Source organism: Pantoea sp. alder81 (genome assembly GCF_020179835.1).
In the GTDB taxonomy this organism is placed as follows: Bacteria; Pseudomonadota; Gammaproteobacteria; order Enterobacterales; family Enterobacteriaceae; genus Pantoea.
In genome coordinates, this window is the sequence record NZ_JAIUDA010000004.1 from 400,920 (window position 1) to 457,603 (window position 56,684).

Here is a 56,684-nt window from a genome sequence, read left to right on the forward strand (position 1 = left end):
ATGCGCAGGGTATTACGCCTTGCTACGTCGGCGATTTGCCGCCGCAGTGTGCTGCGCTTAATCGCACCAATATCAACACTCAGTTGCTCACCATTGAAGCGGCTGTGACGCGGAAGAAAGAGCATATCTATCACGCTGCGCTGCTCGACCCTCACACCTCCGCTGAACTGTCGATTGACGATACTGTGCGACTTTGTGACGAACTTATCGCTGCGCACGGTGATTGGTTGCCGTCATACCGCTGATTTTTGGTGAGTTTCAGGTAAATTACTCGCGCTGGCTGACAACTGCTTCATGGCTGTCGGTTGCAGCCACGCGCCGCAGGAGAGTGAACAATGAGTGTGTCTCTGAAAACGAAAATCAGCTATGGCATCGGTGCATTCGGCAAGGATTTTGCCATTGGCATCATTTATATGTACCTGATGTATTACTACACCGACGTAGCCGGTATTTCGATGGGAATGGTAGCAACTCTGTTCCTTGTCGCACGCTTTCTTGATGCGCTAGCCGATCCGATTATGGGCTGGATTGTGGAGCGCACCCGCTCGCGGTGGGGCAAATTTAAACCGTGGATTTTAGTCGGTACCATAGTGAATTCGGTAATGCTGATAGCGGTATTTAATGCGCACCATTTTCACGGAACTGAGCAGATCATCTGGATTTGGCTGACCTATCTGTTATGGGGCTTCACTTACACCATTATGGATGTGCCGTTCTGGTCGCTGGTGCCGTGCATCACACTGGATAAACGCGAAAGGGAAGCGTTGATTCCGTGGCCGCGCTTCTTCGCCAGCTGCGCTGGCTACTTAACCGGCGTGATTGGCTTACCGGCAATCCGCTGGCTCGGCAATGGTAATCAAGGCGATGGCTTTCTCTATTTTACCTACATCATCGTGCTGTTCTTCGTGATCTGCACTTTGGTCACGCTGCTAAACGTGCATGAGCGCGTGGCAACGTCGAGTGCGGCGATCCGCGATGAGAAATATAGTCTTGGCGCCGTGTTAAGCATGATTACGCGTAACCGTCCGCTGTTTGTGCTGCTGATTATGGCGCTGGCTTGGAATCTGGCGTACTGCATCATCACCGCGTTTGCCGTCTATTACTTTAAATATGTGTTTGGCCGAGAAGATCTTTTCCCATGGTATATGGCGTTCGCTGGCGTGGCGAATCTGGTCACGATTGTGCTGTTTCCGCGTTTGGTGCGTATCTTCTCGCGCCGCGTGCTGTGGCTCTGTGCTTCGGTGTTGCCGGTATTGAGCTGTCTGATGCTGGTGGCGATTACGCTGTGGTCGCCGCAAAGTGCGGTGATGATTTCCCTTTCTGGCGTGTTGGTCAATATTGGTAATGCGCTGTTCTGGGTCATGCTTGTCATCATGGTGGCTGATACGGTTGACTACGGTGATTACGCACTGGGCGTGCGTATTGAAAGTATCGCGTATTCGGTACAAACCATGGTGGTAAAAGCGGGGGCGGCGTTTGCCGGATTATTCATCGGCGCGATGTTGAGTTTGGTCGGTTATGTTCCCAATGCGGCTCAGACGGCTAATACACTATTCGGCATGCAAATGATTATGGTTGGTGCACCGCTGCTGTTCTTTGCCATCACCGTTTTTGTATATCTGCGATATTACGCGTTAGACGGAAAACTACTTGATGAAGTACAGCATTGGTTGCAGCGCAAGTATGGCGTAGAAGCTGCAGCAGTGGTGCAGCCAACAGCAGACGCTGGGCAAGTAGTGCAGGAAGTGCGTAGTTCAATATGATGTACCGTTAAGCACTAACATGAAGTTTTCATTTAGTTTTAAAGAAAACTCATCGTTATTTTCAGGATGTAAATCGTTAGGCTAGGGACCTGCTCCGTGTGCCTGAGCGAGAAGCAGGCATTCCTGCTGGTCATGTAAAAACCGGTGCTGATGCACCGGTTACCCTTCATTACGTGCACTCTTTTTTCCTGGAAGCTCTCACACCTTTTTCTCACTGCTTCCTACGGTGGTTAATTCTCCAATGTTTATGCCGCTGTATATCCGCATTCAACGACAGAATGTCGTGAACATTAACGTCATGATGATCCCCTTCGTCCCCCGGTGTACCAGATTGTGCAGCCCGATTGCGCAAACCGGCAAGCCGGCTAACTTTTCCGTACCGCCAGAAGCGGCGTTTCGGGCCTTAAGGCTGGGGTCTGATGGCAAAGATAGGGTAATTATGCTTACAGAATCGTATCTGCAATGGTCCACTGTGAGAGAGGAACGGATATTGCCAGAAGCATTTTATGAGAATTAACAGGGAGTAGGTCGATCTTAGCGTGTTATGTTAAGCAACATAAAAGTAAAAACCTAAACAGGATCTCATTCCAGTGAGTGTAAACAGTTGCCAGACCTGCGGCCAACCGCTGAGCAAAACACCAGAAACTATGAATTTTGACTGTGGCGGCGATTGTTTATATTGCATGGCTTGCCATGGTGATCCAGACGCAATTGAGGCTGTTGAGAGACTTACTGGCGAAAAAAAATGTCTGGGAAGTTTATATCGTTCAAGTAAGGTTAAAGGGCACTCATGAGCGATCTGCGGACGTTTGTGACTGTTATTACAGTTGAAAGTGCTTTGACTATGGGTGGTTAACTAGGGCAATCTTAAGTGAAGATAATTATAATCTACCTGAACTGATAATCAGCTTAGCATGCATGACATGAAATCATTGTCGGTATTTTTATAGAAATACGGAATTAATATCAAGAATAACTGGCTTAATAATCATTCCTAACTCACTTTATATTTACTCCATACTCAACTGAGGAAATCTAATGTCAGCTGATCTTCTACAAATAAGGTGTTAGTAACAAGAAGTGAAAGTTTCCGGTTGTTATTACTGCAACGTTGTACTAAACAACATTGTGGTGTGTTAATTACTTGGGAGCACATCCCATTTTGTACAAGGAAAGTTCATGTCTCAGATTTACTTATATATCTTAATTTCTATCTTAACTATAGCTAGTCCGGGACCGGGTGTATTGCTCACGTTAATGAATACACTTAACTACAGTTTACGTAGTGCCTTAGCTGGAATTATTGGAGTGGCAGTGGGTATGGGAGTGATTTCAATCATTGCAGCTAGTAGCTTGGGGGTTATTATAACAACTTCTCAGTTTGCGCTGATTGTGGTTAAAATTGTAGGTGCTGCTTATCTCGCCTATCTAGGCGTTAAGCTGTTTCGTTCGACTCCAAAAAAAATGAGGGAATCTGGAAGTGAGGGTTCTTTAATCCTTCCTTCAAAATCTTCAAGGTTCCGCCAGGGTTTTTTTGTGTCTTTGCTTAATCCAAAGCCTATCGTATTTTTTATGGCGCTGTTCCCTCAGTTTATAAACGCTGAAAAGCCCTTTATCAGCCAGTTCTGTATTTTTTCTATGATTTTTTGCGTGTTGGTGGTTATTATCCACTTCATATATGGTGCTTCGGCTAGTTCAGTTAAGAAAAAATTGGCTACTGGCAAAGCCTTTTCGTATCTGAACAAGACTGGTGGTAGTGTATTTATGGTTTTTGCTATTGGCCTAATAGGCTCTGTTATTACACAGTATTTGCATTGAGTTGTAATGTTTAATAAAGGTGTACAGAGTATTTGTGGCCGCCTTTACTTTCTGAAGACATATGTTGGTCAATCAGAGAAGATATCATTTCGATCTCGATACGCGAAGGTATCATCAAAATTCAGCTTAACTGGACTGTCCTGAAGGTGGTATTGACAGTTGCTCAAGACGAAGCAGCGTTCCAGACGATTGAGGTTTTGAGACGTTTCTGCCAGCGCTGCGCAATGATTTTCAAAGCTAATGTGTAAGTATCCGGCATAACTTAGGCATTCAGTATTAAATACTCGTTAGTACCTCAACTTCCGCTTCTGGCACTAAGCTGCCCACAAATAAGTGAAGTAGAGGCAGCTACGGGCGAACAAAAAGCGTGTATTAAGAGATTTAACGCCAATGGTTCATACGGACAACCAATGCTTCCCGTCGGCTTTCATTCGCTTTTCAAGTTCACTTCCGCGTGTTGCGAAGACACGTCCAAGAGGAAAGCCGCTTTGTTCCAACAAATAGGCCAGTGAGGCGTATTCACGTGGATACTTCGCAACGATTGACCGATCTATTTCCATAGGGCCTAACGGGAAAGTGAAGGTTCCCATATCGTAAACAGACTGACGATGGAAAAATTTCCAGACACCCTCTCTTTTTTCAGCCAAATCATAAAACCGATTGTGGCACTCACATCCAATATTGAGACTGACGTTCTCGCCGAGAATCATCGCGTTGGTTTCGAGGATCGCTTTATCACCGCGAGCATTAAACGTAATCACTGGAGAAGCAATAAGATGCTTGGTTCGCAAATCCGATGCGCCCATTCGCATTGACCCGTCGACGAAATCGCTGCCCAGCCCTTCGAACCAGGTAATTTCAATGGTGCCATCTGGGTGAAAGAGCTCGCGAAGCTGATCCCATTCTCCCAGATCGCGATGTATCCATCCGTTCACAAGGTCATTGAGTTGCTGGCGATCCGACTGCTCGTTTTGCATAGAGAGCTCTCCACTAAAATGATTGCATTAAGTTTGGTAGCGTTTGAACGTCATCACAAACAGACTGATTTTGATCAGTTGTGGATTTTTATCGCGCAGCAGCCTGTGCATTTGAAAAATGTATCAACGCTCACAGGATAGGTTACGTCTGCTTGTAGCTATGAGTTCAACTGACTACTGACGTTAGATAGGTGTAAAACGCAACCCTCAACAACCAGCACGGAACTTATCAAGATAGTCATAGAGAGGGTTGAGTACCCGTCTACCGTAACTGGCTATCCTTACTGCCACGGCGGTTATACCCGCTGTGGCTGGCATCCTGTTTATCTAATGCAGTTTGACACTTCACGCAGTAACGTACCCCAGGCAACGCGCTGCGACGCGCTTCGGGAATCGGCTCCCCGCACTCGTCGCAATACTCTGCACTTTCGCCGTGGTTGAGGTGACTCCTGGCGCGCGCGATCGCGTCATCCACGGTCGCATCAATCTGCTTTTGCACTGCACCATCTTCAGACCAGCCGCCTGCCATAACCCCTCCTGATATTCATCGACTGGTCAAAGTATAGTTCAGTAGCTATCAGGCACGATCATGCTCTCTGGCACCGGATGACGGGCATAATTTTCATGATGAATGCGGGAAGGTAACGAAATCTGCTCGCCTTCTGCTGCTTCATAAGGAACCTGTTGCAGCAAGTGAGAGATACAGTTCAGACGCGCTTTCTTCTTATCAACGCCTTGTACCACCCACCATGGCGCCTCGGCAATGTTGGTGCGATCCAGCATCCTCTCTTTGGCGGCAGTGTAATCTTCCCAGCGTCGTCGGCTTTCCAAATCCATCGGACTCAGCTTCCACTGCTTTAGCGGGTCATGGATGCGGCTGAGGAAGCGCATTTCCTGCTCTTCATCGGTGATGGAGATCCAGTATTTGACGATCTGAATGCCGCTGCGCACCAGCATGCGTTCAAACTCTGGCGTGCTGTGGAAGAACTCTTCGTACTCCGTATCGCTGCAAAATCCCATCACCTTTTCGACGCCTGCGCGGTTGTACCAGCTACGGTCGAACAACACGATTTCTCCCGCTGACGGCAGATGTGAGACGTAACGCTGAAAGTACCATTGCGTGCGCTCACGTTCATTAGGTGCGGGAAGTGCTGCCACGCGGCAATAGCGCGGATTCAGCCGCTGCATGATGCGTTTAATCACGCCGCCTTTGCCTGCCGCATCGCGGCCTTCAAATATCACCACCAGACGATGACCGGTACGGATCACCCAGTTTTGCAGCTTAACCAGCTCGCCCTGCAGATGCAGTAACTCCATAAAATAGCGGCGACGCCACGCCGTTTCTTGCGGATCGTTATTGGCCGCCAGACCCAAATCCGCTAACTCCATCTCCAGCGACTCGTCATAGCTGTCATAGAATTCCTGTAAAAAGCGCGCATCAAACATATTGTTATTGTTCATTTCGTGTGCAGACATCGTCTTATCCCTGTCGAAGCAAGCGTTACAGTGAAGTCATTATCCAGTAGAGGGCGGCGGAGAGCAGTGCGGCGGCAGGCAAGGTGAGCACCCATGCCAGCACCATATTGCGTAACGTGCCGAACTGTAAGCCGCTGCGATTGGCGGCCATGGTGCCGGCAATCCCGGAAGAGAGCACGTGCGTGGTTGAGACCGGCAGACCGAATGCATCCGCTGCGCCAATGGTGCCCATCGCCACCATCTGAGCACTGATGCCTTGCGCATAGTTGAGCTGGCTTTTGCCAATCTTCTCACCCAGAGTAGTCACAATACGACGCCAGCCCACCATGGTGCCCAATCCCAGCGCCAGCGCCACTGCGACTTTCACCCACGTCGGGATAAATTGCGTTGCACCATTAAGCGCGGTTTTCAGCGCCTGCAGATTTTGCAGCGTGGCTGAGGGTAAGATCAGCGAGTGATCGGCTTGCAGACGTTTGATGGTTTCTGCTGCCAGATACATCTGATTACGCATCGCAGGTTTTTGCTCGGCGGGGATAGCCTGCAACGCGCCATATTGCTTCAGCGTGGTGCCAATGTTGCCGCTGACCTGCGCCAGCGCGGCGATCACTTTCGCATCGCGTTGGCCGGTGCGCAGATAAGTCGTTAACACATCATCAGGATGAGCAGGAGTCGGTGCGGCGCTGAACTGCAGCAGTTGTGTCTGGCTTGTTTCAGCCAGTGTAATCAGCTGTGGGATATCAGACTGCGGCACGGAACGGTTCAGAGAATAGGTCACGGGCAGGGCAGCCACCAGAATCAGCATCATCAGCCCCATGCCTTTCTGGCCATCATTGGAGCCATGTGCAAAAGAGACGCCGGTACAGGACAGCACCATCAAACCGCGGATCCACATCGGCGGCGCACCTTTATGTTTGCTGGTGGCATACAACTCAGGTTTTTTCACCACGCGCTTCATCAATACCAGCAACAGTGCAGCACACACGAAGCCGACAATGGGTGACAGGATCAGCGCATTGCCGATGTTTAATGCCTGTCCCCAGTTCACGCCGCTCATGGCGCTGCGCCCGTGCATCACGGCATTGGCGATATCGACGCCAATAATGGAACCGATCAAGGTATGTGACGAGGAAGCGGGCAGGCCCAGCCACCAGGTGGCGAGGTTCCAGATGATCGCCGAGAACAGCAGAGCGTAGATCATCACAAAGCTTTCGCTGCTGCCGGACTGCATAATGAGTTCAATCGGCAGCAGGGAGATGATGCCGAAAGCCACCGCGCCCGAGGAGCACAAGACGCCAAGGAAATTGAAAATTCCGGACCACACCACCGCCACGGTCGGGGAAAGCGAACGGGTATAGATGACGGTGGCAACGGCGTTGGCCGTGTCGTGGAAACCATTGACGAACTCGAAACCCAATGCTGCTAATAAGGCAAAACCGAGCAGCATCAACGGCAGCGCACTGCTGAATGTGACCCCGGTTTGCTGAATATCGCCGACTAATTGCGTTCCTGCAAAGAGAATGCCGGCGAGTAAAACCACGCCAAACAGGAATAGCGGTTTTTTGCTGTTTTTTACAGGGAGTTGAATCGCCGAAGACAACGGTGTAGCGGCAACATGTAAAGTTTGAGGCGTAACGTAATCGCTCATTAGAGAAAATTTCCTATAGATCGCTAAAGCGGCACAAGCACAACGATTTGTGTGGCTAACATATAGAAAATTTATGAAAGATTTATGACAGTGCTGTCAAAATTTAGTCATATAAATGCAATCTTCAAGGGCTATTTAGTAATCTGTTTTTAAATATTATCAATATAAACAATCGGTTGTATTGATTTTTGTTTGGTGATGGAAATCGGGGTGAGTTTTATTTCTGCCATAAATTTGTCATATTGGATATTGAACTGATTACCATGGATTACATTTACAGCAGGGGATCATTATCGTGCTAATTTGATTTTGGGGGATGAAAACTCATTTATATCTTTAGTGTTCGCCTATCAAACATGACGACTAGGGGTGACGTCTTTTCAACTCATCAAACAACCATTCTTTGCTGATGGGTCCAGAACTTAACTTCTGGATCATGGCGTTATCCGCATAGTTCAGCAGCCATTCTCCCAGTTCCGCCATGCCAGCCTCATAGGAACCGTGCACCTCAACAAACTTCTCCGACAGAATCAGTAACTCCATGCGCAGCGCATTGCTGCGGGTCATAAACTCCAGATAGCCTTCGCGATCGGTTTCATAATCGGGGATCTTCGACTGCACAATGACCTCTTCTTCCTGAATAGTGGTGAGCCAGTGTAAACCGCTATTTCCTCGATGTGCAGAATAATCATGCTTCACAAGTGAATATTTAATTGTGGCGGTTCGCTTATTCTATTTTTTCTTAAGCCCCTAAGATTGTGCGATTATTCATACCGAACTGACTAATCCAGATTCTCCGCCGTCACAATACGTAGTTCCACGCGGCCGTCCTGATACAGCTCGGGTTCAAATCCCTGTTCCAGATGCCTTATCAGCAGGTCAGTGGCCAGCACGGCATGCTGGCGCGCATTTTGATCCAGCGTGTAGGAGAGCGCACCAGTTTGCAGAAGATCTTTCGTCACATCGTACAATTCGTGCGTGATATAGCAGCAGCGGCCCAGCAATTGGTGTTGCTGCAATACGGCACTGATATCGCTGTTATTGTCGCCAGAGTTATAGAGCCCGACGACATTATCGGATTGTTGTAACGCTTGATTCAGCAGCGTGCGGATTTTGTGTCGTTCATCTTCTCCCGCCAATACTTCACGCAAGCGTAGCCAGGGTGCACGCTGGGTAATTGCAGCACGGAAACCTGAAATGCGTTGGATATGTGCGCTGAAATCAAAACGTCCGCTGACCATAATGACATCACCTTTGTGGGGCATGGTTTGGCTCATTAATAAGCCTGCAGTACGTCCTGCCTGATATTGATTTATTCCAACATGACAGAATCGATGCGAATTGGGTAAATCTGAAACCAGTGTAACCACCGGCACACCTTTATCTTTGCACCAGGATAAGGCTTCATGAATAACGGGATAGTCATGCCCATAAACAATAATACCGTCGCGCAACTCACCGCTTTTTTTTATCTTTTCCGCCAGTTTTTCCGGTGGATTTTCACTCACCAGCGTACGAAACAATTTAATTTTACGATAACCAAGGCGATCGGCAATATTGGCAAATTCATCGGCTAACTGCTGAAAAAACCAGGTACCATTACTGCTCAGGAAAACTTCAATCTGCCATGGATGCTGAGTGTCATCTGGCAGTAAACGCTGCAACCCAGCCTGACGTGCGGCGCGCAGCACTTTGCGTACGGTTTCCGGACGAACTCCTCCGCGCTCATTCAGCACCCGATCAACCGTTGCGATACCAACCCCGGCCAGTTCAGCCACTTTAATCAGGGTGAGTTTTTTCATTATGCTTCTAAGCCCCAGTAAAATTCATGTCTACTATTTCAACAACGCAGAGTGCGCCTCAGGTCACAGCCTGGCGTCTATTTTCGCCGTATTATGCGCAACGTTTCGTGACTGGCAAGATGTTAAATGTTGCGAGACGAAACCACACTCTACATCGTCCAGTCCGGCTTATTAAAAACTTCAATGATGGGAAACCATCAACAAAAACCTTTCAAAGCGAAGGGGGAGTCATTACTCTTTGCTGCGTTGTTAATATTTAATTAATTACGTGATTTTAATGTAAAAACTTACCTCAATATTTATCTAATAAAAGCCCAGCGGGCAGCGTCATTATTTATCCAAGAAACCTTATTTATATGGCTCAATGCCAGGCACAAATACGTCTGTTATTTGACCTGGTTTGCAATGTGAAAGCAGGGAAAACATGAAACGCAGAGAATTTCTCACTTCCATCACCGCATTGGGAGTGGCTTCCACGATCCCGACATTGGCGCAGGCCGATGAGGTGAAAGGTGGCCAGCCCTGGGAACCCGGCAAGATCCAAACGCCGCCCGCACCGCCCAGAAAAGGGGGGCTGCAATATCTCACTCAGCATGAATTCGACACGGTAGGTGCCATCGCTGAACGATTTATCCCCGCCGATGAAACCAGTCTCAGTGGCAAAGAGGCAGGGTGCGCGATCTTTATCGACCGTCAGCTCGCGGGTGATTACGGTAACGCAGTGGCGATCTATCGCCTTGGCAAATTCGTGAAGGGCACGCCAGAGCAAGGACCGCAATCCTCGCTCACTCCGGCGCAACGTTATCGCTTAGGGATTGCCGCACTGGATAAGGCGACCCAGCAACGGTTCGGCAAAAAATTCCTGGCGCTGAGCGGTGATCAGCAGGATCAGGTTCTGACGGCGATGGAAAATAACCGTCTCGATCTGGGAGAAGAGGTCGAAACCAAAGTGTTCTTTGAGCTGCTGCTGCAGAACGTGCGTGAAGGCTTCCTGGCTGACCCGATATACGGGGGCAACAAAGACATGACCAGTTGGAAAATGATTGGCTTCCCTGGCGCTCGCTATGACTTCCGCGATTTGCTGCCGAAAAAGGGACAGAAGCTCAACATCATTCCCACCAGCCTGATTGATAACACCCTTTAATTTGTTTGCTGAGCAATAAACTATGAATAACGTCCGTCCAAAAGCTGATGTCGCCATCGTCGGCCTGGGCTGGTGCGGCTCTTTGATCGCCGAAGAGCTGACCCGCGCTGGCCTGAATGTCGTTGCCATTGAACGTGGCCCGTGGTTTGAAACCGCGACAGATTTTCCGCCATCGGTCGATACCGATGAACTGCGCTGGGATACGCGCCGCAGTATGCTGCTGCCGCCCGCCGTCGAAACCACCACTTTTCGCAATAACGTCACACAAACCGCGCTACCGAGCCGGGAATGGAACCTGAACGAGCTGGGTTATAACGTGGGGGGATCGGGCACGCACTGGGCGGGGATGGCCTGGCGATTCACACCTTTTGATTTTGAACCTTACAGCCAGACAGTGAATCGTTACGGCAAGCAGCAAATCGCCAAAGGCGTGATCCTGCAGGACTGGGGTGTGACCTATGATGAGCTGGAACCTTTCTACGATCGCTTTGAAAAGATCGCGGGTGTTTCGGGCAAAGCTGGCAAGTTAAACGGTGAAACTGTTGAAGGCGGCAATCCGTTTGAAGGTAACCGCAGTAGTGAGTATCCGTTACCGGCGCTCGAAAGCATGCGCCTTACCGATATCTTCGCTGAAGGCGTGAAGAAAATTGGACTCAACCCCTTTATGGTGCCTGCAGGTCAGGCTTCACGCGCTTATGTTAACCCGCTGGGTGTGCGCATGGGGCCCTGTACCTATTGTGGCTACTGCCTTTATTACGGCTGCGGCAACTTCTCCAAATCCAGTCCAAACGCCTGTGTGATTCCGGCGCTGATGCAACGTGAGAACTTCACGGTGCTGACGGATTCAGCGGTAGTTCGCGTCAACAAGGCAGAAGACGGCAAAACTGCCACCGGTGTGACCTATCTCGATAAGAATAAGAAGGAGTGGGTGCAACCGGCTGACATCGTGATCCTCTCTGCTTTCCAGATGCAAAACGTCCGTCTGTTGCTGCTGTCGAAAATCGGGGTGCCTTATAACCCGGTGACCAAAACCGGTGTGGTAGGGCGAGCCTACAGCTTCCAGACCGTGTCGGGCGCGGCGCTCCACTTCAAAGATGAGAATCTGAACCAATACATTGGCGCAGGCGCGCTTTCTTCCCAGGTCGATGACTGGAACGGCGATAACTTTGACCATAAGGGCCTCGGCTTTATCGGCGGAGCAGGCATTCTGGTGGTGGCGCGTGGTGCGCGTCCCATCGGGAATGCCGATGCGCTGCCACCTGGCTCGCCGCGCTGGGGTAAAGAGTGGAAGAAGGCCTATACCCACGCTTTCCAAAACACTACCTTCATTTTCGGCCAGGGCACCAGCTTCTCGCACGAAGATTACTACCTTGACCTCGATCCTGAGTACAAGGATGACAACGGCAACCCGCTGCTGCGTGTCACCTTCGACTACAACGATAACGATCGCCGTTCAGCGAAATTCATTGAAGAGAAGAGTGTTGAGATTGGTAAGGCGATGGGCGCTGAAATCGTCATCGGCACCAACTCTGCTTCGGGGGCTTACTCTCCATATAACTTTGCCAGCGATCACACCATTGGCGGTGCGGTCATGGGCAGCGATCCGAAAACGTCGGTGCTCAACCGTTATCAGCAGTGTTGGGATGCGCACAACGTGTTTGTGCTGGGGGCGTCTTCCTTCCCTAACAATGCGGGTTACAACCCAACGGGCACCATTGGCGCTCTGAGTTTGTGGACGGCGAAAGCCATTATCGAGCAGTACCTGAAAAATCCAGGTCCGTTGGTGAAGGTGTGAGATGAAAAAGAGCAAACTCATTGCGGGCGTGGCGGTGATCGCTGCGGCCGTGGCAGCGGGCCTGCTGTGGATGAACGGCGATACCTCAGCGGATGATGTCGCCAGCAACAACGTTCTCACCAGCCAACCGCCAACGGCGGCTGACAACGACGCCATTGAACGTGGACGTTATGTGGCGATAGCCAGTGACTGTACCGCCTGTCACACCAAGCCGGAGAGTAAACTGCCATTAGCTGGAGGTTACTCCATCAGTACGCCATTTGGCGGCATTTATGCCAGCAACATTACGCCGGATAGCGAAACCGGTATTGGCAACTGGACCGAGCGGGATTTCTTTCGTGCGGTGCGTCACGGCAAGGGCAAAGAGGGCGAGCATCTCTATCCTGCCATGCCTTACAACGCTTACGTCAAGTTGACCGATCAGGATATGCATGATCTGTGGATGTATCTGCGTTCGGTAAAACCGATTCATTATCAGGTGCCCGAAACCAATCTGGGCTTTCCTTATAATATCCGGCTGGCGATGATGGGATGGAATCTGCTGTTTTTCAGAAACGAAGGTTTCCAGATAGACAATAGTAAAAGTGCTGAATGGAACCGAGGCGCTTATCTGGTGGAAGGGCCGGAACACTGTGCCGCCTGCCACACAGCTAAGAACCTGATTGGCGGTGACAGCAGTGATTATCTGCAGGGCGGTAATCTGGGCGAGTGGCATGCACCTGATATCACCCCTAATCCGCATGTCGGCATTGGACGTTGGTCTGAGCAGCAGGTGATGGATTACCTCAAGCTCGGCAGCAACCCTGTGGCTGTCGCGTCTGGCCCGATGGCGGAAGCCGTAACTAACTCCACGCAGCATCTAACCGACGCTGACTTGCGTGCGATTGCGGTGTATCTCAAGCAGGTTCCAGCTTCCACCACGACCCTGCCGCAACCGTTGTCGATAGACAATGCGCAAATGAAAATGGGTGAAAATGTGTATTCCGCCAACTGCACTGCCTGCCATAACAGCGACGGCAAAGGGATTCCTAACCTCGCGGCGAGCCTGGCAAATAATCCTGGCCTGTTAGCGGATGATGCCTCTTCCATCATCACTACAGTGCTGCAAGGGGGACGCGGCGCGGTCACGGCAGGCAACCCAACCAGCGGTGCGATGCCTTCGTTTGCCTGGAAGCTTTCGGACGAACAGGTGGCAGCGGTGGCGACCTACCTGCGCAACAGCTGGGGAAATACGGCAAAACCGGTGACATCGGAGGAGGTGGCAGACAAGAGAGCCTTGATGAGCCTGCCTGCGCAGATGGCAGCGCATTAATCGGGTTTACATAACAGGCCGTTCGGAAGGGCGGCCTAAATCCTTGCCCCAAAATTCCCACTAAATTCTTCATAAAAATGAACCTTTACTGAAGATCTCTTCCTTTAGAGCCAAATTGGGTCTGATAAGAAGACTTGTAAGGCTATTTACTCATCTGCAGTTTCAATAATCCATAATGCTTCTACCGACAGGTCGCTGTCACTAAGCATAGGATTAGTTATTACTCATTATCGCGGGCGCGATCACTTCTGATTGCCATAAACTCAGGCAATGCACTGCGATACCTGAACCAGCTCGCAAACAAACCAGTAATCAGCAAAATTTCAGCTATACCAGTCAAAGAAGTGATGCCAGGCAAGCAGCTGATGAAATATGATCTCATCTATTGCAGCCATCACGCCGATTCCCAGCGGAACGGCGGAGAAGAACGAACATTTCAGGTCACAATGATCAATATGTTTGCTAAATGACAAATCATTCTCCATGAGGGGGATAATCTGTACCAAACCTTGGCTAAAACCAGCAATCTCAAAGAATGATCAATACCTTACTCATTAGAATTTGATCAAGACTTCTTCTTATGCCATTTATCATCACTGCCTTTTTCGTACGTATGTTTGACTGCAGCCCAGGCTACTTTATGTGACACTTCTTCGCGGGAGCTTTCATCTTGACGGTCCTTTTTATCCTTATACTCATCCCAGGCACTGTTAAAAGCTGCAAGATAAATATCCTGCGCATGAGCAGGGAGTACGTGCTTAACGCTGTCCGGCAGGGAATCTCGTGATTTATACGGCATTGTTGGCCTCCTGTGATGAGAGACTTAAGCCTGGTTCAGTTATGACAATTTTCAACGTTAACTTAAGTGAATAAGGTTAATTGAGCAAAGCTTTCGCATACCCAATCAAATGAAAGGTAAAAACGCAGAGGCAAGACGAAAAAGCTTAATGACTTTGTGCTAATAAGCGAGGCGTTAAATAAGAGGAAGACAATTTATTAACCTCTCAGTTTATAGCTTAAACCATAAAAAAATTTTTCGTCCTAAATTGACTATCAGTCTCCGCTTCCTTTTCGCAACCAGAAAAGAGCATCATCAGTTACGCGAATTATGGCCGGGATCGAGGATTCACGCTTCTTCTTTTCAAGCATAGCTATGATGCTTTCGCGGCTGATATTCATGCTGCGTTCAACAAGCTCCAGTACCGCCTCGCCAATAATGCCAGTTAATAGAGGGGCTGAAGACAGGTCTGCGTATGTTTTTTTCATAAGAACATCCCTTTATATGATGTGGTCGTCAGAAATTTATACTGATAAGACCTCTTACCTGCAATGAGAATTTGTATGAAAACTATCGGTAACTCATTTATGATCCAGACCTGCAGGCAAAGTAGTGAATCAACCTGCCGACGTTTAATCCCCACACGAGCAAGGCATGAAAACTCACTATGTCATCTTTTTCTGGGCAGTGGGCGTCGGTAGCGAGGGGCGTATTTAACGGGAGAACGGTTAGTGTAATCACTGATTTTCTCGAGCTTTGCTTATTTAGAGAGTTCTTCTCACCTTGATGGAAGGTGCAGGTAAATCGCTTCGGTTTTAATTGAGGGCAATGGGCAGGGAGTGGTTACAATCGATTAATTAAAAGCTTTTAATAGTTCTTTTTGCTTTTCTTCACAAAGCGAAACGAGAATTAAAACTTCTTAGTTTTCCTCGGAAAATTCGTTAGTTGCGAATCAAACGGTATAGCTTTTACGCTCATGCCGCCATGTGTTTTTACTGCACATAGCGGCATGTTTTTAGCAAGATGTTTTGATGATTGCAATAATACGTCTCGCCCCTCACTTTGTCAGAGAGGTCGTTCACCGGCCAGAACGGTATGAGGCTGAGTGCGTCTGCCAATGCGTCCGAAGACAGCAGCCAGCACGCCCTCAATAATCAATACGAAGAAGGTGAACCAGCTGGCTCTGGCGGTTGCGGCGGCAGCCTTTTCAGCGGCTTCACGGGCTTTCTGCTCAGCCTGCTGTTTCAGTTGCTGAAACTGTGCCATGGCTTTCTGATAACTCTCAACCGTCTGGTTAACGATCTGCTCAGCTTCCTGATCGCTCTTACCTGTCCGGGCTTTAATAATGTTTTTGAGCGCATCCCGGTCGGCAGCCTGAAGGGTGTCTGAATGACGATTAATAACCCCACGGATCCAGTTCACGATATCGTTATCCGCATTTTGCGGGTTCTGAGCCGTTTGTTTAGCCTGATCTTGTGCGCTATTTGCCTCACTGTTCACATCCTGCTGAAGCTTATCCGGCTGAAGTTCAGGCTTACCTGTCTGACGGAGGGTGGCCTGTAACTCATTCTGGAGCGAATCTAAATTAATATTGTTCTCCTGAAGTTTCTCTTTGGCCATGTTCCCGACAGACGGGGCAACGGCCGAAACACCACTGCCTAGCGCACTTGCTCCGGCACCCAGGATATTAAATGCGCCTCCAATAATCCCTGTTGCCAGTGAAAATGCAAGCCAGAGGGTGATAAGTGTACTGACACCAAACATCAGTAAGCCGTGCAGTGCGCCCTCGCGTTGAGCCAGCCTGCCAGCCACGTAACCACCTGCAATGATGGCGATAAGCATACTGACACCGGTCCATATCAGCGCGCCGGTCCCTATATGTTCAAGTGGATTGCGTTCCTGTTGAGGGTCAATGACAGAAGCACCAATCGCAGTGCCGAGTAATCCTAATAAAATATGAACAATAAGCGCGGCGATAACACCCGCAAATACCGCGCTCCATGAAATACGTTTTAGCGGCAGGCCGCCATGAGGTTCTGTGATAACCGCACCATCATTAACCCAACGTTCAGCCATGATCGTTCTCCTGAATTTATTTTTACCATCTGAAAAAGAAACGCATGCGTTATGATTTAGCGTAGTCACAGTTTAAATTTAAACCCATTTTTTATGTCAGAAACAGTGATGGACTATACGAAGTGATTTTTAAGGCAATGTATAAGTGGTGAAGGAAATCATGGCTTCAGGTTCCCTTTAATCAACAGAGAAATAAACGGGTCTCGAAAAAATTTCATTGTTATCAATTAGTCATTGGGTTTGTTGAGGTTGTTATTTGACTAAGTGTTGCGGATTCTTGACATTAGGTTATCCGATGCCGTTTCGCTTAAAAAACTACTCGTCTAAGACTTGGGGAAAAATCTTTGGTTGGTGACTCGCTCTCTTATAAAATAAAAAAGCCCACCGAAGCGGGCAGAGAAGGAACATGGAATTCCTTATCCTTGATTAACCTTAGAATAAACTGAAAGCTTACATTTTTAATGTGGCTTATTAATAATCGTTTGCCATATGGCCGGTGCAACTTTCTATACGGTTACTCTATAAACGAAGCGATTTAGTGATCATGCGTTCAAGCCATAAATGCCAAAATTCCCCATTGATGCACTGTCATGCATCTCTTCTTAGCCTTAAGTTGCTAACCGGCATAAAAATGAGAATTGAAGGCTGGAATTCAATTACCGGTTCGGTTTGATATTGGGTCGGTCGCTGTTACTGTGCAGGGGACAATTTGCGACATTATGGAGCCGAAATGCTTACAACAATAATATACCGAAGTCATCTTCGTGATGATGTACCCGTGAACATCCTGCCTGATATGGTTGCAAGGGCCAGCCTTCTTAATGCCCGGCACAAGGTAACAGGAATACTGTTGTTCAATGGAACGCACTTCTTCCAAATCCTGGAAGGGCCGGAAGAAGGTGTACAGCATATTTACGAGCGTATCTGTTCCGATTCACGACATCATAATGTCGTTGAACTGATGCGTGACTATTCGCCCTCACGCCGATTTGGTAACCACGGCATGGAATTGTTCGACCTGCGTCAGCATGAAGCAGCCAGTGTTCTGCAGGCGGTACTAGACCGGGGAACGTCCAGATATCGTCTGACCTACGATGATCGCGGCCTTCAGTTTCTCCGGACCTTTGTGGAAGCGCGTGAGAAAGAGAATTACTTTGAAGTGCTGCCTGCTGAATACTGGGATTTTGTTCCGGGTAATGAGGCGCCACCTGCTGCGTCGGGCGTCTCTTTCAGACCTGTTGTTGATCCGCTTGGACGGGAAGTCACCGCGATTGAAGCCATTCCCGAGATTTTACCGGGCGGAGTGACCGTAGAGGAGCGATACCTTCATAATCTCACTGCAGTGATTGAAGCATTGCGCATAGCGGGCGGAACCTGTCCAGATGGAATGACGTTGTATGTCAGCATCTTGCCCATGACGCTGGTTTCTGTGCCTGATGCTTTCGGGAAACTTGTCAAAGAAATCGAAAGTGCAGGACTCCTGCCAGAGCAAATTATACTTGGCGTCAGCGAGACGGAAGTCATCTCCAGTCTTGATGCGTTTAGTGCCGCGGTTCGTCAGCTTAAGCAGGCTGGCATCAGCCTGTCCATTGATAACTTTGGTGACGGTTCTGCCGGCCTTTCACTTCTCGCATACGTTCAGCCTGACCGTATTCGTGTCGGTGCCAGCATTGTGCGCAATATTCATCAAAGTGGTCCTAAACAGGCTGTGGTGCAGGCTGTGATACGTTGCTGCTCAGCCCTTGAAATCAAGGTGATCGTTGCAGGCATTGAGCGTCCCGAAGAGTGGATGTGGCTTGAAGCGGCGGGTGTCATTGATTTCCAGGGCAGTCTGTTCTCGTCTGAAGGCGCGGTAGTGGCCTGGCCGGAAATCCGCGAAGCTATCTGACATTAGGGTGTTAACGTGCATGGCTGTGATCATCTAAATCTTATAAAGCGCCCGATGCAGAACCAAGAATAAATAAAGTGATCTCACATTCTTCTACTCAAGGGCCGCATCTCTTTGCGGCTTTTTTCATCTAATTCCAGGACCAGCCATTCTTTTTTATAGAAAGAACAAGGGCGCTTTCCGCTTCGGTTGACCTGCTCCCCGTTGATTAATACACCGCGATGTTATTCCTGATTATGCCTGGATCATATTCGGGGTCAGGGTCAAACAATCGACATTACTAACTGAAGGTTGTATCTAATACAGGGGGCAGGTCAGGGCGGCCAGGGGAAACTACATTCATATCAGGATAAATTTAATTATATCATCCATGCAAAAAAGCCCCAGTTCACTGAGGCAAATCACGTTGGTACAAACTTTATCGAGCATCCTTACTCACTGAAAATAAAACACCCTTAGAATTTTATATATCGAAATCGTCAGGTGTACTTGACACTACGATTTCAAGCGCGTTTCTATAAACATCCTGAATCTCAGTATTTCTTTCAGATTCGAGTCTCAGCAAAAGGGCAAGAATAATGTCTTTATTGGTCCCACGACGCTTTTTTGATACTAACTCACGACGGATATCTCTGATGACTAATCTTTCGCTCAGGAATTGCTCGTCATTAGCCTGGAAATTTTTAAATAGCTGAGACTCGTTGGTCGCAGTATGTTGCATAAAACGCCTTAACATGGACATTAACCTTAGCGGTTAATGATTTAAGTTTGAGGTAATTTAAATAATAAGTTACCGATGTAAGTGAACGCCAAAGCAACACTTACAAAGTTGATGGGACACATCACTCGATGGAAGCGGAGGTTTAACCGCAATGCAAACTTATACAGCTTTCTGAAAGATGCACAATATTATATTTGTCAGTTTTCAGGATTAATAGTGTATACACAATGCACCTTTAAAATTGGTCGATTTTACTGAATTAAAATATCACATTTATTCAACAGTTTATGTTGAATTTACTTTTCATGTCATTGTATTTGAACAAAATTAATGAATAAATTTATTTTATTTTTATCTTTGTTACTTGTACAAGAATTCGTTTGGTTTTATCAGGAGTTTGTTTTCACCAGAATTATTTTCAAGGACAAACAGTGAGGCTGAGTTAACCTTGAAGTTTTTCCTAAAGTCACTATCTTTTTTCAAAAATCCAGCTAAATATAGTTTGAAAGCAAGCTGGAGAAGCAATGAAAGCACTCACTTTAGATGTGGGATTCTTCACCACCTAAATCAAGAGATTGGCTGTACTACATCAGACAGGTTTATCACTCCCCGAAGTAAAGTTACAAATTGATGACATATTGAAAAGCATCAAAAGCGTAATTGGGGATGACAAGAAGCAGCACGATCAGGCATGGGCCGGCATCATTGAAGTGCTAGATATTCTGAATGTAAACAAAGCTCATCCTAAATGGATGACAATTATAAAATATGCCAGGTACAGAATCAGAAGTCGCATTCAGACCGCAGTTTATTCTCCCCGTCGCTTCAGTCGTTAATTATTAACACTACTTTATTTCAGACTGGTCATAGAGTGATGAAGTCCTGTCATCAATTTATGGTTTTATTACAATTACCTTACGTATACAACCTCTGCTCAAATAACAACAGCTTCAAATGATTACAGAGGAGCGTTTTGACTACACTCACACCATAGCAGGAAAAATTCTGCCGCGAATACCTTTTCGGCCTTAATGCCTCTCAATCTGCAAGTCGTGCAGGGATGTCGTTCAGGCGTGTGGGGAGGCGATAATTAAGAGGGAAAAGTGGATTTCATTATTATGAACAGTTGGTATCGTTACTTAGTTGATAAAGCCCGGCACACAGGCCGGACTTTTTTTAAGACTGTGGCTGACCGACGGGACCCTGACCCTGTGGACCTCCGGGTACGGATTGCTGGCTTGGTGCATGAGGTCGACCATCCGGACCTACTGCAGGGCCGGGTTCCTGACAGCCTGCCAGCGTCATCAGACTCGCAATGATGAACATCCCACCTAAAAAGCTCTTCATAACATCCCCTCAAGAATTCAGGCAACCCAATGTTGCTTACCAAGCCTGGTCATATCTGCGGGCATATGAAAGCGAAGCCGTAAAACTAAATACGCTTTACTGCCAATGAGTTCTGATAAAACGCCCTTAACACACTTGCTCAACCTCAGAGAATGCAATTACTGTATGTATATACAGTTAAATTTGGGGGGCACAAATATGCCCCGTGACTATGAAATTATGATCGCGTTCAGGCTGGCAGTAAAACGTGATTGCGCTGGCCGCTACACCGTAAGCACACTCGACTTTGTGAAAGAGCTGGATCGTCTTAACTGGCGTTATTCGTTACGTGCCGCTAACAGGTGGATCGAGATGCACACGACTACGTTCAGGGATATTTCCGTTCAGGAAGGCGAAGAGAGGGTTTTCCAGGTGTTTAATCCAAACGGATAAAACCAGAGTGAGAGTAATTTCGATAAGAGATGCAGAAAAAAAAGCATGAACCAACTTTGAATCCAGTTCATGCAGAGTGCTGACTACTCATTTTTATTTGCCCGCCCTGATGCGTCGAGTCACCATGGCGTGGGTCCCCATTGGGTTTGTACCAGAAACACAATCACCAGAACCAGTAAAGCGGTGACCGCCGGTATGATCAGGTATCGCATATTCAATCTCCTGTCTGTCCACAAGGATTTGAATTGATGAAAACCCCCCCCCGTATTCATCACCAACCGCTCAATGGCACCGGCGGTATGCAGCAAGACACGACATCAGGCTGCTGGCCAGTTGGTCATCGCTGAAATCACTGACGCTGCCGTACTGATGATTCTCCACGGAGCACGACATTTTTTATCCAGCGTTGCAACACAGGCTTTTTGCTCATTAAGCGTAGTGCAGGTCTTCATGGACCAAAAGCGTAGCGCGGATCATGATCCAAGACGGGCTGCTTATTCAGGTTGATTCAATTGAGGATGTGAGCGTCGTAGGGCGGGAAGAGATGAAGTTAACGCTTATCCTTGGTATTTTGAAGCCGTAATAAGCTGTAAGCATTTAGGCCTCCTGCTGAAACTTTAGCTGAGGATCTGAACTGACCCTTAAGGTTTGTCGATGCGAGAAGCATTCAGATGCGCGCTATCGCCTTTGCCATAGACTTTACCGCTCACTCGCACTTTGTCTTCGGCACTGTACGTTTTGCCCGCTTCAAATCCGCTTTTTCGGCATAAGCCCCGAAGCTCAAAGGCAACATCACTGCAATCCAGGCAACTTTATTCATTTCATTCTCTATTGATGTGTCTTCAGGTGTAAGCCTGGCGCAGTGCCTGGAAAGCAAACGTAACGGGTGTGAAATAAATCTAAACCTAAGCGTAGCGCGTCTGGGTTTAAGAACTCTTATCTCAAGATTTATGGTCGGGAACGTTCACAGTATCGGTTTTTTTTACGACGATTTCCCGCCAGCAAAACCGGTGACCTCGGATGAGGTGGCAGATAAGAGAGCCTTGCTGCGCCTGCCTGCGCAGATGGCAGCGCATTAATCGGGTTTACATAACAGGCCGTCCGGAAGGGCGGCCTGAATCCTTTCCGCAAAACTCCTCCAAAATCCTACCCCGAAATAATGGTTTAATTGCGGCAAACGGATTCCCCATTTTTCAAAGCAGGAGCGTTTTCTCGCAATGATTTACCCATTTGCGCGTAAAGCCTCGCCCAATCGGACGGGGATATAAGCGCGGTAACTGCGTAACATCCGTTGAGCCCCTTACATAATGCGCCGTAGAATGTAAGATCTATGAAACGCGCATACAAATACAGATTCTATCCAACACCCGAACAAGCCGAATTACTGGCGAAAACGTTCGGGTGTGTGCGTTTCGTGTATAACAGCATTTTGCGCTGGCGCACTGATGCCTATTACCAACGCCAGGAAAAAATCAGCTATGCGCAAGCAGACAAGCGACTAACCGCCATCAAGAAAGACTCGGAATTAGCCTGGCTAAATGACGTTTCCGCCGTGGCGCTACAACAAGCCGTTCGCAACCAGCAAAGCGCCTTTGCAAACTTCTTTGCCGGACGCGCCAAATATCCCGTATTCAAAACCAAACGGCATAAGCAGGCAGCGACTTTCACAAATGCCGCGTTTAAATACCGTGACGGCGCGTTATTCATGGCGAAAAGCAAAACCCCGCTAGATGTGCGTTGGTCGCGCCCGCTGCCGTCTGTGCCTTCCAGCGTCACAATCAGCAAAGACGCGGCTGGGCGTTATTTCGTTTCATGCCTTTGCGATTTTGAACCCGCATCACTGCCAGTCACCGCTAAGACGGTTGGCATTGATGTTGGCTTAAAAGATTTGTTCGTCACTGACTCAGGATTCAAAACCGGCAATCCCCGCCACACCGCTAAATATGCGAAGCGACTAGCCCTGCTACAGCGCCGTTTGAGCAAAAAACAAAAAGGCTCAAAGAACCGCGCCAAAGCCCGTGCAAAAGTCGCCCGCATCCACGCGAAGATTTCCGATTGCCGTCTGGATGGGCTGCACAAGCTATCCCGCAAACTGATTAACGAAAACCAAGTTGTTTGCGTCGAATCCCTGAAAGTAAAAAACATGATCCGCAACCCGTCACTATCCAAAGCAATAGCGGATGCGGGCTGGGGCGAATTTGTGCGCCAACTCCAGTACAAAAGCGAGTGGGCTGGACGATCCGTTGTAGCGATTGACCAGTTTTTCCCGTCTACGAAACGTTGTAGTGCGTGCGGCTACACACTGCCGAAACTGGCGCTTAACGTGCGGTTGTGGACGTGCCCGGGATGCGCGGCAACACATGATCGTGACGTAAACGCCGCGAAGAATATCAAAGCTGCCGGGCTGGCAGTGTTAGCCCACGGAGTGACTATAAGCCCTGCCGCCGCTTAGTGCGGAGCAGGCTAGTTACTGTGATGTGGGAATCCTCGCCCTTTAGGGCGGGGAGCAGTCAAAGCCCCAGGTCTGACAGGCCTGGATGATCGTCCGGACGACGGCCCAGCGGCCAGAAATACTTGCGCTCATTCTCTTTAATCGGCATGTCGTTGATGCAGGCGAAACGACGATCCATCAGGCCATCAGCGCCAAACTCCCAGTTTTCATTTCCATAAGAGCGGAACCAATTACCGGAGTCATCGTGCCATTCGTAAGCGTAGCGGACGGCGATGCGGTTACCGCCAAACGCCCACAGCTCTTTAATCAGACGGTACTCATGCTCTTTTTTCCATTTACGGTCGAGGAAACCCTGTGCCTCTTCGCGATTGTTGGCGAACTCTGCGCGGTTACGCCATTTGGTGTCCAGTGAGTAAGCCAGAGCCACTTTTGCAGCATCGCGGGTGTTCCAGCCGTCTTCAGCCAGACGGACTTTCTCAATGGCCGTTTCCAATGTGAAAGGAGGGAGCGGTGGACGAACTTGTGAATCAGTCATGGTAAAACTCCTGTAAATTTCGGTTTAGGCTAAAAATCGTTCTCGTCACACAGGACTCAGTGAGAGACCTGTTCCAGCAAAATTTTCGCAACTTCTCTCGCCACTTTTGAAGCCTCGACCAGAAGACTCAGATCGGTGGCATCAATGCCATTTTGATCAGTAAACCTTTCAGCAAATTCCGGGATTCTCCTTCTGTACTGCTGGGCTTCTTGTCTGTGGCTTAAAGGTAGAACGATCGTTCTACTTCGTCAATCGGTTTTTCTGAAATGAATTCCACGAGCAGAAAGTTTTCGGCTTAGTTTTCTATATGGCATTGATTTTAAGGTGATAAATTTATTGGAATTCGCCATATCCAGGCATAAAGAGGGAAGCGTGAGGAAAAAAAGTCGGTTTCAAACGAGGAATGGACGTTCACGATGAATTCAAACGCCGATAAGAAGAGTGACCGCCGAGCTGTGGGTGACCAGCAGGGAACAGATTATCAGGCTGCCGAATATCACTGTGGCTGATGATTAAATGTACGGCGCGAAAGTGCGGGAATACGGGGTGGTGACATCGTTGTTGCGTATGATGGTAATGGCTGCTGGCGTGCGTACACATTGACGGCGAGCCATTTAGCGGTCCCGCCTTTTTGAGGATAAATCGAACTCAAAGACTCATATCAATCTTCGTCAATGGAAATAAGCGTTCACGATCCTTAGGTTCCGGATGAGGCTCGTTCTAGCATGAGTTTCGCGATGTCCCGCGCGTTGTCGGCAGCACTCTCGTCACCCATCACATATGACATCGTGATAGCGCCCTCCAACAGGATCAGCAGCTGTCGAGCCAAATCGCCCGGATGCTCAACGTTTAGCTGTTCGGCAAGCTCCAGGGTGTAATCCAGCAACTTCTGCTTGTGCATCTTCGCAATCTGGCGCACAGGGTCCTCAGGATCGCCAACCTCTCCGGCCGTATTAATAAACGCGCAGCCCCGGAAGCCGTCAGACTCGAACCAGCTGTTTAGAACGGTAAACATGTTCAGAATACGTTCCTGAGGCGTCTTGCCTTTGTCAGACTCTGTTCTGAACCACTGCATCCACCGTTCGTCGCGCTCTATTAACGCGGCTGTTGCCACGTCCTCTTTGTTGGCGAAATGGCGATATATGCTTTTCCTTGCGACACCCGAGGTCTTGACCAGAAGATCCATGCCCATAGCGTGGATACCGTTCTGGTAGATCAGCTGCTCGGCGGTTGTCAGGATTTTATCCCGTGTATCAGTTGTCTTCTTATTCATGGGTTAAAAGTAGAATTATCGTTCTACCCAGTCAACGATTTTCTAAAAAGAACCTTCTGAAAAAAGCATGCAGTCCTGACACAAGCTTTGTGACCGGAGAATGATGCGAAGAATTTTACAGACACCAGGCAGGAAGAATGAGAGGGCGTAAAGGGATTGTTATCGAGCAGCCATTTCATCTCTCCACCGACAAAGTGGTGGGTTGCCTTCCACTTTTGTAATTAACTTAATCATTATCAATTTTAATTTTTCTGAAGGTGTACAACTTAAACTTACATGTACAAATATGTTGGTTAATTCGTGTTTGGCTATTTATTACAGGATCTTAATTGATCATTAATATATATAGGAAAAATGCTGGATAAGCGAAGCGGTAAATGACGCACGATTGATCAAGAAATGATCGATTTTTGGTAGTTATCGATGGGAATAACTCTCCTGACGTCGCTAATTTTGCATTTAAGCGAAGCGCTAATACTCGTCAGGAGAGTGTTGTGATGAGGGTTAGCTTAGGTAACCCTGGATTGAATTAATGATGTAGTTATTTCCGGCGGCTAATCTTTCCTCCCTTGCGGCCAGCTTCAACGGCCCGGTTTGGATCGTTTTTAAAATTGCCGCCACTTGCTTGACCACCTTTGCGGCCTGCTTCGGCGGCGCGCTCTTTATCCTCGGCGAAGTTCCCTGTGCCCCCACGACGTTGCGTCTTTTTCTCTTCCTCTTCAGGATGCTTGTTAGGGTCCGTCATGCGTTCTCCTCATTATATTTGTACCAACATAAAGCAAAAATAAATGTAGCGTTGTTTTTACCATAATCAAGTCAGGATTAATCTTAAGTTTTAATATTTTGCGGACTGTTTGTTTAAGTATAAGTCGATTTTTGTTTATAAGCGGATGAAACTCGCATCAAAGATGATTGTTAGCGCATTTCAGATGTTGAGTAAAGTGTGTTGCACGGGGAAATATAAGCGAAGCGGTAAGGTTGTGTTATTAACCTTGCTCTCAGTTTCGAGCCGACTGGCTTGCGCAGAGGGGCTTACTTGCTACGTTTAATTAAGATGATTGCTCAGCTGTTAATTAACGCTTCGCTTATTTCCAGATAATTCCATGAGCGGCAGTGTTGAAGTGGTTAGCTCGCTAAGCATCTGCATACCATCCACAAAGGTAGTTCACTACGAGCATATCAACCAGGAGCGAATGAATGACGAGGGAATCTGTTTATCTGGATTGGCTACGTGATGCACACGCGATGGAGAAGCACGGTGAAACGTTATTGAAAGTGGCAATGGATCGTCTCGACAGTGGTTCCTCGATTGGGAGGCATATCGCGCATTACCTGGATCAGGGGCGCGAACAGCAGTTGCAGGTCAAAGAGGTTTTGAAATGTAAGGACAATAGTTGGTCGGCCCTAAAAGAGTCTCTAGGTCGCATGTCTGTGGTGGGGCAAGCCGCAAGCGATATGCTGCGTGATGAGCAGGGCGCGCGTATGGCAGTCGGAGTATATGTCTTTTGCAGTTACAAAATTGCCACTTACACCACGTTAATTGCAGCCGCCGGGCAGGCTGATGACAGTGAAGGCGTAGATATTTTTCAGCGGATCTTGCAACAGGAAGCGCATATGGCGACCAGATTGCTTGCGGACTTGCCTGAAGCAGCCAATGAATCGATAGACTTGCTCACGGATAGTGAAGCGTCAAGCGCGGTGTAGTGTTCTCTCTGGGTGGCCAGTTGGCCGCCCAGAGAGTAAACAGCCTGCATAATTGATGATTTCACGTTAACAGCAATTGCATAGCTGCAGTAAAAACCCGTTACGCTTATTCAAACGTAAGTTCAATGACCCCAATTTCAGTTTAATAAGTAAAGCACACTGATCACCAATGTGACTATTATTACCAACAATTTAATATAACTGATCAAATTCAATATTTAAGCTATTCCGTACAAAGTGAACTGTCTTTTATGAGTAAGTTATATTTAAGTAAAAGCATTAAGGTTAATGACCGTGCTGACGATAACAGCAGGGATGTTGCCGATAAGAACGTGGAGCATCTCCATTTCTTTGTTTTCAATAACACCTGGATTTCATGACTCATTAATAAAAATCATTGAGGTTTCTAAATGGACATAGTTCAAGGATTTTCACGCAATATTAAATTGCGCAGCAAACTCATTATTTCTTCACTCCTCAACATCGGCATGCTGCTCTTGGTCGCCGTCCTGGGTTTAAATTCGCTGTTTATGGCGCAAACCGGCGTCAACGGCATGATGAAAGATGATTACCCCACCATAGCGTTGGGCAATCAGTTGATCGATGAGATTAACACCACCATTCAGCGACAGGCTTTGCTGCTCAGCCCAATCAACACGGAGCGCCGCGATACCATCATGAATGAGCTTCAAGGCGCTACCGGGCAAATTACGGAGATTTACCGTCAGCTCAATGCACTGGCGACTGATAATGATTCTCTTGCTTACCTCAAAAGTCTGGATGATAAACGTAAAGCTTATTTAGAGGGACGTAATGAATTTTTGCAACTTGCTAACCAGGATTCCAGCAAAGCGCTGGATTATTATCTGACGACACTGGCGAATAAACAAAAGGACTACACGGGTGAAGTGAAGCGTTTTATCGCATTGCAAGAGCAGCAGATGAACGGTTCCTATACACATTTTATGGATTCCTATCACACCACTAAAATTTCAATGGTGGTCATCTTTATTGCGGCGGTCATTCTCTCTGCACTGATCGGCTGGATTATTATTCGGTCGATTACTGTGCCATTAAAAAATGTGATTGCATTCTTAGGACGTGTCGCCGATGGCGATCTCAGTACGAGTTTTTATGAAAAACGTAAAGATGAGATGGGGCAATTAATAAACGCGATTCAGCAGATGCAGGAAAAGATGTCGACGATTGTCAGTCATATTCGTATTAGTGCTGAACAAATATCCGGCGGTGCCAGCGAAATTATGTCGGGTACACACGATTTAGCCGCGCGTACTGAAGAGCAGGCCAGTTCGGTTGAGCAAACGGCTGCATCGGTTGAGGAATTCACCGCCACGATAAGCAACACGCGCAATAACACGCACTTTGCTGCCGATCTGTCTGAAAAGGCGGAAAGCGCGGTAGGGCAAAACGCCACAATGATGAACAATGTGTCAACCAAAATGGCTGAGATCCATGATTCAGCAGGTCGTATGGCCGACATCATCAACCTGATTGATTCGATCGCCTTCCAGACCAACATCCTCGCACTGAATGCTGCTGTTGAGGCAGCACGAGCAGGGGAGCACGGTCGCGGCTTTGCTGTGGTGGCGCAAGAAGTGCGTGCGCTGGCACAGAAGACGGCAACCTCATCCCATGAGATTCGCCATTTAATTGAGGAATCTTCCACGCGCATTATGGATGGACGTGACATGGTTGCGGACGCCAACAAACTGATGACGGAGATGATGACGAACGTCGTTAACATGAAGGATGTGCTGTCGCAGATTAATCAGGCCAGCAGCGAGCAGGCGGATGGCATCAGTCAAATCAATATTGCGATCAGTCAAATCGATATCACCACCCAGCAAAATGCCTCGCTGGTGGAGCAATCTTTAGCCGCCTCAGCCATGCTGAGCGAGCAAGCGGCGAACATGGTTAGCAGTGTCAGCGTGTTTACGCTGCAAAAAACAGCCTAAACGATAAAGAGTGGCGGCCAACAAGCCGCCCTCTGACTAATAGAGATCCGCCTGGTCGTATTGAGGGATCTGTGTAACCAACCAGTCAGCAAACAAGTCGATATTTTTCATACCGCTCACCGATTTCGGCCACACCAGATAATAGCCCTCACCGGTTGCCACGGGTTGTGGATAGGGTAACGTCAGCAGTCCGCTTTGGATGGCTTCAATACTCAGCAGCAAGTCCCCGATAGAGACCCCATGGCCACTGATCGCGGCCATATTGCCTTGCTCTAAAGTATCGAATAGCTTTCCCTGCCACAGATTGATCTGCGGAGCATCGGCCACGCCTGCTAACCAGCGACGCCAGTCGCGGCGATCGTGCGTAGGATGAATCAATTCGCAGGATGCCAGATTCGTTTGTGCTTGCTGCTTCAGCGCAGGTGCACAAATTGGAATCAACCACTCCTTAAACAGCAGGCGGCTCTCTGTATCGGCACCGAACTCGCCGCTTCCCAATAAGATCGCGCAGTCATAAGGCTCGCGCACAAAATCCACGCTGTCGGTGTCCATCCATACGCTGGTGATCTGTACGTCAGGCGTTGAGTATTGCTCACGATACTTTTGCAATACATCTAACAGCCATCGCATGGTGAGCGTCGAAGGCGCTTTCAGACGCAGTTGGTGGTTATGTTGGGTGAAAGCGGCACAGGCACTGTCCAGTTGTTCGAAACCTTCTTCAAGCTGCGCGGCTAACACGCTTCCGGCTGCAGTAATGGCAACCTTAGGCCCTTTACGAACAAATAATTCACACTCGAACCAGGCTTCCAGCGTACGAATATGACGACTGATGGCACCGGGCGTAACGTTAAGCACGGCGGCAGCCTGACTAAAAGACTCAAGACGTGCTGCTGTGGCAAAGGCGCGCAGGGCATAAAGTGGTGGAAGCGTCATAGTGTGCTTTCAACGTTGAGTAAAACTCACATTGAACGGTATTTTAATCCATTTTTCAACGCGCGTTTTACCCGCAATACTGGCGAACCTTTAAAACGTGTTCGGGTCGTCTTCATGAATATCTCGCTACTGCTGACGTATATGTTGGCCATTCTGCTGTTAATACTGACGCCGGGCCCCGTGGTGGCGCTGGTATTGGGCACCGCTGCGCGCCAGGGATATCGTCGCGCCTTTGCCACCGTAGTTGGCACCAACAGTGCTTCGCTGGTGTTGATGGCGCTGGCCGCTTTAGCGCTGACGGGACTGGTGTCACTTAATCCACTTAATTTGCAGATTATCGGTCTGGTAGGATCGTTGTTTATCGGCTTGATAGCGTGGCGTGGCTTGCGGTCATCCGGGATATCCTCATTGGACAACGCAGGCACGCAAGGCGGGTTGCTGCAAGGCTTTATGATTGGGGTATCAAATCCTAAAGATATTCTGTTTTTTGCTGCACTGTTTCCCCAATTTATCGCGGTGACGCCGCATTTCAGCAGCAGTCTGGTCACCCTGGCGTTGGTGTGGATGATCTTTGATTTCGCTGTGCTGACTTTCTACATCATTTCGATTAAACGCTGGATGCCGCGATCGTTGCAGCAACGACTTGAACGACTATCTATGATGATGTTGTTAGCGATCGCAGTTACCGGGACGGCTTATAACTTGTGCCAGCTCGTTGCTTTAATGGCTTAAAGAAACAATCAGTCCCGCCCAGCGCGGGACTAAGGGTGATTCAACGAATCACTCAGATTATTGAATAGATGCCAGGTTAGCTATTAGACGCCTGCTCAGGGAATTTATTACGCAATTTCTTTAATTTTGCCGGGATGTTCATCATGCAGAAGGCATTTTCCTGACCTTCTTTTTCCCAGAAGTTTTGGTGATAGTCCTCTGCAGCGTACCACTCGGCTAAAGGTTCCAGCTTTGTCACCAGCGCTTTGTCGAGTTCGGCAGCGGCACGTGCGATTCCTTGTTCAGCGGCAATACGTTGTGCATCGCTGGTCGGAAACAGTGCGGAGCGATAGCGTGATCGCACTACGCCTTCTTTAATATTTTCCTGCGTGGCATCGTGCGTAGCGAAGTGGATGTCGAGTAAATCGTCGTAACTGACCAGAGTGGGATCAAACTCGATTTTAACCGCTTCGGCGTGACCCGTGGTGTCACTATAAACTTGATCGTAAGTGGGTGACGCAACATGGCCACCGATGTAACCACTTTCGACGCTCAACACGCCATGAATGGATTGGAAAATCGCTTCAGTACACCAAAAGCAGCCGCCGGCAAAAATGGCTTGTTCACGCATCAGTCTGAGTTCCGGATCAAAAAGTGACGTTACCTTACACGGCGGTGAAAAGTAACGCCACTGCATTGGCGCATCCTGAGTATGCGAGAATACGTTACTTTTCCGCTGGCTTAAATTGCTGCGTAATCGCCCGTGCCTTCCGGCCATGGGGTAAGCAAATCGAATCCGGTTTCGGTCACGGCAATGGTGTGTTCCCACTGTGCCGACAACGAGCGATCTTTTGTCACCACCGTCCAACCATCAGACAGCACACTGGTGCCTGCTTTACCGGCATTTATCATCGGCTCGATGGTGAAGATCATGCCCGCCTGCAGCTCAATACCCGTGCCCGGCGTGCCGTAGTGCAGGATCTGTGGGTCACCATGGTAAATTTCACCGACTCCGTGACCGCAATATTCACGCACCACGGAAAAACCGGCTTTCTCAGCAACCTGCTGAATCGCTGCGCCGATATCGCCTAGCGTCGCGCCGGGTTTAACCACCTTGATACCCGCCACCATTGATTCATAAGTGACATCGACCAAACGTTTAGCGCGAACCGAAGGCTCGCCGACGTAATACATACGGCTGGTATCGCCGTACCAACCATCTTTGATGATGGCTACGTCGATGTTGACGATGTCGCCATTCTTGAGCTTTTTCTCGCCCGGAATGCCATGACACACCACATGATTTATCGATGTACATGTGGTGCGCGTGTAGCCGTGATAACCGATATTCGCGGGCACCACTTTCAATTCGTTGATAATGTAGTCATGGCAAATAGCGTCTAATTCATCCGTGGTTACGCCGGGTTTGACGTAAGGGGTGATGATTTCCAGCACTTTAGCCGCAGCGTGTCCGGCAGCGCGTGCCAGTTCGATTTCTTCAGCGGTGTGTAGTTTTATGGTCATTGCGCGATTCCCTGCGTGGTTAAAGTTGGCTGGTCAAGCAGCTGCGCTAAATCCGCGCCGCCGTCACGTTCGACACGCATTAACAGGCGCGTCAGTTCCTGAAGGTTGAGGTCAGGATAAAGCTCAGCCAGCATGCCAATCTTCATCCAGTGTTCTGCCTGCGCGTTGATAGAACGGCTTAATGCCGTGCTGGCGATACGCAGATTCTCATGCATCAGGTCAGAAATTTTTACGATACCCATTATGCGATCCGTATATGAAACATAGTCGTTTTGCATATAGGTTACGCCGGGTAAAGTGAAGATGGAAGGGGAAATGTTGAGTTGTTGATCGTGACTTTGCAGACCCAATTTGCCTCTCTGTCGATTAAGCCTGATGCGACTGCAGAACGGATACGTTGAAAGTAGGGAGAAGAAGGCACAGGTATGGAAGTAAAGGAGGTAAAAAATACCCGCGCAAGGCGGGTCAACATTCGTTACAGAGAAATATCTCACCACTCGGACACAATGGTTTGATGAAAGTTCGTCACTTGAATCCCTGAGTTAAAATAAATCATGCCCAGGATAAATCGGTTTTCTAATAAGCGAGGCGTATTATTGAGGAAAAGTCAGGGGGCAGTGAGTAGTAAGATAAGAATAGCCAAGCCGATCTGAATCGATTATTCGAATAATTTTTGGACTTATACTCACCCAGGCAACAAGCTGAATTTAATATCATTATTCTAAAATCTTATTAATTAGTGTGCTATTGATAAAATTTTATGCAGGCCATGATAATCGACTTAAATAACGCTTCGCTTGATAAGGGTGATTGATACCTCCACACGTTTTTCATGTAAGCTTTTTGTAAGGATAATTAAGCATGACAAACTGTGATAACGGGCTTAGTATGGGGTAATTCACCGGTTAATAATGAGCAAAATAGACGCAAAATGGCGGATATTCTCCTTAATGATAATGAAGTTATTCTGTTAAGTTCTGAATTGCTATCAGTACCAATGGATTGGGCGTGTGCAAATGAGCGGAACTAACGAATTTAAACCCGGCTGCATAACGCTGCAGGCACTTCGAAATCCAGATATCTGCCGTGATGATGTCCTGAGCAAATTCACTGATTTAGTCAGTAAAACCCTGGGGGTTCCCAGTAGTTTCATCTCCGTCCTTGACGATGATTTCCAATACATCAAAGCCGCTCACAACTTTAATGTTGGCGAAACCCTGCGCGCCGATTCGTTATGCCAGTACGTTGTAGAAGGAGATCAACCGCTGGTGGTGCCCGACACCCAACTGGACGCCTGTTTTGCCGTCAATCCTTTTGTTATCGGCGAACCTTTTGTTCGCTTTTATGCCGGCGTGCCACTGAAGAGTCGGGAAGGGCTGGTATTAGGCACGCTGTGCGTGGTTGATGGTAAACCGCAGGCCTTTAGCGCTGAAAAACTGGCGACGATGACGCTGTTATCACAACTGGTGATCTCTTTCCTTGAGGCATGGCACTCAGTGGGATTTACCGACTCAGTGACGGGATTACCTAACCGCCAGCAACTGATTAGAGACCTGCAATCCTTGCGTAATGCGGGTGATACCACTCGGCATCGGCTGGTGTTGATCGACTGCATCGATATGCCGCGTGCGTATGAACTGGCGCGTTCATTGGGTATGGCGCCGGTTGAAGGGCTGCTCAAAGATATGGCTACGTTACTGCCGCTACGTCTTCGTCCCGGCAAAAACGAACTGCTCTATACCGTGGCGACTGGACGGTTTGCACTTTTAACCCAACAAGACAGCCCGTTAAGCGCCGAGTGGGTGGCGCAACGGATGGAGGGAGTGCGCGCCGAGATTGGCGAGGGATTATCGGTGGATTTGGCCACGCATACCGGTGAAACCCTGTTTTCAGCGGCAGAAATCTCCGCACAGGAAGCGCTAAGGCGCGCCGTCAGCGCTCTGCATGAAGCCATTTGCCGTGGAATTCCCTGCATGAGCTTCAGTGAAAAAAACGATGAGCGCCGTACGGACGATTTTACCCTCGTCAACGATTTGGCCACTGCCGTTCGGCACAATCACGGCTTGTATCTGGTGTTCCAGCCGAAAATCTGTCTAAGCAGCGGGTTGCCCATTGGGCTTGAAGCGCTGATCCGATGGCGCCACCCGACCCGAGGTGAACTCTCTCCTGCGGTATTCATCCCTCTTGCTGAGCAAACCACGCTGTTGCAAGAGATCACCGAATGGGTCATTGATAAAACCATTGAGCGTTTGAAACGGCTCAATGGGCAAGGTATCCAGTTGCCTGTCACGGTAAACGTCAGCGTACGCGACTTTAGCCAGGAAAATTTTGCCGACAGGCTGGAGAATAAGATGAACAAGGCGCGCTTACCGACTAATCTTCTCGGCATTGAGTGTCTGGAAACCGAGCGCATCATCGAAAGCACGGCGGCCATTAATGGTCTGGAAATGCTAAAACTGCGCGGTTTTGGCATTGCGCTGGACGATTTCGGCACCGGTTATAGCAATATCAGTTACCTGCGAAAAATGCCTCTGGATGTGGTTAAGCTCGACCGTTCGATTGTTGGCGGACTTGCCACGGATACCGCGTCACGCATCATCACCCGCAGTATTATCGCCATGCTTAAAGAACTAGACTACGTGGTATTAGCCGAAGGCGTGGAAAATATTGAGACGCTCGAAGCGTTAAAAGAATTTGGTTGCGATCAGGCACAGGGGTTCTTTCATTCCCGCCCATTGCCTGAAGGCGAACTGGATAAGTGGCTAAGATGGAAATTAGGCTGATGCCTCGGGTCTGATATCACTGTCATCTGTTTCACCCATGGCCAGGGCGCTGGCGCTGGCGGGGTCAAACAGTGACAGACTTTCGATTTGATCCACCATGATCACCTTACGAAATTCCAAAGCCGTTTTGGGTTTAGACATAAAATCGATGTTGTGCTCGTGATACCAGCGACTGTAATTATGTTCAACCGCGAGATTTAACGTGCGGGCATCGCGATAACCACTCAGCATCGGTATCAAGACGATGTTGGCGGTGCTGACATGCTCAAAGGTCGCTGCGTGGATCATGCCGATATAAATGCGGCGGGATTTCAGTGTTACCCAGGCCAACTCACCTTCTTCCATACACTGCAGTAGCATCTGTTCGATACCATTTGAACGAGATAATTGCTGATAGAGGTCCCGACGGCTGCTGGCGGTGAGACGCGCGCTGCCTGCCAAGTTTGAACGATAAACACAAAACAGCACGGCAAAGGCGAGCATAATCACCACCGGTGCCTGAATGCCCAGAAAGCTCCAGGTCATAAAATCCACATGCCAGCGGGCATGCACGAGACTGCTGAGTGCAAAAGTATTATTGAGTGCAGAAGCGGCGAGTAATAACAGCCAGACGATCCCGGTAGCAAGCACGCCCTGCAAGACAAAAATACAGCCATAAAGGGCAATCAAAAAATAAACATCCCAGCCAAAGGACCGTTTTATTTTTAAGCGACTCGACATGTCGCGACTGGTATACCAATAGCCACAGACCATCAGCACCATAAATATTGCCGTTCCCATTTAAATATCCTTTAATGTTTTGACGTGATGGGAGAAATCGCGCTGTACTTTTGGACTTAAAGGATTAACCGAAGCGTTACCATCTTCATCAATAATGATTCTGTCACCCTCCTGAATAGAATCCTTCATATCTTCCTGACTCATGACTTGTAGCAACGATTCAGGGCTGCTGAAGAGGGAGGTGACAAAACTAAACATGTTAATTTCCATTTTTCCGGGGTGCCAAGAGTATGGCACAAAGCCAGTGGTTGATCAGGCTTACCCCCCTCCCCAAAGGGGATGTTGAGTACTTTACAGATTAATCCGGTTATAAAAATAATTAAGCGAGCCGTTAATGGAAATGAAATATTATTATCTGATGTTAGTAAACGATAAATATTAATTTCTGTTGCAAATAGTAGACTATAGTTAAAAAACCATTATTTGTGAGGTGATTTATGAAAAATCATAATGTAAATGAACATCATAAAAAGGAAGGCGATGCGCACAAAGGCCTTCCTGAGGCGGCCCCGAATGCAGGAAATGCCTATGAAGAAGATGATCATCCTGCCAAAGATAATCCTGAAGAACATGGCGAGATTCCCCGCACGCGCGATGACAGTAAAGATCATAAGCATGATCCTTTTCAGGACAAATAACCTGCCTGGAACTGGATTGGATTTTTACGTGCAGTAACGATCTCAGTCATTATAATCATGCGAGAGTGGCACCTCAGCCAATATGATGTTGCTGAGGTGTGCAAATGATAGGGTCAAGGTTCATCTATCCTTGAGACTTTTAAGTGAGCACTTTCCCCTTTTCCAAAGACTTTCCCGCTGACTCGCACTTTATCCTCAGCATTAAAGGTTTTACCCTTAAAAGTACTGACCGGTGCATCAATATTCACCGTGCCTGAACTATCTCGAAATTGATAGGTATCACCCTTAATCTTGTGGGTGATGTAGCCTTCAAGCGTGACATATCCACCCTGGCGAAAGTCTTTAATCAGGGTGACGGGAGTTTCGCCCGTATCTTCTGAGCCTTTATAACCGGCATCCTCTTTATTCTGTGGCGGTGGCGTTTTACCCGCCTCAAAACCTCCCTTTTCAGCGTATGTGCCAAAACTTAATGACAACAGTAACGCAACCCATGCGGCTTTATGCATATCTCATCTCCTGAGATGAATGTGTAAGGCTTAAGCCTGGCACAGATCAGGGAAAGTAAACGCAGCCGCAGTGTAATTACGTCTTCAAACGTCGAAAATTGAGCACATGCAGTAGCTTGAAAGAGAGTGGGTTGTTTAAATGATAAGGTGACGGTTATCGAGCATAAAGTTCGAAATACGGTTTATAAAATTTTTTCTCTTTTTTTTAAAAATAACATGGCAAAAGATAAACGAAGCACGTAGTAAAGAAAATCCACTTTACTAGTGGCGCGCTGTTTTTAAAAAATATCTTACGCTTGATTCACAGAATCGGTTATTTACTGCATCGCTTTAATCATCACCTAACTAAACTACCTATACCCAATCAGGGTGAATGGAGGTATGTATGTCAGAACGTCCCGATCCAGATGATGTTAAGCCACTGCCTGGCGACGATTTGCCTTTGCCCGATGAAGAGGACGATGAGACTGACGATCGTGGTTTACCTGATGATCAAAAACCCATTATCTGATTCTCAATACAGAGCCGCTGCTGCGGCTCTTTCGATCCATCTGAAGGTAAGTTTTGTTGCAGAAAAAAGGTTCAATCATTGGATGATGTATCATCTTTGATGTATTGGCGCATCGCTTCATGCATGGCACGATTACGATCTACCTCAAGTCCCCGTTCTTCATACTCTTTAGCCATATTAATAATGACTTCATCATACTTACCTTTGAAGCTAATGTTGTTCAACGCAACCTGTTTAATCATCAGTTCGCGCAATACATCGGTTTCAATCTTTAACCGCTGCACGGTTTCCTCAAGTTCCTTTATTCTTTCTTCAGCTGACATCATCGCTCCTTATTAAAGTCTGTTGATTAAGCAAACCACCGTATTGAAATGAATATCGCATTGAAAGGCTTATAACTCAAGCCTCTGCTTTACAGCCTTAATAAGCGAGACGTAAAGCACAGATGGGAGAGCGAGAGCCTGACGTTTGGTTTATATTGACGGCGCATATTCATGATCCGTATTGATTCACGCGGATAACACAGCAGCGCTGGAACCGACTTATGATGAACATCTTTGCCCTGATTCTGGCTATTGCTGTGGTTTTTAGTGGATTGAGTTGGGCCTACAGGCTTTCTGTAACAACACGTGGCAGTGCTGATCAGGTTAGCGCTGAAGCTTCGGCCTTGCATCAGAACAAGACTCAGCATCTTCCTGGCTGGCTGGACACGCCCGCATCTCTCTTTCCGTTACTCGTCGTCGTATTACTGGTTCGGGCATTTGGCTGGGAACCTTTCCGCATTCCTTCCGGGTCAATGATGCCTACGTTGCTAACGGGTGACTGGGTGCTGGCCGATAAATATTCGTATGGGCTACGAAATCCCTTCAATCAGAAAACGTTAATCGCTACCGGGCATCCAAAACGCGGTGATATTGCGATTTTTACCTTTCCGCAGGATGAAACGCAGTTGTTTATCAAACGAGTGATCGGGTTACCTGGTGACAAAGTGATATTTAATCCCGCGACGCAACAGCTCACTATTTTACCAGCCTGCAAGGCTAAGCAAGCTTGTGTGGCTCCGTTAGCCATTCACTACCGCGCACTCAAAGCGGGCGAATTTGTGGAAACGGCTGGCGCGCATCCGGGCTTCTATGTCAGGCCCGTTGGGGAGGAATCAGCCTCTGAACAGCGTTTACTGGTGGGCACAGAAACGCTGGCGGGAGTAGCGCATCGCATTTTGCAGAAGCCTAAATTGACTGATTCAGTCTCGCAGTTTTTCCATCAGCCGGGTCAGCAGCCTGGCGAGTGGGTAGTACCGGCGAAGAGCTATTTTATGATGGGCGATAACCGTAACAACAGTTATGACAGCCGCTATTGGGGGTTTGTGCCTGAGCATAATTTGGTGGGCAAAGCGGTCGCGATTGGATTTAGCATGGAAAAACAGGAAGGGCAGTGGCCAACGGGGTTGAGGCTGACTCGCATTGGAGGCATTCATTAGGAGGAGATGCCAGTCCCTGGCAGAACAAATCCTAAAGCGCTTTACTCAGACTTTGTTGGAGGACGGCGACTTATCTTGCCTCCTTTCCGACCCGCTTCAACGGCGCGTTCAGGGTCGTTTCTGAAGTTGCCTCCACTGGCTTTGCCTCCCGCTTTTCCAGCTTCTTTTGCTCGTGCCGGATCGTTAGCAAAATTCCCTGCACCGCCTCTGTAGCTCTGTTGTTTCATAGGAAGACCTCATATCAATGTTCCGTGAGAGATAAGGACTAGCTAGTCACCCCATAATTCTAGTGCGCCGTTACGGCTTCGCCAGCGCAGGATAATTAATTTTTTTGTAGTCGTTATCGTACGTAAAAAGAAATATTGTCCGATTTAAAATGCGCTTTGTTCACGATTAAATGTTTTTTTAATCGTTCAAGTAATAAACATGAAAATATTAAATGTTGATGCCGATTGCTGGGCTGCATTAGGGTTGAAAAAGTTATTTATATCCCGTGGGGTTCAAGTCACAAACTGCGCCTCTTTTTGTGAAGCAAAACGTATTCTGATTGAACAACCTATTGATGTGATGATTATTGAGTTAAAAACGGCAGTTGATGATATAGAATCTTCCTACGCATTTTTACGTCTGTTACAGGCACTCTATCCGCGTATTAGCGTGCTGGTACTGACAGAGATATGTGATGCGGCAATCCTCAATTTTTTTGCACGTGAACTTAAATCAGTGGTCATTCTGACAAAAAAATCCTCGCTAGCCAGTATCGTTCAAAGCGTCAATTCACTTGCTGAAAAGAGCCCTCCTGCGTCAACACGTAGCAGTGTACCAACGCTCTCTCTGCAAGAATTTAACATGCTAAAATGGCTGGCTCACTACAGCAGTCAGCAGGATATTGCTTTGCGTGTCAGACTCAATAACAAAACCATAAGCCACTACAAGCGGTCAATTTATTTGAAACTGAATTGCGAGAATAATGTTCAGTTTCATCATCGGCTTATGCAATACGGGTTTAATCGGCCCCCTGTCGGATAATATTTTTTACCTTTATGTCCCGTCTCTTTCAGCCAGGTGAGCACGCTCAGCGAACCCCTACAAATTAATTGGCAATGTATGACGTTAAACTCATCTTACAAGACTGGCTCATCAGGGATTTAAGCCAGATGATCTCCGTGGCAAATATAAGCCAGTGGTAACTCAGGGAGGCTTAGGTGAATAGCGTAAAAGGAAATAAAGTGACGGTGGCGTTATTGGATGATCATCCGATGATGCTACTGGCGATGGAAATTGCCATCGCTAAACAACCGGATCTGCAGATCTCAGGCAGTTTTTGCCACAGCCGTGATTTGTTGGCCTACCTGCAACAGGAACCTATCGATGTACTGGTGCTGGATTATATTCTGGGCAGCGAGGAATTAGATGGGCTCTCACTCATCAAACAGATCCTTTCACGCCATCCTGATTTGGGCATTTTACTTTACTCTTCCATGGAAAATTTGGCGGTCATCCGTGCTGCGTTTATGCGGGGAATTAAAGGTTATCTCTCCAAGCGCGAACCGGCGCCCACCTTGCTGTACGCTATTCGCGTGACCGGGCGCGGGCAGTGTTTCATTCCAACCAATATTGAGTTTGAGCTGGCCAAAATGCCCTCACGTAGGCGTACCGTGGTTGATTGGGTGCCACCTTCTGCATCATCTAATCCATCCAACCTACCTGAACGTTCCCGGCTTGAAACCTTACTCTCACCACGTGAAGCCGAAGTGATGCGCTGCGTACTCGACGGCATGCGCAATCACGAGATTGCCGATAAATTTAAGCGAAGTCGAAAAACCATCAGTGGTCACAAGCAAGCTGGATTGAAAAAGCTCGGTATCAACAGCGATCTTGAGCTGTTTAAATATCACGCTGATCTTTTCCGCTAATAGAGAAGACTTGATCTGTGGTGTATGGACAATGCTTTAGCGGCGGTGACAAGCCGCTGTAAAATGCCATTGCTGCCTTTGCCTGATACTTGAGTATTCCAGCCCGCAGGAGGAAGATATTCCACTTTGCCAGGGCCGGGAATTGCCATGCTGATCACTTCGGAAAACACGCGCACCTTTAATACCGACATTCGTCTCGCCTGCACGCTGGCTGCCGTGGCGGGTGCGCTCAACACCGCTGCATTTGAAACCGTCGGCTTTTTCTCCGCCAATATGACGGGCAACGTCTCATCCCTTTCCGACCATCTGGCGAAAGCGAATCTGCATGTCGGATTGTTTTTCCTTCTGATCGTGCTGCTCTTTATTGCAGGTTCTTCCGTCTCGACACTGATTATCAACTCCGGCCGCAGACGACAGATTCGCGGGATTTATGCCATCAATATCCTGCTTGAAGGCGTGGCATTACTGGCGTTGGGCGTCATTGAGAGTTGGTTCAGCTTTAGCCAATCAGGCGTGTTGCTGGTTCTCAGCTTGAGTTTTCTTATGGGGCTCCAGAACGCGGTGGTAACGCGCATTTCCAACGCTCGCGTGCGCACCACCCATGTCTCCGGCACCGCCACTGATATCGGCATTGAGCTGGCCATGCTGTTTGATGTTTTGCGCCGAAAAGAATCCCCGAAAGATGCGCCGCTCTATCTTGAACGTTTAAAACTGCATTTCTTCACGGTGATGGCTTTCCTGCTCGGCGGAGTATTGGGCATTCTGCTGCTTAATGCGTTGAGCTATAAACTGTTGATCCTGATTGGCGTAATGCTCAGCTTGCTGGCGCTATCGACATTGCAACGTGCCGGACAGGTAATGCACTCCTGAACAATATTGACCTACTTCACACTTCTCAAAGCGATTTTAGAAAACTGCTTGCCACTTTTCGGCAATGCTCCGCAAGATAGCCTGCGTTAAGGATTGTTACTGTTCGGCAGGCAAAACCTGAGGCGCGCCCTTTCTCGATAGCAGAGGGCGCGCCTCAGGTTTTTTTTTGCGCGAAATTCGGGGCGTTTTGCAGGAGAAGGGTAGATGCAATATCAGGAACTGGCAGATGAGATCGTGGCCGGCGTAGGTGGAAAAGAGAACATCATCAGCGTGATGCACTGCGCAACGCGCCTGCGTTTCAAGTTAAAAGAGAGTCAAAAAGCGCATACCGCCGAGTTGAAAAATAATCCTGGCGTGATCATGGTAGTGGAGAGCGGTGGACAGTATCAGGTGGTCATTGGCAACCAGGTGGCAGAGGTCTACCGTGCCTTAACGGCACGATATGCACTCGATCAGGCCGATAACGTGGAGGACAGCGCGCCGCAAAACCTGTTTGCCCGTTTTATCGATTTGGTTTCCGGTATTTTTACGCCGTTTATTGGTGTGATGATCGCCACCGGCATCATTAAAGGCCTGCTGGCTTTGGCACTGGTGCTCGGCGTCATGGATGCGAGCAGCGGCAGCTACAAAGTACTGTTTGTTGCCAGTGATGGACTGTTTTACTTCCTACCGATCCTGCTCGGCTACAGCGCCGGGAAGAAATTTGGCGGTAACCCTTTCGTCAGCATGGCGATTGCTGCGGCGCTGGTGCATCCGTTGATACTTGAAGCGATGCAACAGCAGCAGGCAGGGAAGCCACTGACCTTTGTCGGTATCCCGCTGGAAATCCTTAATTATAGCTCCTCGGTGATTCCGATTATCTTTGCTGCATGGGTATCAAGCCTGATTGAGCGCTGGGTGCATCCGCGTTCACCCGGCGCGGTGCGCAATTTCACCACGCCGCTGGTGTGCTTATTAATCACCGTTCCGCTGACCTTCCTGGCGATTGGACCCGCAGCCACCTGGCTCAGCCGCTTGCTGGCTGAAGGGTATCTTTGGATTTACAGCCTCAGCCCAATGGTTGCGGGAGCGGTGATGGGCGCCATCTGGCAAATCTGTGTGATATTTGGTCTGCACTGGGGCCTGGTGCCGATCATGCTCAATAATTTAGCCAACTTCGGTCACGACACCTTACTGCCACTGTTGATGCCAGCAGTTTTAGGACAGGCGGGCGCAACGTTAGGGATCTTCCTGCGAACACGAGATGTCAAACTCAAAGCGATGGCTGGGTCGGCGTTCAGCGCCAGCATTTTTGGCATCACTGAACCAGCAGTGTATGGCGTCACGCTGCCACGTCGTCGTCCGTTCATTTTCGGCTGCATCGGTGGCGCGTTAGGTGCCGCCATTCTGGGCTTCTGGCACACCACCATTTACTCCTTTGGCTTCCCCAGCATTTTCACGTTTATTCAGGTCGTGCCCAGTACGGGTATTGATGCCAGCGTGGTGGCCTCTTTTGCCGGTGCGGCGGTCGCGCTAGTTTTCGCCTGCGTCATGACTTATGTGTTTGGTTTACGGGAGTCTGCTCCACAACCCACTGTTTCTGAACCCGTCGCCGTTCCTGCGCCTGCGGCATTAACGCGCCGCGAAAGCGTGGTTAGCCCGATTGCGGGTGACGTGTTGCCGCTGGAGAAAGTCAAAGATGAAACCTTCGCCAGCGGTTTACTCGGCAAGGGCGCGGCCATCCTGCCGCAAGTGGGCCGTGTGGTATCGCCGGTCAATGGCGTGGTGTCATCCATGTTTCGCACCGGACATGCGATTGGTCTGACGTCAGATCAAGGCGCGGAAGTGCTGATTCATGTTGGACTCGATACCGTCAAACTCGATGGGCAGTATTTCCATCCTCAGGTGCAAAACGATCAGCCAGTGAAAGTGGGCGATGTGCTATTGGAGTTTGATATTGAGGCGATTAAAAACGCTGGATTCGACCTCACCACGCCGGTGCTGGTGAGTAACAGTGATGATTTTATTGATGTGTTAACCCTGAACAACAGCGCAGTGAGTGAAGGCTCGCCGCTGCTGGCCGTGCTGAAATAACCAAGGAGCAAGTAAATGACTTCACGTTTCCCGGATGCATTTTTATGGGGTGGCGCCGTGGCTGCCAATCAGGTAGAAGGTGCCTGGCAGGAGGGCGGTAAAGGGCTATCGACCTCGGATCTGCAACCCAAAGGTATTTTCGGCGCCCGCGTTGAACGCGCTGGTGATGATTTTGGTATCAAAGACACGGCGATTGATTTCTATCATCGCTTCCCGGAAGACATCAAGCTGTTCGCGGAGATGGGCTTTACCGTACTGCGCACTTCGATTGCCTGGACACGTATCTTCCCGCAGGGCGATGAAGCTCAGCCAAACGAAGAGGGGCTGGCCTTTTACGATCGTTTATTTGATGAGATGGCGAAATACAACATCACGCCACTTGTGACGTTGTCACATTACGAAATGCCTTACGGCTTGATCCATAAATACGGCGGCTGGGGCAATCGCATCACTATTGATTGCTTCGAGCGCTATGCGCGCGCGGTCTTCACTCGCTTCCAGCACAAAGTGAAGCTGTGGCTGACGTTCAATGAAATCAATATGTCATTGCACGCGCCCTTTACCGGCGTCGGATTACCGGAAGAGAGCGATCAACAGGCGATCTATCAGGCGATTCATCACCAACTGGTGGCGAGCGGCCGCGCCGTACAAGCCTGCCATGAGATTGTGAAGGACGGTAAGATCGGCAATATGCTACTGGGTGCGCTGCTCTATCCGCTCAGCTGCCGTCCAGCCGATGTGCTGGAAACGCTGCAGCAGAATCGCGAGTGGTTATTCTTTGGTGATGTGCAGGTGCGCGGTGCTTATCCGGCTTATATGAAACGCTTCTTTGCCGACCGCGGAATCACGGTCACCATCACGGATGAGGATAAACGCGACCTGCGCAACACCGTGGATTACATCTCCTTCAGTTATTACATGACCGGTTGCGTCACCACCAATGAAGAAGAGAACCAAAAAGCGCAGGGCAATATCTTGTCGATGGTGCCGAATCCGCATCTCGCCAGCTCAGAGTGGGGATGGCAGATTGATCCGGAAGGTCTGCGTATTCTGCTTAACATCTTGTACGACCGTTATCAGAAGCCGCTATTTATTGTGGAAAATGGCCTGGGTGCCAAAGATGTGGTTGAGGCCGATGGCAGCATCAATGACGATTACCGCATCCAGTATCTGAATGATCACTTAGTGCAGGTACGGGAAGCGATTGAAGATGGTGTGGAAGTGATGGGCTACACCTGCTGGGGACCGATTGATCTGGTCAGCGCCTCTAAAGCCGAGTTCTCTAAGCGTTACGGCTTTATCCATGTTGATCGCGATGATGCGGGCAACGGCACGCTGGAGCGCTCGCGTAAAAAGAGCTTCTTCTGGTATCAGGATGTGATCCGCAGCCAGGGCGCGGCATTGAAGTAATCCCGCTAACGGGCGCGCTGGCGCCCGTTTTCACGCCTCGTCAGCATCTTCCTGCAACGCTAACGTCTCTTTGCGCACTCGCTCTATATGGATGGTAAGAAACATGCGTTCTTCCGCTGAGAGAGCATAGAGATACTTTTGCTGGATGTGGCCGTCGATTTTCACCGCGCATTGATAAGCAATCGGATATTTGTCGCGCACCACATCATGCAATGACTCATCTTCGCTGCACACGCCACGTTTCCCCAGCATGCGCTGGGCAAAGAATTTCAGATGGTTGACGAAGCGGTTATAGCTCAGGCTGTCGGTGCGGTAATCCAGCTGCAACCGATACTTCACGATGTGCAAAATCTCCTGCATAAACTGCGTTACATGAGAGACATCGGCAAAATCGCTGCCCAGCTGCGCGTTGACCAAATGCAGGGCGATAAAGCCTGCTTCATCGTCAGGCAACGCCACACCAAGGCGTTTGTTGATCAGTGCCAGTGCTTCCATGCCAATCGCGAACTCTTTGGGATAAAGCGTTTTGATCTCCCACTTCAGCACATTGCGAATAGGAATGCCTTGTTGATGACGCTCAATGGCGAAATGGCAGTGATCGCACAACGCAATCGAAAGGCTCTCATGCAGCGGCTGACCTAGCTGTTGACGCGCGTTGGCGATGATTAGCTCGCTGGTGGTGATGACTTCCAGCGGGATATCAGAAAGCAACTCGCTCAGCCTTCCTGTCAGGGTGTCACTCTGCAGCGCGAAGACTTTCTCAATCTGCTGCGCATCCAGCGCATCACCCACGCGCTTCTGAAAAGCCAGCCCGCGTCCCATCACCACCTGCTCTTTGCCGTTCTCGCCCAGTATGACCACGACGTTGTTATTAAGGATCTTCGCGATTTTCATTTTTATCAGCCCTGAAAAAGAAAAAACCTGACCCACCGGGAGGGCGGCGTGTCAGGTTTTGCCTGCGTTTGCGCGCAGTAACAATCTGGCGAGATCATAAGCCGCTCTGCGATTCCGACAAGCATACTGACAGTTAAATGTGAGACACGTCATGTTTTATTACGGTGCGAAGCGATGGGAGAATAATAGGGCAATGGCCCCTGAAGCCGCGTCTGCACTGATGTTGTGCAAATCGTAAGGTTATTCGTAAGGATATAGTAAAGAAATGATCAGGTTTTCTTAAAGGTTTGCGTTAAGTCGCCGATAGTACCGTAACGTCAAAATAACAGGAGTTACGTACATGGCCGGGATTTCAACTTTAGGTGTGGGTTCAGGACTGGGTTTAAGTACCATTTTGGATAAGCTGACCGCCGCTGAAAAACAGTCACTGACGCCGATTTCCAAGCAGCAGTCTGCCGCCACGGCGAAGCTTTCTGCTTATGGCACACTTAAAACCGCGATTCAGGCTTTTCAGACGGCTAACACCAAATTAAAGGATGCGAGTCTTTATACGGCGACCAGTACGACTTCCAGTTCGAGTGCGTTTAGCGCGGATACCAATGGCAGCGCGCTGGCGGGGAAATACACCATCAGCGTGGATCATCTTGCGCAATCGCAAACGCTGACCAGCTTGCCAAAGGCGGATGTCAAAGCAGCGATGGGTGATGGCAGCGATTCGCGCATCTTGAAATTTGTTACAGCGGACGGCAAAGAGAAAAGCATCACGCTGACCAAAGATCAGACCTCGTTGTCGGCGCTACGTGACACCATCAACAAATCCAATGTAGGTATAAGCGCTAGCCTGATTAAGGTATCCAGCACCGAATTTCGTTTGTCATTAACGTCATCAGCCACAGGTACTGATCACGCGGTCAAGTCACTAAGCGTGACCGGTGATGATACGTTGCATGGCTTTATTGGTTTTGATGCGGCTGACACCGCTAACAGCGGCATGACGCAAAGCGTGGAAGCGCAGAATGCCAGCTTAACCGTCAATAATGTACCGATTGAAAGCAGCAGCAATACCATTTCCGATGCGGTGGAAGGCATTACGCTGAAGCTGAATGATAAAACCTCCGGTAATCAGACATTGTCGGTGAGTACTGACACCAGCAAGGCGAAAAACGCCATCACCGATTGGGTGAATTCTTACAACTCATTGCAAGACACCATCGGCAATCTGACCAAATACACGGCGGTGGATGCGGGTAAAGATCAAGACAGTAAAAATGGCGCGCTGCTAGGAGATGGCACGCTGCGTAACATTCAGACGCAGCTGAAGAGCATTCTGGCGAACTCCTCAGGGTCTACGGTATATAAAACCTTGAGCCAGGCGGGCATCACCACCGATCCGACCGATGGCAAGCTGAAGCTAGACGCCGATAAGCTCACCACCGCGTTACAGGTTAAACCGGATGCGATTCGCGACATGTTTTCCGGTGATGGCAAGAAAACCGGTGTGACCACTGTGCTCGACACGACGTTTACCGCCTATCTGAGCAGTAAAGGCATTTTGCAGGGTGCCACTGACAGCATCAGTAAGAAATTAAACCAGCTGACCGAACAATACAACACCACCAGTAAACGTATTGATGACAAAATTGCGCGCTACAAAACGCAGTTCACCAATCTGGATAAGATGGTCAGTGTGTTGAACAACACCAGTACTTATCTCACTCAGCAGTTCGAGAGCACCAATAGCAGCAAGAAATAATTCTCCCGCCAAATTATGAAACTCAGGGCACTTGGTCTGTGCCCTGAAGTTGACGCATGTTTTGCAAACCTATTTTCAAATCATGGTGGCAAGCGCTCGCTCAATAGATAAGTAACTGCTAATGTGTTTGGGTCTCTATCCTTTTTGCGGAGTTATCCCATGCGCTACCACGATACCGAAACTTCTCAACCGCCTTCTGCTGAACCACTTAACCCATCATTGATGGAACACCTGATCAACGCCCGCAAGATTTTCATCACCGGCACCGTGGATGAAAAAATGGCTAAAGAGGTGGTGCAGCACCTGCACATTCTCGCCGCCATCAATGCTAATCCCATCACAATATTTATCAACTCACCCGGCGGCCATGCTGAGTCGGGCGATATGATTTTTGATGCCATCCGTTATATTGCACCCGAAGTGATCATGATTGGTTCTGGTTGTGTGGCCAGTGCTGGTGCGTTGATTTATGCCGCCGCAAAAAAAGAAAATCGCTATGCGTTGCCCAACACCCGTTTCCTGCTGCATCAGCCTTCCGGTGGTATGCAAGGCCCCGCCAGCAATATGCAGATTTACAGCAATGAAATCGTGCGCATGAAAAATCGTCTTAACCACATCTTCGCGGATGCCACCGGACAGGCGATTGCGAGGATTGAGCAAGATACTCAGCGTGACTTCTGGTTGAGTGCGGAACAAGCAGTGGAATACGGTCTGGTGTCGAAAGTGATCATCACTGAGCAGGACATCGTCGCGCATTATCTTGCCGCTTAAATAAGCCAGTGCTAATGTTATCGACATGATTGAAAATGCGATATTCAAAGCACTGGCGGATCCGACCCGCCGTGCCATATTTGAAAAGTTGTCGGTGGGGCGCATGAACGCAACATCACTGCGAGATGGGATGGAGATAAGCCAATCGGCGATGTCTCAGCATCTTGCTGTGTTGCGCGGTGCGGGATTGGTGCGTGAAGAGCGGCAAGGGCGTTTTGTTAACTATGAAGTTGACCCGGTGGGCATGACTTTTTTGGTTAATTGGTTGGCCAAATACCGTGCTTTCTGGCCGACGCGCATTGATGCCCTAAACAGTTTGCTGAAGGAGATGGATCAATGAGTGACCCCGGGAAATCCAACGAACTGGTACAAGAATATCAACTGGATGCGCCGCCTGAGAAAGTGTGGCGCGCTATCAGTATTGCGGAGTACCGGGAAGCCTGGCTACCCAACGGCGTATTAGCGGTGGCTGAACCTGTTGCCAGCGATCCTGGAAAATCGATCCATTATCGGTTACGTGATGACGCGCCACCCTATCTGGAAAGTGACGTGATGTTTTTAATCAGACCTGATGAGGTGGGCGGCACCCTGTTAACTATCGTACATCGCCTGAATGAACTGCACTTACCAGCCGCTAACGATGATGGGATTCCGCTGATGCTGGCGTCATAACGCCTAACAAAATTGATTAATCATCGAAATCAACATGGGTTTTAGATTGCTCAATTCCTCCAGGTGAGCGAGCGAGAGCGACTCCATTAGTTGCTCCGCTTCCACTGTTAATCGCATAAAGGTCTTTCGCTGATCCGTTGGATCTGACTCCCGCAAGACGAATCCTGCCTCTTCTAAACGACTTAGTAATCCTGAAGCGCTGTGCGGTTTCAACATCAATCTTTCAGCCACATAGCCCACCGTGGCATTACCCAATGCGGTCCCGCGAATCGTCAGCAGCGCCTGATGCTGTTGCGGCGTCAAGCCCACACTGCGTGCCTGAGTTTCGCTAAATGCCATAAAAGTCCGCAAGGTCGCACGGAAATCTGCCAGTAACGCATAATCGGCGTCGTTCATTTTGGGTTGTGACATGTTGAAAACCTTTCAATGTTGAATTTATATCGTAATGCGATGTAAATTGCGCATCTCAATTATGTTACCAGGAGCAACATTATGCGGGACACGCTGTCCGATGCCCCACATCGACCCAAACTTTCTGACCACACAGTGACGAGGCGCGTCATTATACTCGCGCTCATGGGCATTCTGATAGGAACCGGCGGCGCGTTTGGTGCCATCGTTTTACTGCATCTCATCGCCTTGATGACCAACCTCTTTTGGTATCACCAGTTCTCGTTTGCTGAGCACATCATGCCGGGTAATGCTAATGCGCTCCACATTGTGGCTGCTCCTGTGATTGGCAGCCTGATCATTGGTGTGATGGCGCGATTCGGGTCAGAGAAAATTCGCGGCCACGGTATTCCCGAAGCCATTGAAGCCATTCTTTATGGTGAAAGTCGAATGTCACCGAAGGTGGCGGTGCTTAAACCTCTCTCCTCTGCGGTGTCGATTGGTAGCGGTGGTCCATTTGGTGCAGAAGGGCCGATAATCATGACTGGCGGCGCTATCGGCTCTTTATTTGCTCAGTTATTTCATCTCAGTGCGGCGGAACGTAAAACCCTGCTGGTGGCGGGCGCGGCTGCGGGCATGACCGCCATTTTCAATGCTCCTATCGCAGCAGTATTACTGGCGCTGGAGGTGTTGTTGTTTGAGTGGAAGCCACGCAGTTTTATTCCGGTGGTCAGTGCAGTGCTGGTCTCCTGGTGTTGGCGCAATGCGCTGATTGGCACTGGCGCCATTTTCCCTTTCCAGTGGGTGACGCATCTGCAACCGATGCAACTCATCGTGGCGGTCGGTATAGGTGCGCTGACTGGGGTTATCGCCGTTGCGCTGTCGAAAAGCCTGTACCGGCTGGAAGAGTGGTTCCATCAGTTGCCTGTCCACTGGATGTGGTGGCCTGCACTGGGTTCAGTGTTCGTGGGGATTGGTGGCATTCTTCAGCCACGCGTTTTAGGTGCCGGTTATGTCAGTATCCAGAGTTTGTTAGATGGCTCGCTGGCAATCAACATCATTATTTCGCTGCTACTGGTAAAAAGCATCGTCTGGCTGATCTCGCTGGGTTCAGGGACTTCTGGTGGCGTAGTCGCGCCGTTGCTGATTATTGGTGGCGCGGTGGGTGCGATGGTGGCCCATCTGTTGCCCGGTTACGGTGGCATGCTAGTGATGGCAGGTATGGCGGGGATTCTCAGTGGTGCCATGCGTGCACCCTTGACCGGTACCCTGTTTGCTGTGGAAGTGACAGACCATTTTGACTTATTGCCGGTGGCATTGGGTGCTGCGGTAGCTTCGTATGCCGTCAGCGTATTAATGATGCCTCGCTCGATTTTTACAGAACGTCTTGCACGCCGTGGACACCACATTGTGCAGGAATATGCCACCGATACCCTGGAAACAACCAAAGCGCGACAAATTATGTCCTTAGTACCAGCAACTTTGCTGGACACGACACCTCTGGAGCAAGTGATCGCCATCATGAGCGATGTGCGTGCGCATCACCACTATCCGGTTGTGGATGCGCAAGGGCGCTTTATCGCGGTGGTTTCACGCAAAGAGATGGTTCACTGGCAACGCCTGCAGCATGCTGCCGATACGACTTTGCAGGCGTTGATGGGTGAACAACCGCAAATGAGCGCTGATCCTGATACTTTGTGCAGCCACATTGCCGACTATCTGTACAGCGAGGAGGTAGGGATGGTGGTGGTCACCGATGCAGAATCTGGTCGGGTAAAAGGGGTGATTACACGTCATGATATTTTCCGCGTGCGTTATCTGGCACAACAGGCGGAGAGTTTCAAAGTGCGATATTTTGGTTCGCGCAAATCAGCTTAGAAACCTTTATGGCGGCCCGCAGGCCGCCATATTTACACTGATTGGTCAGCTTTCTTAAATTTTCGAGGTCCTGCTGCACCCGCGCAGAACAGCGCCAGCAGCACCATCACTAGCACCGGCAGCATCGCCATACGCAGTCCGGCATGTTCACCGATGAAGCCCAGGCCTGGCGGTCCCACCAGAAATGCCAGATAGCCGAGGGTTGCCGCGATGGTTACGCGAATCGCGCTGTTTTTGCCATCGCCCGCGGCCGAAACGGTCAGCGGGAAGCCCAGCGATGCGCCAATTCCCCAGAACAACACTGCCGCTGCCGCCAGCCATTGATTGTTGGAGAAAATCACCATCGCCAGACCCAAAGCTGCTGAGAACGCGCTGGCGCGTAACACCAGCACACGGCCAAGGCGATCCACCACATATCCGCCAAGGAAACGCCCCACAGTCATGCCTGCCGTGAAACCAGCGTATACCAGCGTACTCTGCATGTGATTAAGGTTATGACCATCGATCATCAAAAGCGGTAGCCAGTCATTGGCGGAACCTTCAGCCAGCGCCATGGCCAGAATCACCACACCCAGTATTAGCAGCTGGCGATCGCGCAGCTCGCGTCCGACCTGAGCGAGGAAGCCCCCGCTGTGCGCCTGTTCATGTCGTTCGTTGTCGCTGGTGGAGGGTAAATGTCGCAAGGCTGCGGAGATAATAAGCACGTTTACCAGCACCACGAGGGCGAAATGCCAGGTGATGCTGAAATCCGCTGCTGTCATGGCAAGCCCTGATAACGCGCCGATCAGCGTGCCAAAGCTGAAAAAACCATGAATGGTGGTCATGATCGATTTGCCAATCAGACGCTCAAAGGCCGCACCTTCGACATTTATCACGACATCAATCAGCGCGGTGCCGCCGCCCAGCAACACCAGGCTGGCAAACACGCCGTAAGCGTTATGCAGCAGTAAGGCGTTCAACATCAGGGCGATACCGGCTAACAGGAGGATAAAACCGTAACGCATGACACGGCTGGTGCCGAAGTGGGTAATGAGTTTTCCTGCCAATAGCACGCATAACATTGAGCCGCAGGAAAAGCCGAACAGGATCATGCCCATCATTTCAGTGGAAGCATGCAGAATATCGCGCATGTAGGGCGTACGACTCACCCATGAAGCCCAGGTGAAACCCGGCAAAAACATCAGGCCGTAAATCGCCCATTTACCACGCAGCTGTTGCTGTAAATCCATATTAATCCCCATCCATAAGTTATCGGAAAGGGTAACAGAAAGGTTCCCCGCGTGCGCGACGCGGGGAGAAACAGTCGTTAAAAACTCTGCCAGTCGGCGTCATTAACTACCGCTAAACGCTGTGGTTTGGGGCGCGATGGCGTGCGAACGATGGGCTGTGGAACGTCAATGACATCGCTGACGTGGAATTTCCCAACCAGCTGATTCAGGTTACCCGCCTGCTCTTGCAGTGATTGCGAAGCGGCCGCGGCCTGTTCCACTAAGGCGGCGTTCTGTTGGGTGACATCATCCATTTGATTAACTGCCTGCTGTACCTGCACGATGCCCTGACTTTGTTCTACGGCCGCCGCAGCGATTTCGCCTACCAACTGACTCACCTGGTGAATGGCCTCATTCATCACGTCCATATTGCGGCCCACATCACTGGCTTGCGTGGCACCTGATTCGGTTAGACGATGAGATTCCTCTATCAGCACTTTGATCTCGCGCGCCGCGTTGCTTGAGCGCTGAGACAGGCTGCGCACTTCACCCGCAACCACCGCAAATCCTTTACCGTGTTCACCAGCACGCGCCGCTTCAACCGCCGCATTCAAGGCCAGTATGTTGGTCTGGAAGGCAATGCCTTCAATGATCGAGACAATCTCGGTCACTTTACGCGAGCTGCCACGAATCTCGTCCATGGTCGATAGCATGGTGGTGAGTGATGTTCCATTTTTCTCTGACAGCGCGCTGGCATTGGCTGCCAGCTGACTCGCCTGCCGCGTGTTGTCCGCCGTCTGGCGCACGGTTTCACTGAGTTGCGTCATGCTGGCAGCCGTTTGCTCCAGCGATGCCGCTTGCTGTTCGGTACGTGAAGAGAGGTCTTCGTTGCCGGCTGAGATCTGCACCGAAGCGCTGCTCACGGATTGAGATGCCTTACGCACTGAAGAGAGGGCTTCAGAGACGCGCTGCATCAGAAGATTGAATGAGTGTGCCATATTGCCGATTTCATCGCGGCGGCTCTCGTCTGCGCTCAATGTCATGTCGAGGTTTTCACTGGCAGTCAGCATCACTTTGCCTACGGCGCCCAAACTGCGGCGAATGCGCATCACGGTGAACAGCGAAAACAGTCCGAAGATCACCACTGTTGCTGCTACACCCGCAACGGTCGTCCAGAAGACAAAATGGAAAGTGCTGCGATTGGTGGCGCGTAAAGCGTCACCCGCACTGATGTTGAGTGCCAGCTGAGTTTGAAAATCAGCGATCATCTGACGAATGGCGGCACCCACACCACTATTTCCCTCCAGCAAGTCCAGACTCACTTCATTCTGGTGAGCACGAGACGCTGTGAGAAATGCAGGCAACTGCGAAGCAACGCGCTGAATGTTATCAAAAGCAACATTGGTTAGGCGTTTGTCTTCCGCATTCGAAATATCGTTCGCCATGTAGTAATCGGTCAGCGCTTTCAGTCCATTGATTTGCTCATCGATTTGTTTTTCTACGGCGGGCATGTTGCTGTCATGCAGCTGGCTTTGGTGTTTGTACAGCGTGATGGCCAGCTGGTTACTTTCGTCAATCAGTTTGCCGATGTCTTTAATCGAAGGAATGGCGTTGGTTTGCACAAATTCAAAACGGTCCTGAAATCCTGACAGCAGCGAGAGCGCAAGAATCGCCTGCAGGATGATGGCGCCAAACAACATGGAAAGGGTCAGCAAGAGACGCTGGGAGATGTTCATCTAATTATCCTTAATCTAAAAGCACCCCTGGTTCAGGAAAATCAGGGAATAGGGCAGATTAATAACCATCGGCAGAATGTGAGATTTAGTTAATTATTTTTTAGCGAGGAGTGATGGAGATCGGAAAATTCGCGGTGAAGGCGCAACATCTTTAACTTGAAAGGCACTAATGCCCAGTACCAGTGAAAATTAGTGATTCTTAATAACGCAACTATCGTGCCGCTGAGAGTTCGTCACAGCGGCACGGGTCGTCATATTAAGGCCTTCTAAACAGTGCCATGCTGCGGCCTTCCAGTTCGAAATCCTTCTCTTTGGTAATCACCAATCCTTTATTAGCGGTATCGGAGGTGGTGAGTTCCAGCACCCAGCCGCCTTCGCCGAATTGTGGGATGCGGAAGGGTACGTTGCCTTCAAACGGATTAAACAGCATCAACACATCGTGCCAGATGCCTTCTTCGGTTTGCAGATCGGGGCGGCCAATATAGACGCCGAGCGTGCTGCCATCATCCCATTGGTCTTCTTGCTGGAAGCCGCCACCGGCGTTAAACCACTTTATATCCATACCGTCGCGCCAGTTTTCACGGCGCAGCAACGGCTGTTTCGCCCTCAACGCCAGCAAATGACGAGTGAATTCACGTAATGCATCCGCGGACTCCGGCAAGTTTTCCCAATGCAGCCAGGAGATTTCACTGTCCTGACAATATCCGTTGTTGTTGCCCATCTGGCTGCGGCCAAATTCGTCGCCCGCCAGCAGCATCGGCGTGCCGTGTGAGAACAGTAACGTGGCAAGGAAGTTGCGTTTTTGCCGTTCGCGCACCGCGTTGATGCCCTCGTCATCGGTCGGGCCTTCCGCGCCGTAATTATAGGAGCGGTTATCGTTGTGACCGTCGTTGTTATCTTCACCGTTAGCGTCGTTATGTTTATCGTTGTACGACACTAAATCGTTAAGCGTAAAGCCATCGTGCGCGGTGAGGAAGTTGATGCTGGCCCAGGGACGACGGCCGCGTTGATCGTAGAGATCGCCGGAGCCGAGCAGGCGTGCGGCAAAGTCGGTCGAGACGTTGTCGCCTTTCCAGTATTCACGCACCGTGTCGCGATATTTATCGTTCCATTCGGCCCAGCCTGGCGGGAAGCCTCCGACCTGATAGCCGCCGGGGCCAATATCCCAGGGTTCGCCAATCAGTTTTAATTTCGACAGCACCGGATCTTGCGTCATAGCATCGAAGAAGCCGCCACGCTGGTCGAAACCTTCCGGTTCGCGCCCCAGAATAGTGCCCAAATCGAAGCGAAAACCGTCGATATGCATCGATTCCGCCCAGTAACGCAGAGAATCCATCACCATCTGCAACACGCGTGGATGGGAGGTGTTCACGGTGTTGCCGGTACCGGTATCGTTGATGTAGTAGCGATGCTGATCCGGCAAGGTGCGGTAATAGGAGAAGTTATCGATGCCTTTAAACGACAGCGTCGGCCCCAGTTCATTACCTTCAGCGGTGTGGTTGTAAACCACGTCAAGGATCACTTCGATACCGGCGTCGTGGAAGGCGCGGACCATGTCACGGAAGCCCTGAATGCCGCGCGGACCAAAGTAGCGCGAGGCCGGGGCAAAAAACGCCAGTGAGTTATAGCCCCAGAAGTTTTTCAGCCCTCTGTCGAGCAGATGTTGATCGTCCGGGAACCAGTGCACCGGCAGCAGCTCAACCGACGTAACACCGAGACTTTTGATGTACTCAACGGTGGCTTTATTGCTCATGCCATCATAAGTGCCGCGCATTTCGGGTGGCACTGCCGGGTTCAGCTGGCTGAAACCTTTAACATGCGTCTCATAAATAACGGTTTTTGACCACGGGATAACCGGGCGATTGCGGTCCTGCCAGTCAAATTCGTTGGGATCGATCACCCGGCATTTTGGCGTAAACGGTGCGCTGTCACGTTCATCAAAAGTCAGATCTTTATCTTCATGCAGCAGGTCGTAGGCAAAATGCGCATCGTTCCACTGAATATCGCCGCGTAGCTCACGAGCATAAGGGTCGAGCAGCAGTTTGTTTGCATTAAATCGATGGCCGTTCTCCGGTTCAAACGGGCCATGCACCCGATAGCCGTAAAGCGCGCCGGGCTGCAGACCGGGAATATAGCCATGCCAGACTTCGTGGGTATATTCCGGCAAGTCGAAACGCGCGATTTCATGCTGGCCGCTCTCATCGTAAAGACATAACTCCACACGCTCGGCAAACGCTGAAAACAGGGCAAAATTGACCCCCTCGCCATCATAATTTGCGCCAAGCGTTTGACCCGAACCCGCAATAATTTCTAAAGGTTTTGCGTTAGACATT

At 49.3% G+C, this 56,684-nt stretch carries 55 protein-coding genes and 1 pseudogene (1 of these 56 only partly in view); 27 read left to right on the plus strand and 29 right to left on the minus strand.

The genetic code is table 11. The annotated features are described in order from the left end of the window. From LBW88_RS14105 to LBW88_RS14115, 3 genes are all read left to right on the plus strand, one after another. A protein-coding gene (locus LBW88_RS14105; protein WP_224932897.1) for an alpha-glucosidase/alpha-galactosidase crosses the window boundary here: on the plus strand, nucleotides 1–245 show its 3' end. The gene continues 1,060 nt to the left of window position 1, outside the view; 245 of the gene's 1,305 nt are visible here — the last part of the coding sequence; its start codon lies off the left edge, out of view; its stop codon occupies nucleotides 243–245. A gap of 90 nt (nucleotides 246–335) precedes the next feature. Next, nucleotides 336–1,763 (plus strand): melibiose:sodium transporter MelB, encoded by a 1,428-nt coding sequence (gene melB / locus LBW88_RS14110; protein ID WP_224932898.1) that lies wholly within the window; start codon nucleotides 336–338, stop codon nucleotides 1,761–1,763. Nucleotides 1,764–2,942: 1,179 nt separating this feature from the next. Beyond that, entirely contained in the window at nucleotides 2,943–3,581 is a 639-nt protein-coding gene (locus tag LBW88_RS14115; RefSeq protein ID WP_224932899.1) for a LysE family translocator, read from the plus strand. A 395-nt stretch (nucleotides 3,582–3,976) separates the two neighbouring features. Here LBW88_RS14115 and LBW88_RS14120 read toward each other — a convergent pair whose 3' ends face one another. The 6 genes from LBW88_RS14120 to LBW88_RS14145 form a co-directional block, all read right to left on the minus strand. Continuing rightward, nucleotides 3,977–4,558, minus strand: coding sequence for a nuclear transport factor 2 family protein (locus tag LBW88_RS14120; protein ID WP_224932900.1), 582 nt, complete (start codon nucleotides 4,556–4,558; stop codon nucleotides 3,977–3,979). Nucleotides 4,559–4,820: 262 nt separating this feature from the next. Continuing rightward, complete coding sequence (locus tag LBW88_RS14125; protein ID WP_224932901.1) at nucleotides 4,821–5,087, minus strand: DksA/TraR family C4-type zinc finger protein; 267 nt, start codon at nucleotides 5,085–5,087, stop codon at nucleotides 4,821–4,823. A gap of 38 nt (nucleotides 5,088–5,125) precedes the next feature. After that, on the minus strand, nucleotides 5,126–6,034 hold the full coding sequence (gene ppk2 / locus LBW88_RS14130; protein ID WP_224932902.1) for a polyphosphate kinase 2: 909 nt from the start codon (nucleotides 6,032–6,034) through the stop codon (nucleotides 5,126–5,128). 25 nt (nucleotides 6,035–6,059) lie between these two features. After that, complete coding sequence (locus tag LBW88_RS14135; RefSeq protein WP_224932903.1) at nucleotides 6,060–7,679, minus strand: inorganic phosphate transporter; 1,620 nt, start codon at nucleotides 7,677–7,679, stop codon at nucleotides 6,060–6,062. A gap of 363 nt (nucleotides 7,680–8,042) precedes the next feature. After that, the gene (locus tag LBW88_RS14140) at nucleotides 8,043–8,300 is read right to left on the minus strand and encodes a hypothetical protein (protein WP_224932904.1); all 258 of its coding nucleotides are present in this window, start codon (nucleotides 8,298–8,300) and stop codon (nucleotides 8,043–8,045) included. A 161-nt stretch (nucleotides 8,301–8,461) separates the two neighbouring features. Then, nucleotides 8,462–9,481 (minus strand): LacI family DNA-binding transcriptional regulator, encoded by a 1,020-nt coding sequence (locus tag LBW88_RS14145; RefSeq protein WP_224932905.1) that lies wholly within the window; start codon nucleotides 9,479–9,481, stop codon nucleotides 8,462–8,464. A gap of 424 nt (nucleotides 9,482–9,905) precedes the next feature. Between LBW88_RS14145 and LBW88_RS14150 the strand changes: the two genes are divergently transcribed. From LBW88_RS14150 to LBW88_RS14160, 3 genes are read left to right on the plus strand one after another with little or no spacing between them, the layout of a single operon-like run. After that, nucleotides 9,906–10,625 carry a gluconate 2-dehydrogenase subunit 3 family protein gene (locus LBW88_RS14150; RefSeq protein WP_224932906.1) on the plus strand — a complete coding sequence of 240 codons (720 nt, stop codon included), beginning with the start codon at nucleotides 9,906–9,908 and terminating at the stop codon, nucleotides 10,623–10,625. Nucleotides 10,626–10,647: 22 nt separating this feature from the next. Beyond that, nucleotides 10,648–12,420: a GMC family oxidoreductase gene (locus LBW88_RS14155; protein ID WP_224932907.1), complete on the plus strand. Its 1,773-nt coding sequence runs from the start codon at nucleotides 10,648–10,650 to the stop codon at nucleotides 12,418–12,420. A gap of 1 nt (nucleotide 12,421) precedes the next feature. Further along, a complete protein-coding gene (locus LBW88_RS14160; RefSeq protein ID WP_224932908.1) occupies nucleotides 12,422–13,732 on the plus strand; it encodes a c-type cytochrome in 1,311 nt (436 codons plus the stop codon). 323 nt (nucleotides 13,733–14,055) lie between these two features. Here the strand turns inward: LBW88_RS14160 and LBW88_RS14165 are convergent, their stop codons facing one another. The 4 genes from LBW88_RS14165 to LBW88_RS14180 all read right to left on the minus strand — a co-directional run bounded on the left by LBW88_RS14165 (nucleotide 14,056) and on the right by LBW88_RS14180 (nucleotide 16,586). Next, on the minus strand, nucleotides 14,056–14,217 hold the full coding sequence (locus LBW88_RS14165) for a DUF2243 domain-containing protein (protein ID WP_224932909.1): 162 nt from the start codon (nucleotides 14,215–14,217) through the stop codon (nucleotides 14,056–14,058). 80 nt (nucleotides 14,218–14,297) lie between these two features. Beyond that, nucleotides 14,298–14,531: a putative cation transport regulator ChaB gene (gene chaB / locus LBW88_RS14170; protein WP_224932910.1), complete on the minus strand. Its 234-nt coding sequence runs from the start codon at nucleotides 14,529–14,531 to the stop codon at nucleotides 14,298–14,300. A gap of 254 nt (nucleotides 14,532–14,785) precedes the next feature. Further along, nucleotides 14,786–14,998: a hypothetical protein gene (locus LBW88_RS14175; RefSeq protein WP_224932911.1), complete on the minus strand. Its 213-nt coding sequence runs from the start codon at nucleotides 14,996–14,998 to the stop codon at nucleotides 14,786–14,788. Between the two features lie 577 nt (nucleotides 14,999–15,575). After that, nucleotides 15,576–16,586, minus strand: a complete 1,011-nt coding sequence (locus tag LBW88_RS14180) for a YrzE family protein (RefSeq protein ID WP_224932912.1) — start codon at nucleotides 16,584–16,586, stop codon at nucleotides 15,576–15,578. A gap of 730 nt (nucleotides 16,587–17,316) precedes the next feature. Here LBW88_RS14180 and LBW88_RS14185 point away from each other — a divergent pair. After that, nucleotides 17,317–18,474 carry a diguanylate phosphodiesterase gene (locus tag LBW88_RS14185; RefSeq protein ID WP_224932913.1) on the plus strand — a complete coding sequence of 386 codons (1,158 nt, stop codon included), beginning with the start codon at nucleotides 17,317–17,319 and terminating at the stop codon, nucleotides 18,472–18,474. 463 nt (nucleotides 18,475–18,937) lie between these two features. On the opposite strand, the gene LBW88_RS14190 is transcribed toward LBW88_RS14185, so the two are convergent. Beyond that, complete coding sequence (locus LBW88_RS14190; RefSeq protein WP_224932914.1) at nucleotides 18,938–19,195, minus strand: biofilm development regulator YmgB/AriR family protein; 258 nt, start codon at nucleotides 19,193–19,195, stop codon at nucleotides 18,938–18,940. 1,006 nt (nucleotides 19,196–20,201) lie between these two features. Here LBW88_RS14190 and LBW88_RS26630 point away from each other — a divergent pair. Beyond that, nucleotides 20,202–20,285, plus strand: a pseudogene (locus LBW88_RS26630) (hypothetical protein); the annotation flags it as partial. Nucleotides 20,286–20,371: 86 nt separating this feature from the next. Here LBW88_RS26630 and LBW88_RS14195 read toward each other — a convergent pair. After that, complete coding sequence (locus LBW88_RS14195) at nucleotides 20,372–20,542, minus strand: hypothetical protein (protein WP_182057135.1); 171 nt, start codon at nucleotides 20,540–20,542, stop codon at nucleotides 20,372–20,374. Between the two features lie 198 nt (nucleotides 20,543–20,740). Between LBW88_RS14195 and LBW88_RS14200 the strand changes: the two genes are divergently transcribed. Together LBW88_RS14200 and LBW88_RS14205 are read left to right on the plus strand one after the other, a co-directional pair. Continuing rightward, the gene (locus tag LBW88_RS14200; protein WP_224932915.1) at nucleotides 20,741–20,974 is read left to right on the plus strand and encodes a DNA polymerase V; all 234 of its coding nucleotides are present in this window, start codon (nucleotides 20,741–20,743) and stop codon (nucleotides 20,972–20,974) included. A gap of 1,330 nt (nucleotides 20,975–22,304) precedes the next feature. After that, nucleotides 22,305–23,426 (plus strand): RNA-guided endonuclease InsQ/TnpB family protein, encoded by a 1,122-nt coding sequence (locus tag LBW88_RS14205; RefSeq protein ID WP_224932916.1) that lies wholly within the window; start codon nucleotides 22,305–22,307, stop codon nucleotides 23,424–23,426. 58 nt (nucleotides 23,427–23,484) lie between these two features. Here LBW88_RS14205 and LBW88_RS14210 read toward each other — a convergent pair whose 3' ends face one another. From LBW88_RS14210 to LBW88_RS14220, 3 genes are all read right to left on the minus strand, one after another. Then, complete coding sequence (locus LBW88_RS14210) at nucleotides 23,485–23,961, minus strand: DUF1348 family protein (protein WP_224932917.1); 477 nt, start codon at nucleotides 23,959–23,961, stop codon at nucleotides 23,485–23,487. A 697-nt stretch (nucleotides 23,962–24,658) separates the two neighbouring features. Continuing rightward, nucleotides 24,659–25,234, minus strand: coding sequence for a TetR/AcrR family transcriptional regulator (locus tag LBW88_RS14215; protein WP_224932918.1), 576 nt, complete (start codon nucleotides 25,232–25,234; stop codon nucleotides 24,659–24,661). A 541-nt stretch (nucleotides 25,235–25,775) separates the two neighbouring features. Further along, a complete protein-coding gene (locus tag LBW88_RS14220; protein WP_224932919.1) occupies nucleotides 25,776–25,979 on the minus strand; it encodes a general stress protein in 204 nt (67 codons plus the stop codon). 452 nt (nucleotides 25,980–26,431) lie between these two features. Here LBW88_RS14220 and LBW88_RS14225 point away from each other — a divergent pair, with 452 nt between their 5' ends. Further along, complete coding sequence (locus tag LBW88_RS14225; RefSeq protein ID WP_224932920.1) at nucleotides 26,432–26,938, plus strand: ferritin-like domain-containing protein; 507 nt, start codon at nucleotides 26,432–26,434, stop codon at nucleotides 26,936–26,938. 410 nt (nucleotides 26,939–27,348) lie between these two features. Next, nucleotides 27,349–28,914 carry a methyl-accepting chemotaxis protein gene (locus LBW88_RS14230; protein WP_224932921.1) on the plus strand — a complete coding sequence of 522 codons (1,566 nt, stop codon included), beginning with the start codon at nucleotides 27,349–27,351 and terminating at the stop codon, nucleotides 28,912–28,914. 36 nt (nucleotides 28,915–28,950) lie between these two features. Here the strand turns inward: LBW88_RS14230 and LBW88_RS14235 are convergent, their stop codons facing one another. After that, nucleotides 28,951–29,847: a LysR substrate-binding domain-containing protein gene (locus tag LBW88_RS14235; protein ID WP_224932922.1), complete on the minus strand. Its 897-nt coding sequence runs from the start codon at nucleotides 29,845–29,847 to the stop codon at nucleotides 28,951–28,953. 114 nt (nucleotides 29,848–29,961) lie between these two features. Between LBW88_RS14235 and LBW88_RS14240 the strand changes: the two genes are divergently transcribed. Then, nucleotides 29,962–30,579 (plus strand): LysE family translocator, encoded by a 618-nt coding sequence (locus LBW88_RS14240; protein WP_224932923.1) that lies wholly within the window; start codon nucleotides 29,962–29,964, stop codon nucleotides 30,577–30,579. A gap of 76 nt (nucleotides 30,580–30,655) precedes the next feature. Here the strand turns inward: LBW88_RS14240 and msrA are convergent, their stop codons facing one another. From msrA to LBW88_RS14255, 3 genes are all read right to left on the minus strand, one after another. Continuing rightward, nucleotides 30,656–31,192, minus strand: a complete 537-nt coding sequence (gene msrA, locus LBW88_RS14245) for a peptide-methionine (S)-S-oxide reductase MsrA (protein WP_224933013.1) — start codon at nucleotides 31,190–31,192, stop codon at nucleotides 30,656–30,658. Nucleotides 31,193–31,299: 107 nt separating this feature from the next. Further along, nucleotides 31,300–32,082, minus strand: coding sequence for a type I methionyl aminopeptidase (gene map / locus LBW88_RS14250; protein WP_224932924.1), 783 nt, complete (start codon nucleotides 32,080–32,082; stop codon nucleotides 31,300–31,302). Further along, a complete protein-coding gene (locus LBW88_RS14255; protein WP_045832646.1) occupies nucleotides 32,079–32,324 on the minus strand; it encodes a ParD-like family protein in 246 nt (81 codons plus the stop codon). Before LBW88_RS14255 ends, map begins: the two co-directional genes overlap by 4 nt. Before the next feature lie 774 nt (nucleotides 32,325–33,098). Between LBW88_RS14255 and LBW88_RS14260 the strand changes: the two genes are divergently transcribed. Then, nucleotides 33,099–34,865 (plus strand): sensor domain-containing phosphodiesterase, encoded by a 1,767-nt coding sequence (locus LBW88_RS14260; RefSeq protein WP_224932925.1) that lies wholly within the window; start codon nucleotides 33,099–33,101, stop codon nucleotides 34,863–34,865. Here the strand turns inward: LBW88_RS14260 and LBW88_RS14265 are convergent. Together LBW88_RS14265 and LBW88_RS14270 are read right to left on the minus strand one after the other, a co-directional pair. After that, complete coding sequence (locus LBW88_RS14265) at nucleotides 34,857–35,645, minus strand: hypothetical protein (RefSeq protein WP_224932926.1); 789 nt, start codon at nucleotides 35,643–35,645, stop codon at nucleotides 34,857–34,859. The two genes, LBW88_RS14260 and LBW88_RS14265, sit on opposite strands and share 9 nt — an antisense overlap. Beyond that, nucleotides 35,646–35,843, minus strand: coding sequence for a hypothetical protein (locus LBW88_RS14270; protein ID WP_224932927.1), 198 nt, complete (start codon nucleotides 35,841–35,843; stop codon nucleotides 35,646–35,648). A 239-nt stretch (nucleotides 35,844–36,082) separates the two neighbouring features. On the opposite strand from LBW88_RS14270, the gene LBW88_RS14275 reads away from it, so the two are divergent. Next, the gene (locus tag LBW88_RS14275; RefSeq protein WP_224932928.1) at nucleotides 36,083–36,283 is read left to right on the plus strand and encodes a hypothetical protein; all 201 of its coding nucleotides are present in this window, start codon (nucleotides 36,083–36,085) and stop codon (nucleotides 36,281–36,283) included. A gap of 113 nt (nucleotides 36,284–36,396) precedes the next feature. Here LBW88_RS14275 and LBW88_RS14280 read toward each other — a convergent pair whose 3' ends face one another. Then, nucleotides 36,397–36,789, minus strand: a complete 393-nt coding sequence (locus LBW88_RS14280; RefSeq protein WP_224932929.1) for a YgiW/YdeI family stress tolerance OB fold protein — start codon at nucleotides 36,787–36,789, stop codon at nucleotides 36,397–36,399. 385 nt (nucleotides 36,790–37,174) lie between these two features. On the opposite strand from LBW88_RS14280, the gene LBW88_RS26505 reads away from it, so the two are divergent. Then, nucleotides 37,175–37,300 carry a hypothetical protein gene (locus tag LBW88_RS26505; RefSeq protein ID WP_255352476.1) on the plus strand — a complete coding sequence of 42 codons (126 nt, stop codon included), beginning with the start codon at nucleotides 37,175–37,177 and terminating at the stop codon, nucleotides 37,298–37,300. Nucleotides 37,301–37,371: 71 nt separating this feature from the next. On the opposite strand, the gene LBW88_RS14285 is transcribed toward LBW88_RS26505, so the two are convergent. After that, on the minus strand, nucleotides 37,372–37,623 hold the full coding sequence (locus LBW88_RS14285) for a hypothetical protein (RefSeq protein ID WP_045814538.1): 252 nt from the start codon (nucleotides 37,621–37,623) through the stop codon (nucleotides 37,372–37,374). Between the two features lie 221 nt (nucleotides 37,624–37,844). Here LBW88_RS14285 and lepB point away from each other — a divergent pair, with 221 nt between their 5' ends. Beyond that, the gene (gene lepB, locus LBW88_RS14290) at nucleotides 37,845–38,780 is read left to right on the plus strand and encodes a signal peptidase I (RefSeq protein WP_224932930.1); all 936 of its coding nucleotides are present in this window, start codon (nucleotides 37,845–37,847) and stop codon (nucleotides 38,778–38,780) included. Between the two features lie 41 nt (nucleotides 38,781–38,821). Here the strand turns inward: lepB and LBW88_RS14295 are convergent, their stop codons facing one another. Then, nucleotides 38,822–39,007, minus strand: a complete 186-nt coding sequence (locus LBW88_RS14295; RefSeq protein ID WP_084931166.1) for a general stress protein — start codon at nucleotides 39,005–39,007, stop codon at nucleotides 38,822–38,824. A gap of 199 nt (nucleotides 39,008–39,206) precedes the next feature. On the opposite strand from LBW88_RS14295, the gene LBW88_RS14300 reads away from it, so the two are divergent. The 5 genes from LBW88_RS14300 to LBW88_RS14320 all read left to right on the plus strand — a co-directional run bounded on the left by LBW88_RS14300 (nucleotide 39,207) and on the right by LBW88_RS14320 (nucleotide 45,049). After that, entirely contained in the window at nucleotides 39,207–39,809 is a 603-nt protein-coding gene (locus tag LBW88_RS14300; protein WP_224932931.1) for a LuxR C-terminal-related transcriptional regulator, read from the plus strand. A gap of 176 nt (nucleotides 39,810–39,985) precedes the next feature. Beyond that, complete coding sequence (locus LBW88_RS14305; protein ID WP_224932932.1) at nucleotides 39,986–40,696, plus strand: response regulator transcription factor; 711 nt, start codon at nucleotides 39,986–39,988, stop codon at nucleotides 40,694–40,696. 147 nt (nucleotides 40,697–40,843) lie between these two features. After that, nucleotides 40,844–41,566, plus strand: a complete 723-nt coding sequence (locus LBW88_RS14310) for a YoaK family protein (RefSeq protein WP_224932933.1) — start codon at nucleotides 40,844–40,846, stop codon at nucleotides 41,564–41,566. A gap of 204 nt (nucleotides 41,567–41,770) precedes the next feature. Continuing rightward, a complete protein-coding gene (gene bglF / locus LBW88_RS14315) occupies nucleotides 41,771–43,639 on the plus strand; it encodes a PTS beta-glucoside transporter subunit IIABC (protein ID WP_224932934.1) in 1,869 nt (622 codons plus the stop codon). Nucleotides 43,640–43,654: 15 nt separating this feature from the next. Beyond that, a complete protein-coding gene (locus LBW88_RS14320; protein ID WP_224932935.1) occupies nucleotides 43,655–45,049 on the plus strand; it encodes a glycoside hydrolase family 1 protein in 1,395 nt (464 codons plus the stop codon). Nucleotides 45,050–45,079: 30 nt separating this feature from the next. On the opposite strand, the gene licT is transcribed toward LBW88_RS14320, so the two are convergent. After that, a complete protein-coding gene (licT, locus tag LBW88_RS14325) occupies nucleotides 45,080–45,943 on the minus strand; it encodes a BglG family transcription antiterminator LicT (RefSeq protein ID WP_224932936.1) in 864 nt (287 codons plus the stop codon). Between the two features lie 340 nt (nucleotides 45,944–46,283). Here licT and fliD point away from each other — a divergent pair, with 340 nt between their 5' ends. From fliD to LBW88_RS14345, 4 genes are all read left to right on the plus strand, one after another. Continuing rightward, nucleotides 46,284–47,696, plus strand: coding sequence for a flagellar filament capping protein FliD (gene fliD / locus LBW88_RS14330; RefSeq protein ID WP_224932937.1), 1,413 nt, complete (start codon nucleotides 46,284–46,286; stop codon nucleotides 47,694–47,696). 159 nt (nucleotides 47,697–47,855) lie between these two features. Continuing rightward, nucleotides 47,856–48,467 (plus strand): ATP-dependent Clp protease proteolytic subunit, encoded by a 612-nt coding sequence (locus tag LBW88_RS14335; RefSeq protein ID WP_224932938.1) that lies wholly within the window; start codon nucleotides 47,856–47,858, stop codon nucleotides 48,465–48,467. A 25-nt stretch (nucleotides 48,468–48,492) separates the two neighbouring features. Next, a complete protein-coding gene (locus LBW88_RS14340; protein WP_224932939.1) occupies nucleotides 48,493–48,807 on the plus strand; it encodes an ArsR/SmtB family transcription factor in 315 nt (104 codons plus the stop codon). Continuing rightward, nucleotides 48,804–49,139: an SRPBCC family protein gene (locus LBW88_RS14345; RefSeq protein WP_224932940.1), complete on the plus strand. Its 336-nt coding sequence runs from the start codon at nucleotides 48,804–48,806 to the stop codon at nucleotides 49,137–49,139. The genes LBW88_RS14340 and LBW88_RS14345 overlap by 4 nt, the downstream gene beginning before the upstream one ends. A gap of 3 nt (nucleotides 49,140–49,142) precedes the next feature. Here LBW88_RS14345 and LBW88_RS14350 read toward each other — a convergent pair whose 3' ends face one another. Continuing rightward, nucleotides 49,143–49,550: a MarR family winged helix-turn-helix transcriptional regulator gene (locus LBW88_RS14350; protein WP_224932941.1), complete on the minus strand. Its 408-nt coding sequence runs from the start codon at nucleotides 49,548–49,550 to the stop codon at nucleotides 49,143–49,145. A gap of 81 nt (nucleotides 49,551–49,631) precedes the next feature. Here LBW88_RS14350 and LBW88_RS14355 point away from each other — a divergent pair, with 81 nt between their 5' ends. Beyond that, nucleotides 49,632–51,407: a chloride channel protein gene (locus LBW88_RS14355; RefSeq protein WP_224932942.1), complete on the plus strand. Its 1,776-nt coding sequence runs from the start codon at nucleotides 49,632–49,634 to the stop codon at nucleotides 51,405–51,407. Between the two features lie 32 nt (nucleotides 51,408–51,439). On the opposite strand, the gene LBW88_RS14360 is transcribed toward LBW88_RS14355, so the two are convergent. The 3 genes from LBW88_RS14360 to glgX form a co-directional block, all read right to left on the minus strand. Next, entirely contained in the window at nucleotides 51,440–52,636 is a 1,197-nt protein-coding gene (locus tag LBW88_RS14360) for an MFS transporter (RefSeq protein ID WP_224932943.1), read from the minus strand. 77 nt (nucleotides 52,637–52,713) lie between these two features. Then, complete coding sequence (locus tag LBW88_RS14365; protein WP_224932944.1) at nucleotides 52,714–54,351, minus strand: methyl-accepting chemotaxis protein; 1,638 nt, start codon at nucleotides 54,349–54,351, stop codon at nucleotides 52,714–52,716. Nucleotides 54,352–54,607: 256 nt separating this feature from the next. Further along, entirely contained in the window at nucleotides 54,608–56,683 is a 2,076-nt protein-coding gene (gene glgX / locus LBW88_RS14370) for a glycogen debranching protein GlgX (RefSeq protein WP_224932945.1), read from the minus strand. Nucleotide 56,684: the final 1 nt, after the last annotated feature.

What these genes read in the sequence shown, in the direction of transcription:
- melB (WP_224932898.1), top strand. Translation starts at nt 336, where the DNA reads ATGAGTGTGTCTCTGAAAACGAAAATCAGCTATGGCATCGGTGCATTC.
- LBW88_RS14115 (WP_224932899.1), top strand. Translation starts at nt 2,943, where the DNA reads ATGTCTCAGATTTACTTATATATCTTAATTTCTATCTTAACTATAGCT.
- LBW88_RS14120 (WP_224932900.1), bottom strand. Translation starts at nt 4,558, where the DNA reads ATGCAAAACGAGCAGTCGGATCGCCAGCAACTCAATGACCTTGTGAAC.
- LBW88_RS14125 (WP_224932901.1), bottom strand. Translation starts at nt 5,087, where the DNA reads ATGGCAGGCGGCTGGTCTGAAGATGGTGCAGTGCAAAAGCAGATTGAT.
- ppk2 (WP_224932902.1), bottom strand. Translation starts at nt 6,034, where the DNA reads ATGTCTGCACACGAAATGAACAATAACAATATGTTTGATGCGCGCTTT.
- LBW88_RS14135 (WP_224932903.1), bottom strand. Translation starts at nt 7,679, where the DNA reads ATGAGCGATTACGTTACGCCTCAAACTTTACATGTTGCCGCTACACCG.
- LBW88_RS14145 (WP_224932905.1), bottom strand. Translation starts at nt 9,481, where the DNA reads ATGAAAAAACTCACCCTGATTAAAGTGGCTGAACTGGCCGGGGTTGGT.
- LBW88_RS14150 (WP_224932906.1), top strand. Translation starts at nt 9,906, where the DNA reads ATGAAACGCAGAGAATTTCTCACTTCCATCACCGCATTGGGAGTGGCT.
- LBW88_RS14155 (WP_224932907.1), top strand. Translation starts at nt 10,648, where the DNA reads ATGAATAACGTCCGTCCAAAAGCTGATGTCGCCATCGTCGGCCTGGGC.
- LBW88_RS14160 (WP_224932908.1), top strand. Translation starts at nt 12,422, where the DNA reads ATGAAAAAGAGCAAACTCATTGCGGGCGTGGCGGTGATCGCTGCGGCC.
- LBW88_RS14165 (WP_224932909.1), bottom strand. Translation starts at nt 14,217, where the DNA reads ATGGAGAATGATTTGTCATTTAGCAAACATATTGATCATTGTGACCTG.
- chaB (WP_224932910.1), bottom strand. Translation starts at nt 14,531, where the DNA reads ATGCCGTATAAATCACGAGATTCCCTGCCGGACAGCGTTAAGCACGTA.
- LBW88_RS14175 (WP_224932911.1), bottom strand. Translation starts at nt 14,998, where the DNA reads ATGAAAAAAACATACGCAGACCTGTCTTCAGCCCCTCTATTAACTGGC.
- LBW88_RS14180 (WP_224932912.1), bottom strand. Translation starts at nt 16,586, where the DNA reads ATGGCTGAACGTTGGGTTAATGATGGTGCGGTTATCACAGAACCTCAT.
- LBW88_RS14185 (WP_224932913.1), top strand. Translation starts at nt 17,317, where the DNA reads ATGCTTACAACAATAATATACCGAAGTCATCTTCGTGATGATGTACCC.
- LBW88_RS14190 (WP_224932914.1), bottom strand. Translation starts at nt 19,195, where the DNA reads ATGCAACATACTGCGACCAACGAGTCTCAGCTATTTAAAAATTTCCAG.
- LBW88_RS14195 (WP_182057135.1), bottom strand. Translation starts at nt 20,542, where the DNA reads ATGAAGAGCTTTTTAGGTGGGATGTTCATCATTGCGAGTCTGATGACG.
- LBW88_RS14200 (WP_224932915.1), top strand. Translation starts at nt 20,741, where the DNA reads ATGCCCCGTGACTATGAAATTATGATCGCGTTCAGGCTGGCAGTAAAA.
- LBW88_RS14205 (WP_224932916.1), top strand. Translation starts at nt 22,305, where the DNA reads ATGAAACGCGCATACAAATACAGATTCTATCCAACACCCGAACAAGCC.
- LBW88_RS14210 (WP_224932917.1), bottom strand. Translation starts at nt 23,961, where the DNA reads ATGACTGATTCACAAGTTCGTCCACCGCTCCCTCCTTTCACATTGGAA.
- LBW88_RS14215 (WP_224932918.1), bottom strand. Translation starts at nt 25,234, where the DNA reads ATGAATAAGAAGACAACTGATACACGGGATAAAATCCTGACAACCGCC.
- LBW88_RS14220 (WP_224932919.1), bottom strand. Translation starts at nt 25,979, where the DNA reads ATGACGGACCCTAACAAGCATCCTGAAGAGGAAGAGAAAAAGACGCAA.
- LBW88_RS14225 (WP_224932920.1), top strand. Translation starts at nt 26,432, where the DNA reads ATGACGAGGGAATCTGTTTATCTGGATTGGCTACGTGATGCACACGCG.
- LBW88_RS14230 (WP_224932921.1), top strand. Translation starts at nt 27,349, where the DNA reads ATGGACATAGTTCAAGGATTTTCACGCAATATTAAATTGCGCAGCAAA.
- LBW88_RS14235 (WP_224932922.1), bottom strand. Translation starts at nt 29,847, where the DNA reads ATGACGCTTCCACCACTTTATGCCCTGCGCGCCTTTGCCACAGCAGCA.
- LBW88_RS14240 (WP_224932923.1), top strand. Translation starts at nt 29,962, where the DNA reads ATGAATATCTCGCTACTGCTGACGTATATGTTGGCCATTCTGCTGTTA.
- map (WP_224932924.1), bottom strand. Translation starts at nt 32,082, where the DNA reads ATGACCATAAAACTACACACCGCTGAAGAAATCGAACTGGCACGCGCT.
- LBW88_RS14255 (WP_045832646.1), bottom strand. Translation starts at nt 32,324, where the DNA reads ATGGGTATCGTAAAAATTTCTGACCTGATGCATGAGAATCTGCGTATC.
- LBW88_RS14260 (WP_224932925.1), top strand. Translation starts at nt 33,099, where the DNA reads ATGAGCGGAACTAACGAATTTAAACCCGGCTGCATAACGCTGCAGGCA.
- LBW88_RS14265 (WP_224932926.1), bottom strand. Translation starts at nt 35,645, where the DNA reads ATGGGAACGGCAATATTTATGGTGCTGATGGTCTGTGGCTATTGGTAT.
- LBW88_RS14270 (WP_224932927.1), bottom strand. Translation starts at nt 35,843, where the DNA reads ATGTTTAGTTTTGTCACCTCCCTCTTCAGCAGCCCTGAATCGTTGCTA.
- LBW88_RS14275 (WP_224932928.1), top strand. Translation starts at nt 36,083, where the DNA reads ATGAAAAATCATAATGTAAATGAACATCATAAAAAGGAAGGCGATGCG.
- LBW88_RS14280 (WP_224932929.1), bottom strand. Translation starts at nt 36,789, where the DNA reads ATGCATAAAGCCGCATGGGTTGCGTTACTGTTGTCATTAAGTTTTGGC.
- LBW88_RS26505 (WP_255352476.1), top strand. Translation starts at nt 37,175, where the DNA reads ATGTCAGAACGTCCCGATCCAGATGATGTTAAGCCACTGCCTGGCGAC.
- LBW88_RS14285 (WP_045814538.1), bottom strand. Translation starts at nt 37,623, where the DNA reads ATGTCAGCTGAAGAAAGAATAAAGGAACTTGAGGAAACCGTGCAGCGG.
- lepB (WP_224932930.1), top strand. Translation starts at nt 37,845, where the DNA reads ATGATGAACATCTTTGCCCTGATTCTGGCTATTGCTGTGGTTTTTAGT.
- LBW88_RS14295 (WP_084931166.1), bottom strand. Translation starts at nt 39,007, where the DNA reads ATGAAACAACAGAGCTACAGAGGCGGTGCAGGGAATTTTGCTAACGAT.
- LBW88_RS14300 (WP_224932931.1), top strand. Translation starts at nt 39,207, where the DNA reads ATGAAAATATTAAATGTTGATGCCGATTGCTGGGCTGCATTAGGGTTG.
- LBW88_RS14310 (WP_224932933.1), top strand. Translation starts at nt 40,844, where the DNA reads ATGCTGATCACTTCGGAAAACACGCGCACCTTTAATACCGACATTCGT.
- bglF (WP_224932934.1), top strand. Translation starts at nt 41,771, where the DNA reads ATGCAATATCAGGAACTGGCAGATGAGATCGTGGCCGGCGTAGGTGGA.
- LBW88_RS14320 (WP_224932935.1), top strand. Translation starts at nt 43,655, where the DNA reads ATGACTTCACGTTTCCCGGATGCATTTTTATGGGGTGGCGCCGTGGCT.
- licT (WP_224932936.1), bottom strand. Translation starts at nt 45,943, where the DNA reads ATGAAAATCGCGAAGATCCTTAATAACAACGTCGTGGTCATACTGGGC.
- fliD (WP_224932937.1), top strand. Translation starts at nt 46,284, where the DNA reads ATGGCCGGGATTTCAACTTTAGGTGTGGGTTCAGGACTGGGTTTAAGT.
- LBW88_RS14335 (WP_224932938.1), top strand. Translation starts at nt 47,856, where the DNA reads ATGCGCTACCACGATACCGAAACTTCTCAACCGCCTTCTGCTGAACCA.
- LBW88_RS14340 (WP_224932939.1), top strand. Translation starts at nt 48,493, where the DNA reads ATGATTGAAAATGCGATATTCAAAGCACTGGCGGATCCGACCCGCCGT.
- LBW88_RS14345 (WP_224932940.1), top strand. Translation starts at nt 48,804, where the DNA reads ATGAGTGACCCCGGGAAATCCAACGAACTGGTACAAGAATATCAACTG.
- LBW88_RS14350 (WP_224932941.1), bottom strand. Translation starts at nt 49,550, where the DNA reads ATGTCACAACCCAAAATGAACGACGCCGATTATGCGTTACTGGCAGAT.
- LBW88_RS14355 (WP_224932942.1), top strand. Translation starts at nt 49,632, where the DNA reads ATGCGGGACACGCTGTCCGATGCCCCACATCGACCCAAACTTTCTGAC.
- LBW88_RS14360 (WP_224932943.1), bottom strand. Translation starts at nt 52,636, where the DNA reads ATGGATTTACAGCAACAGCTGCGTGGTAAATGGGCGATTTACGGCCTG.
- LBW88_RS14365 (WP_224932944.1), bottom strand. Translation starts at nt 54,351, where the DNA reads ATGAACATCTCCCAGCGTCTCTTGCTGACCCTTTCCATGTTGTTTGGC.
- glgX (WP_224932945.1), bottom strand. Translation starts at nt 56,683, where the DNA reads ATGTCTAACGCAAAACCTTTAGAAATTATTGCGGGTTCGGGTCAAACG.